Origin of the sequence: Janthinobacterium sp. PLB04, from assembly GCF_021165895.1 — a bacterium.
In the GTDB taxonomy this organism is placed as follows: Bacteria; Pseudomonadota; Gammaproteobacteria; order Burkholderiales; family Burkholderiaceae_D; genus Janthinobacterium; species Janthinobacterium lividum.
On record NZ_CP088968.1, the window covers coordinates 4,621,411 to 4,679,081 of the forward strand.

Here is a 57,671-nt window from a genome sequence, read left to right on the forward strand (position 1 = left end):
CGCATCGATGCGGTACCAGCCGAACTCCTGCAGATACACGGCGTTCAAGCCATGCAGGCAGAACGGCGGCCCCACCTCGCCCACGGCCAGGCGTTGATAGCACAGGCCGGCAGGAATGCCGTTGGCGCGCAGCAGCGCCGCCAGCAGATGGCTCTTCGCATAGCAGTAGCCCGTGCCATGCTGCAAGACATCGGAAGCGCGGCAGGTGACGGGATTGCGCTGGTAGTCCCAGCTATGGGCGATCTCGTCGCGCACGAAGGCAAAGCAGCGGGCCGCGATGGCGGCGTCGCCCACCGCGCCTGCCGCCAGTGCAGCCGCCTTGGCGCGCACGGCAGGATGGTCGCTGTCGATGTAAGTGCTGCTGGCTAGATACGGGGAAAAGTCGGTAGACATGGCGTCAAGGTCATGCAAAAAGATAATGCGCGATTCTAGTCGAAACGGCACGAAATCGAGCGTTTCCTTGCGCAGGAACAAAGAAAAACCACGCCTCAGCCTTACTGCGCGGGGGGCGGCGACTTTGGCGGTGGCCCGGTAGCTGGTATCATGCGGGCAAACGCAGCCGGCCATATTGGCGCGGCACATGCACTACCCTGCGAAGCGGACCTGCCCTCCGGCGCGCCGCCGACGCCTCCCTACAGATCAGAGAAACGAGTTCCCTATGAGCACATCATCGTCGCACCCATCGTTCTGGCGCCGTGTCCCGCTGGCTTTCGGCGCCTTCTTCAGCACCCTGTCGGACGCCGCCTATGCGGCCCGCGTGGAAAAGCTGGCCTTGCCCGAGGCGGTGCCCGCCGCTCCCGTCGCGCCAGTGGCCCCTGCCCCGGCGCCAGCCGCCGCGCCCGTCATTTTGAAGGAAGCGACGCCGGACGCGGCCCTGCAATTGCTGGCCCTGCTGCAACGCGAAGCGCGATTGATCGATTTCACCCAGGAAAACCTGGGCAGCCATGCCGATGCCGATATCGGCGCGGCCGCCCGCGTGGTGCATGAAGGCTGCGCCAAGGTCATGCGCGAGTATTTCACCATCGAGGCCGTGCGCCAGGAAGCCGAAGGCAGCCGCATCGTCCTGCAGGAAGGTTTTGACTCCGCCCAGGTACGCCTGACGGGCAACGTGGTCGGCTCCGCGCCGTTCACGGGTACCCTCAGCCACCGCGGCTGGCGCGCCTCCAGCGTGCGCCTGCCGAAACTGAGCGAGCAGCACGACGCCGCCATCCTGGCACCGGCCGAGGTGGAACTGTGAGCGACACGATCAACCCTACCCCGCGCTACGCCATCGGCATCGATCTGGGCACCACCCACAGCGCCCTGTCATATGTCAACCTGGTCGAGAGCGACGGCGAAAAGTCCAGCCATGGCGTGCTGAAAGTGCCGCAACTGTCGGCGCCGGGCACCGTCGAAGAGCTGTCGCTGCTGCCATCGTTCGTCTACCTGCCGCACGCCGATGAAGTGGCGGCGGGCGACCTGGCCCTGCCCTGGGTCACCGAGGAAGCCGAAGCGCCGTTCGTCGTTGGCGAAATGGCCCGCAGCCGCGGCGCCACCACGCCGATCCGTTTGGTGTCGAGCGCGAAAAGCTGGCTGTGCCACCCGGGCGTGGACCGCCGCGCGGCGATCTTGCCGAACGACGCGCCAGCCGAAGTCGCGCGCATTTCGCCCATCACGGCCGCCACGCGCTACCTGACGCACTTGCGCCAGGCCTGGGACAACGCCCACCCGCAAGCACCGTTCGCCGAGCAGGAAATCACCGTCACCATTCCCGCCTCGTTCGACCCGGCAGCGCGCGAGCTGACGATGGAAGCGGCGCAGGCGGCCGGCTACACCTCGCTGACCCTGCTGGAAGAGCCGCAAGCGGCCCTGTACAGCTGGATCCAGACCAGCGAAGGCCGCTGGCGCAAGGAAGTCAAGCCGGGCGACATCATCCTGGTGGTCGACGTGGGCGGCGGCACCAGCGACTTTTCGCTGATCGCCGTGCTCGAGCGCGACGGCGTGCTGGAACCGCACCGCGTGGCCGTCGGCGAACACATCCTGCTGGGTGGCGACAATATGGACCTGGCGCTGGCCCACCTGGTGGCCCGCAAGCTGGCCGCCAACGGCACCCAGCTGGACGCCTGGCAGATGCGCGCGCTGACCTATGGCTGCCGCAGCGCCAAGGAAAGCCTGCTGGCCGACAGCGGCCTCGATGTGGCGCCCATCGTCGTGCCGAGCCGCGGTTCGAAACTGATCGGCGGCTCCATCCGCACGGAACTGACGCGCGCGGAAGTGTCCACCTTCATCCTCGACGGCTTCTTCCCGCAAGTGGAAGCATCGAGCCGTCCTGCCGTGCGCACGCGCGCCGGCCTGACGCAACTGGGCTTGCCGTATGCGCAGGATGCGGCCATCACGCGCCACCTGGCCGCGTTCCTGGGCCGCCAGGTGGCGGCCACCAGCGAGCTGGAAGGCTTTGCCGGCCGCCAGGTGGACGGCGCCAGCTTCCTGCACCCGACGGCCGTGCTGTTCAACGGCGGCGTCTTCAAGTCGGACCTGCTGGTGCAGCGCATCATGGCCACCGTCAACGACTGGCTGTACATGGAAGGCGCGGAACCGGCGCGCATGCTGGCCGGGGCCGACCTGGACCTGGCCGTGGCGCGCGGCGCGGCCTACTACAGCTACGTGCGGCGCGGCCATGGCGTGCGCATCCGCGGCGGCACGGCCAGCGCCTTTTATGTCGCCATCGAATCGGCCATGCCGGCCATCCCCGGCATGGAACCGCCTATCCAGGCCCTGTGCGTGGCGCCGTTCGGCATGGAAGAAGGCAGCGAACTGGAACTGCCAGGCCAGCAATTCGGCCTGGTGGTGGGCGAACCCGTGCACTTCCGCTTCTTCGCCTCGTCCACGCGGCGCAACGACCAGATCGGCGACTTGCTCGATTTCTGGGGCCCCGATGAATTACAGGAGCTGAGCGAAATCCAGGCGACCTTGTCCGCCGAAGGCCGTCAGGCCGGCGACGTGGTGCAAGTCAAACTGCACGCGCGCGTGACGGAAGCGGGCACGCTGGAGCTGCTGGCCGTCTCCCCTGATGGCGCCGAGCGCTGGAAAGTGGAATTCGACGTGCGCGGCACGCCGCAGCAATAGGCATGCGCAGCGCTGTGGGCAAGCCGGCCTTCCTGGTCGGCATCGACCTGGGCACCACCAACACGGTGGTCGCCTATGCCAATGCCGCCAATGCAGCCGATATGCAGGCGGGCATCCAGCTGTTCGCCATCGAGCAGCTGGTCGCTCCCGGCGAAGTGGGCGCACGCCCCCTGCTGCCGTCCTTGCGCTACCACCCTGCCGCCGGCGAACTGGCGGCGGGCGACTTGCAGCTGCCCTGGCCGCAGCAGGACCTGGAGCATGCCGTGCTGGGCGCTCTGGCGCGCCAGCTCGGCGCTCAGGTGCCGGGCCGCCTCGTTTCCAGCGCGAAGAGCTGGCTGTCGCACGCGAACGTGGACCGCCAGGCGCCCATCCTGCCGTGGGGCGCCGAGGCCGACGTGGCTAAGGTGTCGCCTGTCGCGGCCAGCGCCAGCTATCTCGCGTATGTACGCGCCGCGTGGAATCACCGCTTCCCGGATTCTCCGCTGGAAGAACAGGAACTGGTGCTGACCATCCCCGCCTCGTTCGACGAGGGTGCGCGCGCACTCACCCTGGAAGCGGCCCGCATGGCGGGCTTGCCTACGCTACGATTGGTAGAAGAACCGCAGGCGGCCTTTTATGACTTCCTGCAGCGCCAGCACGCCACCCTGCGGGAGGACCTGGCCGATACGCGTCGCATTTTAGTCTGCGACGTGGGCGGCGGCACCACGGATTTCAGCCTGATCGACGTGGCCTTCGATGACGACGGCGAACCGCAGCTCACGCGCAGCAGCGTGGGCAATCATTTGATCCTCGGCGGCGACAATATGGACCTGGCGCTGGCCCACCTGGTGGAAACGCGCATGTCGGCAGGCAGCGAAGGCGGCATGAAGCTATCGGCCGCGCGCTTGTCGCAGCTGATGGAACGCTGCCGCGCCGCCAAGGAATTGCTGCTGTCGAACGATGCGCCGGAAAGCGCCACCGTCACCCTGCTGGGCGCAGGATCTCGTCTGATCGGCGGCAGCCGTTCCGCCGACGTCACGCGCGAGGAAGTGGCGGCCATGGTGGTCGATGGCTTCTTCCCGAAGGTGGAACTGAGCGAGGTGGCGAGAAAGGGCCGCGCCGGCATCGTGGAATTCGGCCTGCCGTATGCGCAGGACGCGGCCATCACGCGTCACCTGGCCGGCTTTTTACAACAACATCAGGGCGCACTGCCCGATACCCTGCTGCTCAATGGCGGGGTGTTCCGCGCCGACGCGCTGGCGCGCCGCCTGGCCGAGACCCTGGCGCACTGGCGTGGTCAGCCCTTGACCATCCTGCACAATGACAATCCAGACGTGGCCGTGGCCCGTGGCGCCGTCGCCTACGCGCTGGCCCGGCGCGGCCAGGCGCCGCGCATCGGCGGCGGCTCGCCACGCAGCTATTTCCTCGTGCTGGGCGAAGCGGGCAAGGACAAGCGCGCCGTCTGCATCCTGCCCCGTGGCAGCGCCAGCGGCGAGGAAATCCGCCTGACCGAACGGCTGTTCGCGCTGCGCCTGGGCAGGCCCGTGCGCTTCCACCTGGCCACGTCCCTCTTTGAGGCGGGCACGCCGCCGCAACTGGGCGAAATCGTCGACCTGGACGCCGGAGAATACTTGCGCCTGCCGCCGCTGGCCAGCGTGCTGCACGACAAACAGGATGCCAGTGACAAGCGCGAAATCACCGTGCAGCTGGCGACAGTCATGACCGAGGTAGGGACTTTGGAAGTGCATTGCGTGGCCGCAGCGGATGCCGGCCAGCGCTGGCTGCTGGAATTCCAGTTGCGCGCTGATAAGGAAGAGCAAGGAGATGGCGAGGCTCAAGCCGTTTCGCCGCGCGTGAAAGAAGCGGTCGAGAAGATCGAGCGCATCTTTGGCGGCAAGGCGCAAAAGGTCGAAGCCAAGGAAGTGCGGCAGCTGCGCCAGCACCTGGAACGGGGGCTGGGCGGACGCGAAAGCTGGGAGACTCCCCTGCTGCGCCAGCTGTTCGACGCCCTGCTGCTGCGCGCCCGTGGCCGGCGCCGCTCCGCCGAGCATGAACGTGTCTGGCTGAACCTGGCCGGCTACTGTTTGCGGCCCGGCTATGGCGACGCGCTGGACACATGGCGCATCGAGCAGCTGTGGGCCCTGTTCGACGTGGGCGCACAGCACCACAAGGACAACCAGGTGTGCGCCGAATGGTGGACCCTGTGGCGCCGGGTGGCTGGCGGCTTGAACCCCGAGCAGCAACTGCGCCTGCTCGACGACTTCGCCTTCAACCTGCAAGCCGATGCGGCCCAGCGCGGCAGCCGCCCCGTCACCCTGGTCAACGGCAGCGACGACGACATGCTGCGCCTGGGCGCCTCGCTCGAGCGCATCCCCGGCGCCTACAAGGCCGAAGTGGGCGTCTGGCTGATCAAGCGGCTGGAGAAAGCCAGCAAGAAGGGTGAAGCGGCCGATACGAATACCCTGTGGGCGCTGGCCAGGGTCGGCGCGCGCCAGCCCTTCCACGGCAGCGCGCACGAAGTGGTCGACAGCGCCAGCGTGGCCGACTGGCTGCACGTGCTGCTGGCGCTGGACTGGAAAAAAGTGGAACCGGCCGCCTTCGCCGCCACCCACCTGGCACGCATGACGGGCGACCGCTCGCGCGACATCGGCGACGAGCTGCGGACCACCATCCTGGCCCGCCTGAAAGCCGTGGGCGCCCCACCCCTGTGGCAGGCCATGGTCAGCGAAGTGACGCAGCTGGACGAAGCGAACACGAAACGCATGCTGGGCGAGGCGCTGCCGCCGGGGTTGAAGCTGATCAATTAATCAACTGCCATCTCGCTACACCAGCGCCACCACCAGCAACAGCACCGCCAGCGGCGCCTGCACCAGCACGATACCCGGATGCGTGCGGCGCAGCTGGGCCCACACGGACAGGCCCGGCACTTCCTCGTGCGGATGGTGGGCTTCGTCGCGCAGCGACATCGCGTGCAGGAACATGCCGGCGATCAGGGGGCCGGGGTTGACCCACCAGCCCTGTTCGAGCAAGCCGCGCGACAGGTAGATGGCCAGTGCGCCGATGGCAAACGGCGAGGCCCACACCAGCACCAGCATCAGGCGGATGCCATAGAATTCCGCCAGCGTGCCCATGCGGTGCAGGCGGCTGAAATCGTGGTCTTCCATGCGCCGGTCGATGGCCAGCTCGGCGCGGCCATACAAGGTCCACAGGCCGCCGAACAGGCAGCCCAGCAGCACGCCGATGACGATGTCGGCCACGAACACCGCATATTTATTGACGTCGGCCGTGCCAATGCCCAGCGACGTGTGGGCGGCCGCATGCAGGTGCAGGCTGGCCTGCTCGCCTTCGGCCGTCGTGTAACGGTCGCGCACGTCATACGTGCTGCCGATATACACGACGTTCTTGCGCAATGCCACGGCCTCCACGCCGGCCTGGCCATCGATCAGTTTGACGCGCGTGCGCGTGGGATTCAGGAATGCCGGCGCCACGGCGGCCGGGTGAAACGGTGCGGTGACGGCGTTCTGTTCGGCCGCCGCCTTGGCGTCGCCGTGGATGACGGGCTCGAACGCCCAGCGCGCCAACTCCTTTTCGCTGCCCGTACGCCGCGCCAGTTGGCACACGCGGCCAGCCAGCGCCACCACTTCCTTTTGCTCGGACAGGGCGGCCGGCATGGGTTGCTTCTGCTCCTGCTCGTCGGCGCCATGCGCCAGCTCGAAGGCCACGGCCGCCAGCACGGGGCTTTTCAGCTCGATGCGCGTGACGGCGCCCATGCGTTCGCGGATCCGCGGGCTGGCAAAGTGGATGCCGGCGGCGCAGCGCGCGCGTATCCACGGCAGGTTCGCATTGCGGTCCGATTGCTCGGGCAGGATCAGCACCAGTTGCCGGCCATCGGCGGCCAGCCGGTCGAGCAGGCGGTCCAGCGGCCGCTCGCCCGCCTTGTGCTGCTCGTACACGGCTGGCGCCAGGTCCAGGTCGATGGCCAGTACCTTGCTGCCGCGCGCTGCGGCGCTGGCGATCAATTGTTCCAGGCGCGAGCGTTCCAGTGGTTCGCGCTCGTCGAAGACCTGCTCGAACGCGGGCTGGTCGATTTCGATGATGCCGGGCCGGTAGGCGGCGCCCGGGTCCTTGCCCCGGTTTAGCAGTTGCCCCTGTTCCGCGCTGGCGCGCAGCATGGCCGCATCGAGCCATTCGAGCACGTGAAAACCTTCCAGCGCCAGCATCAGCGCGGCGATCAGGCTGGCGCCGATCACGTGGTGCAGCAGGTGCGTGCCCGTCAGCTTGAAGGCCGAGCCCAGCTGGGCGACCGGCCACAGCAGGCGCCGCCAGAGCGGCGGGCGCGGTTGATCCTGCTGGCTGGTTTCCACGGTGCTTCCCCTTGCGTGCGCTGCATGAATACCATTCAAGCAACAAATAATGACGAAAGGATAGTGTATTGCAGTTGCGCCCGTTCCGCCGCACGGCTGGCACGGGCCCGTCCGCAGATTACTTCGGCTTGGCCAGCAGCAGCTTGCCCAGCGCCTCGAAGGCCGGCGTGGTGGTCGGGTCGTTGGCCGCATTGGCCGCCGTCGGCGTGGAGGCGAAACGCACGATCACCATTTCCGCCTTCGGGTCAATGTAGATGCGCTGGCCGTACACGCCGCGCGCCATGTAGGCGCCATGGTCGTTATGCGTGACCCACCACATGTCGCGGTAGCTCCAGCCCTTGAGCAAGTCATAGCCGCCCTTGGCGAACAGCTGTTTGTCGCCGCCGCGGCGGATATCCTCGACGGCCGCCTTGGGCAAAATCTGCTGGCCGTTGTAGCGGCCATCGTTGCGCAGCATCTCGCCGAAGCGGGCCAGGTCGCGCAAGCCCGCATTCAAGCCGCCGCCGGCAAACGGCGTGCCGGTCGAATCGACCGTCATGTAGGCATCCTGCTCGGCCCCCAGCTTTTGCCAGATATGCTCGGACAGGTATTCGTTGACGTTCTGCCCCGTGACGCGGGCGATGATCCAGCCCAGCACGTCGGAGTTGACCGTACGGTAGCCGAAGCCCTCGCCATGCCTGCCCTCGTGCCGCACCGTCTGCAGGTACTCGAAATAACTGCGCGGCCCCGTGTAATCCTTCGGCTTGGGCAGCGGGCTGCCGGCCGCCGCGTGCTGCCATACTTCCGCTTTCGGGTCCGCATAATCTTCGCTGAATTTCAGGCCCGTGGTCATGTCGAGCACCTGGCGCACGGTGGCGTCGCCAAACGCGGACTTCGCCAGTTCCGGCACATACTCGGCCACTTTCTTGCCTGGATCGAGCTTGCCTTCGGCTACCAGGGCCGCGCCGATGGTGCCCATGACGGACTTCGTCACGGACATGGCGCCGTGCTGGCCGCTCTCCTTCAATACGCCGAAATAGCGTTCATACACGATGCGGCCCCGGTGCAGCACGACGATGCCATCCGTGTAGTTGGCGCCCAGCGACTGCTCCCAGGTCATCGCGTCCTTCGCGCCCAGGGGCGTGAAGCGCAGGCTGTCGATATCGCTGCGCAGCGCGCGCGGCAAAGGCACGGGCGCTTTCAGGCCGCGCGCCACTCCCACCGTCGGCATCAGCTGGCGGAAGTGCGACACGCTCCAGCGCAGCTGGGGGAAATTGAAATAGCTGCCATCGTCGAAGCGGATGATCTTATCGGCCGGCGGCGGCGCGCCCACCATCCATTGCAGTGTAGCCGGGTCGCTGGCGGCGGCCGACAGCGGCGCTGCCGCCGTCTCTGCCGCGTGGGCGCCGGCGGCCAGCGCAAGGCAAGCGGCGGCAAGAGCCAGGCGGCGGGTTAGTGGCAGTGTCTTCATGCATATTCTCCTGTCATGGCTGGCGCCGGCAACGGCGCTCGCTTCATGCGATACATGCTAACAGAGAAACTTTTTATCTTGTCCTGCGGCATCCTATTGTACGGACCACGCGCTGAGACAAACGTCTCACGCGCACCCCATGCTGCAGCGCAGGATGCGCGGCCCGGCGCTTCGTGCTAAAAACGGAGACAACAAGCAAAACACCATAAAAACCAGACACGAGACACTGGAGAGCGCCATGCCCTACGTCCGCCAGACCAGCCATATCGACCGCGTGCGCGACCTGATCGCCGGCCGTATCGTCAATCCGGGAGCCGATACGGCCAGGCTGGCCTCGTCGTACCGGCGCTCGCTGGACGACTACCGGCTCGACCCCGCCTCGACGACAGGGCCGCGCATCCTGACAAGCGCCGAACTGCGCGCCATCCAGCAGTCCGAGGAAAATTTTCTGCGCTCCACGGGCCAGTGCCTGCCGCGCCTGCACGCCATGGTGCGCGAAGCGGGCTACTGCGTCATCCTCGCCAATGCGCGCGGCGTGACCATCGACTACGTGGTCGACACGGACCAGCGCAAGGATTTCAAGAAGGCGGGCCTGTATCCCGGTTCGTGCTGGTCGGAAGAAGAGGAAGGCACGTGCGGCATCGCCTCCGTGCTGCTCGACCACGAAGCCATCACCGTGCACAAGACCGACCATTTCCGCGCCGCGTTCACGGGCCTGACCTGCAGCGCCGCGCCGATTTTTTCGCCGCACGGCGACTTGATCGGCGTGCTCGATGCGTCGGCCCTGAGTTCGCCCGACGCGCGCGACAGCCAGCGCCTGGTGAAACAACTGGTGCGGCAAGGCGCGACGCTGATCGAGGACGGATTTTTTCTCAAGTCCTACGGCCATTGCTGCATCCTGCTGGCGCACCGCAACCGCCACTTCGTGGAAGTGCAGCCGGAGATGCTGCTCGCCATCGACGAGCATGGCGACATCGTCGCCGCCAACCGCTGCGCGCGCGATGTCATCGGGGGCCTGGACGTCCTGCCGCGTCCCGTCAACGAGGTGCTCGAAGTGCGCGCCGAGCGGCTGGTCGATGCGCGCGCGGGACACAATCTGCTGTCCCTGCGCCTGGCCGGCGGCAGCACCTGGCTGCACGCCCGCGTGCGCGCGCCGCTGCGCCAGGCCAGCGCGCGAACACGCGACAAAAACACGGCCCCTGTGACGGAGGGCGTGCTGGCCTACACGCCGCCGGAGCTGGCCGAGCGCACGCGCATCGCCCACGCCATGAACGCCGCCAAATGGCGTCCGCTGCAGGCGGCCGCCATGCTGGGCATCTCGCGCGCCACCCTGTACCGGCGCCTCAAGCAGCTGCACATCGTGCCGCCGCACCGCCAGTAACCGATCGAAAAGCTGAGATTTCCGTCTCAATCGCCGCCATGCTGCGCTGCGGGATGCGGCGCCAGAACGCCAGTGTTACAACATCGTCAGCGGCAAGACAGCCGCATCCCATCATAAAGTCAGCAGACTTGGAGGAGACACGATGCAAACCGAAATCAACCCGCACGACCTGGCCGTGGCCGGCATCCTGGAGCAGCTCGAAGGCTTTCTTCGCGCCAGCGACAGCACGGGCGCCGCGCAACTGTTCGAACAGGACGGCTACTGGCGCGACCTGGTGCTGTTTACCTGGAACCTGAAAACCCTGGAGGGCCGCGAGCAGATCGCCGCCATGCTGGCCACCCAGCTGGGCGCCGTGCAGCCCGTTTCCATCCGCATCGCCGATGGCGAACATGCGGTGGAAGCCGGTGGCGTGCTGCAAAGCTGGATCACGGTGGAAACGAACGTGGCGCGCGGCGTAGGCTTCATCCGCATCCGCGACGGCAAGATCTGGACCCTGCTTACCACCATGAGCGAATTGAAGGGTTTTGAGGAAGCCAAGGGCGGCCGGCGGCCCATGGGCGCGGAACACGGCGCACGCACGAACCGCAGCAGCTGGCTGGAGCACCGCGAGCAGGAAGCGGCGGAACTGGGCTACGCGCGCCAGCCCTACTGCGTCATCATCGGCGGCGGCCAGGGGGGCATCGCGCTCGGCGCGCGGCTGCGCCAGCTGAACGCCCCCACCATCATCATCGAGAAAAATGCGCGCCCCGGCGACAGCTGGCGCAAGCGCTACAAATCGCTGTGCCTGCACGACCCCGTCTGGTACGACCACATGCCGTACATCCCCTTCCCCGACAACTGGCCCGTCTTCACGCCCAAGGACAAGGTCGGCGACTGGCTGGAGATGTACACCAAGGTAATGGAGCTCAATTACTGGGGTTCGACTTCATGCGAATCGGCCAGCTTCGACGAAGCCGCCGGCGAGTGGACGGTGCAGGTGCTGCGCGACGGCCAGCCCGTCACCCTCAAGCCAAAACAGCTGGTGCTGGCCACGGGCATGTCGGGCAAGGCGAACATGCCGAAGTTCAAGGGCATGGACATATTCCAGGGCGAGCAGCAGCACTCGTCGCAGCATCCGGGGCCGGATGCGTATGCCGGCAAGAAAGTGGTGGTCATCGGCGCGAACAATTCCGCGCACGATATCTGCGCCGCCCTGTGGGAGGCGGGCGTGGACGTGACCATGGTGCAGCGCTCGTCGACGCACATCGTCAAGTCGGACTCGCTGATGGACCTGGCGCTGGGCGACCTGTACTCGGAACGGGCGCTGGCCGCCGGCATGACGACGGCCAAGGCCGACCTGACGTTCGCCTCGATCCCGTACAAGATACTGGCCGACTTCCAGAAGCCCGTCTTCAAGGCCATCCGCGAGCGCGACGCGGACTTTTATGCGCGCCTGGAAGAACGGGGCTTCATGCTCGATTTCGGCGACGACGATTCCGGCCTGTTCATGAAATACCTGCGCCGCGGCTCCGGCTACTACATCGACGTGGGCGCTTCCGAGCTGGTCGCCGAGGGCAAGATCAAGCTGAAAAGCGGCGTCGGCGTGCAGGAATTGAAAGCCCGTTCCATCGTGCTGTCCGACGGCACGGAACTGCCGGCCGACCTGGTGGTGTACGCCACCGGCTACGGTTCCATGAATGGCTGGGCGGCCGACCTGATCTCGCCCGAGGTGGCGAATAAAGTGGGCAAGGTGTGGGGCCTCGGTTCCGCCACGACGAAGGACCCGGGGCCGTGGGAGGGCGAACAGCGCAATATGTGGAAACCCACGCAACAACAGGCGCTGTGGTTCCACGGCGGTAACCTGCACCAGTCGCGCCACTATTCGCAATACCTGTCGCTGCAGCTGAAGGCGCGCATGGAAGGCTTGACCACCCCCGTGTATGGGCAGCAGGAGGTGCATCACCTGGCGTGATCGTAACCAGCAACCCGACCTACAATGAAAAAAAAATGGCGACGGACCGAAGTCCGCCGCCATTTTGCATCATGCAGCCAACAATTACTGCTTGATGGCTTCGATGGCAAACGTCAGGGTCACGTCATCGCTGACGGCTGGCGCATATTTGCCGGCGTTGAATTCCGAGCGCTTGATCTTGGCCGTGGCGTTGGCGCCGCAAGCGTCTTTTTTCAGCATCGGGTGCGGTGCGCAGGTGAACGAGGTGACGGTCAGGGTAACTGGCTTGGTCACGCCTTTCAGGGTCAGGTTGCCGTCGACGGACGCCAGCTTGTCGCCGTCAAAATTGAACTTGGTCGATTTGTAGGTGGCGACCGGGAACTTGGCCGTGTCGAGGAAATCTTCGCCCTGGATGTGCGAGTTGAACAGGGTCGAACCCGTATCGACGGACTTGGTGTCGATCAGCACTTCGACGGCGCCCGTCTTGGCGGCGCGGTCCAGGGTGACCTTGCCGGTGGTGTTATTGAAACGGCTTTGCTGCGTCGAGAAGCCCATGTGGGTGTACTCGAAACGAGGGAAGGTGTGGCTGCCATCGATGACATAGACTTCAGGTGCGGCAAACGCGGACAGCGAGAAGCCGGCGGCGGCGATAAAAGCGAGCAGTTTTTTCATTGTAGGTTCCTGATAGAAAGTGGAGGATGTCAAAACCGCAAGCAGCTGCAGGCGAATGGCGCATGCCGCTGATTGTCTGGCTTCAGTTGCAACAGATTATGCATGGCATGAAGATCGATGTAAAACGGAAAATATACCTAGTTAGCATCGATAAAATCGATAATACCCGCCAATAAGGTCCGCCACAGCGCCTTCTGTTGCCGATTATTGTCTGCATTGCCAAAAATATCCAGCGTTATCCAGCAATACAGATGAGAATGATTCTTGTTATTATTTGATGGGCTTGCTATCATTGCCGGCTTTGATAACGAGGAAACGCGCGGTGCTTGAACGCTATTACCAGGAATTGCTGCGCTTGATTTTGCGCTCCACCGGCTGCCGCGACAAAGCGCAGGACGTGGTGCAGGAAGCCTACGCCCGCATCCTGGCGCGCAAGCCGCTCGGCGGCGCAGCTCCCCTGCAAGGGAGCATGGCGCCCGATAGCGGCCAGCGCGCACTGCTGTACGTGACGGCAAAGAACATCGCCATCGACGAACAGCGCTTGCGCCAGCGCCGCCCCCACGACGACATCGACACACCGCATTTCCAGCTGCGCGCGCCACGCGCCGACGAACCCGAGCAACGGCTGCACGACCGGCAAACCATGGAGCGCCTGCTGGCCATCATCGAAGCCTTGCCGCCGCGCTGCCGACAGGCTTTCGCGCTGTACAAATTCGAAGGTATGAGCCAGATCGAGATCGCCGCCCAGATGGACATCTCCGTCAACATGGTGGAAAAACATATCATCAATGGCATGCTCGCCTGTAAAAAAGGCATGCCCGAACGCGATACTGGAAAAGACCGCGCATGACACCCAACCCGACTCCGGCAGACGACATCGATTTCCAGGCCGCACAGTGGCTGCTGCGCCACGACGCCGGCCTGGCCGCGCCTGAACTGGCGGCGCTGCGGCAATGGCTGGAAGCGGACGCGCGCCACCAGCATGCCTGGGATGCGCTGGCGCGCACCGACGCGCTGCTGGCCAGCCTGCCCGCCCAGCGCGTGGCCGCCTTCAGCCAGCCCGCCCTGCCCTCATCCGCCGCAGCACCTGTTTCGCTGCTACGGCGATTGGCGCATTTACCGCTGGCGGCAAGCCGGTTGCCGCGCGGCGCGCTGGCCGGCGGCTGCCTGCTGCTGTGCGGCCTGCTGGCCTGGCCGCTGGCCAGCCATCTGCAGCAGCCCGGCTTCCAGCACGATTACAGCACGCTGCGCGGCCAGTTTGCCACGCAAGTCCTGCCCGATGGCAGCCGCATCGAACTCGATAGCGGCAGCGCCGTCGACGTGGCCCTGCACCGCGACAGGCGCACCGTGCGCCTGCTGCGCGGCCAGGCCATGTTCCATGTGCAGGCGGACCCGGAGCGTCCATTCCAGGTGCTGGCGGGGCCGGCCACGGCCACGGTGCTGGGCACGCATTTTTCCGTGCGCCATGTAGGGGCCGCCACGCAAATCAGCGTGGCGCAAGGCACGGTGCGCGTGGAAGGGGAAGGCGACGCGCGCGCTGAAGTGCTGCAGGCGGGCGACGCTGTCACCGTCACGCCGCAGGGCGTGAAAACGCTGGCCAGGGTCAGCGCGCAAGCGGTGGGCAACTGGCGTGCCGGGCGCCTCGATTTCGAGGACGCCACCCTGGCCGAAGCGCTGGCCGAATTCGAGCGCTATGGCGACACAAACCTCGTGCTCGGCGATCCGGCCCTGGCCGGCCTGCGCCTGAACGGCAGCTTCGACGCGAAGCTGCCGGCGCAATTTGCCGCCGCCCTGCCGCTGGCCTTGCCCGTGCGCCTGCTGCGCCAAGACGGCAAGCTGCATATCGTCGCCCGCTGATTGCCGGAACATGCAGCGAAATAAAATCAATCCGCACGTCAGGGTAAATGATACTCATTCGTTTTAACTATGAATGATCACCACATCACCATAGGAAAAACATGCACATGACTCCACCGCGCCATCCCTTGCACGCCCGCCTGTCTCCCCTGTTCCTGGCCATCGGCCTGGCCTTCGCCACACCCGCCACGCATGCCGCCACCGCGCCGGTGGCGCAGGTGGAATGGCAGATCCCCGCGCAACCGTTGAACCGCGCGCTGAACGAACTGGCGCGCCAGGCAGGCATGGTGCTGCTGGCCGATGCGCGCCTGACCGAAGGCCGGCACAGCGCCCCACTGCAAGGCCGGCATTCGCTGCCCGAGGCGCTGCGCCAGTTGCTGGCCGGCAGCGGCCTGCAAGCACAGCTGCAGGGCGGCACGACCATCATCATCAGCGCACCCGCGCCTGTCGCCGCCGGCGCGGTGCAGATCGGCACCCTGCGCGTGAATGGCCAGGGCGGCAGCGGCACGTTCGAGGCGGACGACACGGATCCGGCCGACCTGCCCTACCTGACGCCGGCCGCCTCCGTGTACATCGGGCGCGAACAGATCGAGCGCTTCCGCGGCACCTCGCCGGCCGATATATTCAAGGGCGTGGCCGGCGTGCAGGTGGGCGACAGCCGCAACAGCGGGGCCGTCGACGTCAACGTGCGCGGCATGCAGGGCCAGGGCCGCGTGCCCGTGCTGATCGACGGCAGCCTGCAATCGTCGACCGTCTACCGCGGCTACGCGGGCATCGCCGACCGCAGCTACATCGACCCGGACCTGATCAGCGCCATCCGCATCGACAAGGGCCCGAACCTGTCGGCGCAGGGCGCGGGCGCCATCGGCGGCATGGTCAGCATGCAGACCCTGCGCCCGGAAGACATTCTGCTGCCAGGCCAGCGCACGGGCGTACGCCTGCGCGGCGGCATCCAGGACAACAGCGTCACGGCACCCGGCGATTTCGGCAGCGCGCCGCGCACGCACCGCAACAAGCTGGGCGACCCGCGCAGCGGCTTTGGCAGCATCGCCGTGGCGACGCGCCAGGACGACTACGACCTGGTGGCGGCCATCAGCCACCGCAGCATCGGCAATTATTTTTCCGGCACGCGCGGTTTCGAACGCTATCAGCTGCTCAACGAATGGGGCGACGACAATGGCGTGACGCAGTTCTTCAAGCGCGGCGATGAGGTGCTGAACACGGCCAACCGCACCACCTCGGCCCTGCTGAAGGCCAACCTGCGCCTGCCGCACGAACAGAAGCTGGAGCTGGGCTACCGCTATTTCGACAGTAGCTATGGCGAAATCATGCCCTCGCAAATCTACCGCAACAGCACCGGCAGCATCCCCCAGTGGGACCCCAGCCAGGTGCGCACCAACGCGCTGACGGCGCGCTACGAGTGGAAGCCGGAAGGCCAGAACTTCATCGACCTGAAGGCCAACCTGTGGCTGACGGACATGCAGAGCAAGTCGCGCAACGGCGACATCTTCAGCAATCCGCTGGAAGGCAAGGCCAATCCGGGCGACCATGAATGCAAGGAGTGCGTGGAAGTGCTGTACCTGGCGAAGAACCAGGCGCGCCGCGTTGGCGCCGACCTGACGAACACCTCGCGCTTCGCCACCGACATGGGCGCGCTCAAGCTCGATTACGGCTTGTCCCTGCAGAACGAGGATATCGGTCCGGCCGACAGCGTGCGCATCCTCGATGAAGACTTGAACGCCAATCACACCCTGCGCAACGGCAAGCGCCACGAGCAAAGCGTATTCGCCTCGCTGCAGTGGCAGGCGCGCGACTGGCTGACCGTTGACGCGGGCGGACGCTTCCAGCGCTTCGATTCCCGCGACCGCAACCGCCGCGCGGAACAGCAGTACCAGCCGCAGGGCTGGCAATGGGTCACCATGTGGGACAAGGACGGCGATCAGCTCGGCGCCGCGAAATGGTACCAGGATGCGCAGGGCCAGTTCACGGCGGCCACCAATCCCGCGCTGGTGGGCGGCATGGTGGAACGCTATGGCGAGGAACCGGCGCCGCTGGACATCTCGCAGGTGGACCAGTGGAGCGGCAACGATTATGTCTTCCGCGACGCCATCCCCGGCCTGTTCAAGTACAGCACGCCGATCCGCCGCAAGGACCACGGTTTCTCGCCCACCTTCGCCCTGACGGCGCGCCTGTCCGACAGCGTCAGCCTGTTCCTGCGCGACGCGCGCGGCTTGCGCATGCCCAGCCTGTACGAATCGACGATGGGCTTTTCCGCCACATATTCGTCGCCGCTCAAGCCGGAGCGCAGCCATAACCGCGAAGTTGGCGTCAGCCTGGTCAAGGACGGCGTATGGAGCGCCGCCGACAAGCTGCGCCTGCGCGTCGCGTATTTCGACAACGTCACGCATGGCTACATCACGCGCCGCCCGATACCCGACCTGCCGGCCTACGCGCAGAATTTCTCGATGGCGAACACGGACAAATACAGCGTCTCGGGGATCGAACTGCAATCGTCATATGACCGGGGTAGCGTGTTTGCCGATTTTTCCGGCACCTGGAACCGCAAGACCCTGATCTGCGACGCGGCCACGGCAGCGTATTTGCGCAAGGCCAGCAAGTGGCAATCGGATATCTGGAACACGCCAGACTGCTCGCCCATCGGTTTTTCCAGCTCATATGTCAGCAACCATATCCAGCCCAAGCTGAGCGCCAACCTGACCCTGGGCACGCGCTGGCTGCAGGAAAAGCTCACCGTGGGTACGCGCCTGACCCATGTCGGCCATCCGCTCGCGCGCCAGGACGACAAGGCCGTCTGGCAGTCGTGGACAGGCACCTCGCCGCAAGTGCTGACGCAGGCCTACACCCTGGCTGACCTGTTTGCCAGCTACAAGATCACGCCCAACGCCACCCTGGACGTGGCGGTGGACAACCTGACGGACCGCTACTACCTCGATCCGCTGACCCTGAGCCTGATGCCGGGACCGGGCCGCACGGCGCGCGTCACGCTTGGCCTTCGTTTCTGATTTGATTCATCCTTATAATAGAGAGCAGATATTCCATGCATGCAGCAAGCGACACCAGCAGCACCTTGAACGCCGTTCCGATTAACGCGGCCCCAACCCGCAGCCAGCGCCTGAAAGCCGACACCATGGCCACCCACGAATTGCTGGACCAGCGCATCATGGCCAGCGCACCGTTTTCCAGCCGCGAGAACTATGCGCGCTTTTTGCAGGCGCAGTACGCGTTCCTGCGCGACGTCGACGCGCTGTACGACAACACGCAACTGGCGGCCCTGCTGCCGGACCTGGAACAGCGCCGCCGCTACGCCAGCATCGCCGCCGACCTGCGCGACCTGGACACCGCGCTGCCGTCCGATGCGGCCACGCCGCCGTTCGACGCGCAGCTGGACCTGGCCACGGCGCTGGGCTGGCTGTATGTGAGCGAAGGCTCGAAGCTGGGCGCGGCCATCCTGTATAAACTGGCCGGCAAGATCGGCCTTGACGAGCATCACGGCGCGCGTCACCTGGCCGGCCATCCTGACGGACGCGCGCGGCACTGGCGCGAATTTACCTCCGTGCTCGATACGGCCATCCTCGATGAGGCGGGTGAAGCGCGCATGATCGACGGCGCGCGCGCCGCTTTCCTGCGCATGCACGGCCACGTGGAGGCCTGCGCCTGATGGAAGAGCCAGTCATCCAGGCCGGCGCGGAAGCGCACACGGCACGCCTGCGCCGCTGGGCGTGGACGGCCGCCGGCATGCTGATGGTGGCGCTGGGCGTGATCGGCGCCATGCTGCCCGTCATGCCGACGACGATCTTCCTGATCCTGGCGCTGGCCTGCTTCAGCCGCGCCTCGCCGCGCCTGGAGCACTGGCTGCTGCATCACCCCCGCTTTGGCGCGCCCTTGCGGCAGTGGCGCGAACACCGCGCCGTGTCGCGGCGCGGCAAGGCCATGGCCTGCCTGGGCATGGCCATCGGCTTTGTCGCCATGTGCCTCGGCCATCCGCCCTGGTGGGTGATCGCCATGGTGGGCGCGATGGAAATCGCCGTTCTTATCTATCTGCTGCGCCGCCCGGAAGGGCCGGCGCCGACGGTGGCCGCCGACAAGACGCTGCCGACCGACTGGCGCCGTCCGCTGACGATAGCCGCCGTCTTCGCCATGCATGGCGCCCTGCTGGGATGGGCGCTGTACCACCGCGCGCCGGCAGCGCCCGTGCTGGCCATCGTGCCCGACGCCGCGCAGCCGGCCATGCTGCTGTTCCTGCCGGCCGCCGCCCCGCCCCGCCCTTTGGAGCAGAATCTTGCTGAACGGGTCAGCGCCGCCGCCGCGCCATCCGCCGCCATTGCCAAAAAGGCAGTGCCGGCAATCCAACAATTGGTACTGCCGCAGCCGGATGCCGCACCCATGCCGCCGCAAGCCGAGAGCATCGCGGCCGTTGCCGAGGTGCGGCATACGCCCGTGACACCGGCACCGGCGGCGGCGCCGTCCCTCGCGGCGGCGCCGCCCTCGCCCGCCCTGCCGCCCGCGCCGCAGGAGCTGCGCAGCGGCGTATCGAGCTGGGAAGGCAAGGTTTTGGCGCGCATGGAGCGCTTCCGCCGCTACCCGACGGCGTCGCGCGCCAAGCAGGAACAGGGCGTGGTGTATCTGCGCTGCCGCATCGACCGCGACGGCCAGGTGCTGGCCGCCGCCATCGAGCGCAGCTCCGGTTCCGCAGCGCTGGATCAGGCCGCGCTCGATACTTTGCAACGGGCCGCGCCACTGCCGCGCATCCCCAAGGAACGGCCGGACCCGCTGGAATTATCGATTCCCGTCGAATTTTCCATTGGCTGATCGCACAAAAACCGCTTTTACTCTCGCCAAACACCCATATAGACATTATTTGCATATTCAAAGCAAGATTCTGTCGTAGGAGTAATAACACGATCGGAGGTATACTACGCAACCGACGTGGCAGGCTGGGCGATTTGGCCCCTGCAAGCAAGCCTGTCACGGTCCAATAAAAAAGGAAACACTGCATGACCACACCACACCGTACGCCGGTGATTCGCATCGATGGCGCAAACAAGACCTTCGCGCTACCCAAAGGCGAACAATTCCACGCGGTCAAATCGGTCACGCTGGAAGTCTATCCCGGTGATATTTTCGGCCTGATCGGCAAGAGCGGCGCCGGCAAATCGACCTTGCTGCGCCTGATTAACCTGCTCGAACGCCCCGACAGCGGCACCATTACCGTGGCCGGGCGCGAATTGACACGCCTGGGCAAGAGCGAATTGCGCGACGCGCGCCAGAACATCGGCATGATTTTCCAGCAATTCAACCTGCTGCAAAACGCCAGCGTCTTCGACAACGTCGCCTTCCCGCTGAAAATCCATGGCACGACCAAGGGCGAGCAGATCGCCGCCCGCGTCGAGGAATGTCTGGCGCTGGTGGGCCTGTCCGACAAGCTGCACAGCTATCCGGCGCAATTGTCCGGCGGGCAGAAGCAGCGCGTGGCCATTGCCCGCGCCCTGGCCAGCCACCCGGACGTGCTGCTGTGCGACGAGCCGACATCCGCGCTGGATGCGGAAACCACGCGCGCCCTGCTCGACACCCTGCGCGACATCAATGCACGCCTGGGGGTGACCATCGTCATCGTCAGCCATGAGCTGTCGGTGCTGGGCGCCATCTGCAACCGCGTGGCTGTCGTGGAAAACGGCGCCATCGCCGAACAATTCGATTTGAGCGACACGGCCACCCCGCGCAAGACGGCGCTGGGACGCGAGCTGGCTTATTACGGCACCGAGGCGTTTGAAGCCACCGCATGGAAGGATGCAACACATGTTTGAAGAATCGATCAATAACGTCATCAACCTGCTGCCGGAAATCTGGGTGGCGCTGGGCCAGACCATGACGATGCTGGGCATCGGCCTGACCGCCGCCATCCTGATCGGCGGCCCGCTGGGCATCCTGCTGTTCCTCGTCTCGGAAGGCCAGTCGCTGGAAAACCGTCCGCTGTCGACGATCCTCGGCTGGCTGGTGAATACCGTGCGCAGCTTCCCGTTCATCATCCTGCTGGTCGCCCTGACGCCGTTTACGCGCGTCATCGCCGGCACCTCGATCGGTCCGCTGGCAGCCAGCGTGCCGCTGTCCTTCGCCGCCATTCCCTACCTGGCGCGCCTGGTGGAACAAAACCTGCGCGAAGTGCCGCGCGGCGTGATCGAGGCGGCGCATGCCATGGGCGCGTCGGAAATGCAGATCATCTTCCGCGTGCTGCTGGTGGAAGCGCGCTCCGGCCTCGTGCTGGCCCTGACCGTGCTGTCGATCAGCTTCCTGTCGTATTCGGCCGTGGCCGGCGTGGTGGGCGGCGGCGGTATCGGCGACCTGGCCATCCGCTACGGCTACTACCGCTTTGAGACGGACATCATGGTCGCCACCGTGGCCATCCTGATCGTGCTGGTGCAAACCATCCAGTTCGCCGGCACGCGCATCGCCAAGCGCCTCGACAAACGTTAATTCATATTCAGTATTTCAGTACAAGGAAAAGCATGAACCACATTCGCCGCAACCTGCTCCTGGCCGCCGCCAGCCTGGCCTTCGCCAGCGCCGCCCACGCCAAGGACCCGAAAGAACTCGTCATCGGCACCAGCTCCGGCCCGTATTCGGACCAGCTGAAGCTGGGCATCAAGCCTATCCTGGAAAAACAGGGCTACAAGGTCAAGATCGTGGAATTCAACGACTACGTGCAGCCGAACTACGCGCTGGCCGAAGGTTCGCTGGACGCCAACGTATTCCAGCACATCGTGTATCTGACCAAGTTCGCCACCGATAACAAGCTGCCACTGAGCTCATTGATCACCGTGCCGACCATGCCGATCGGCCTGTACGGCGGCAAGCAAAAGTCCTTGGCCGACGTGAAGAACGGCGCCACCATCACCATGCCGAACGATCCGACCAACCAGGCGCGCGCGCTGGTGATGCTGGCCAAGATGGGCTGGATCAAGCTCAAACCGAACGTCGATCCGCTGCGCGCTTCCGAGCGCGACGTGCTGGAAAATCCGAAGAAGCTGAAACTGGTGCCGCTGGAAGCGGCGCAGCTGCCACGTTCGCTGGCCGACGCCGACTACGCTTTTGTCAACGGTAACTTCGCCCTGGCCGCCGGCATGAAGCTGACGTCGGCCCTCGCCGTGGAAAAGATCTCGGACAGCTACATCAACCTGGTCGCCATCCGCACGGCCGACAAGGCCAAGCCATGGGTCAAGGACCTGGAAGCGGCCTACCGCTCGCGCGCCTTCCTCGACGCGACCAACAAATACCTGGCCGGCTACGAAAAGACGGACTACCAGCTGGCGCTGGAAAAGACGCTGAAAAAATAAAGCAAAGCGCTGCACGCAAAAAAAACGGCCAGGTTCACACCTGGCCGTTTTTTTATTGCCCGCGCCGCGTGGACGCCGTCATGCCATGCTTAGAAACGGTAACCCACACCGACGCCGATCAGGAGTGGATCCACCTTGACTTCGCTGATCTTGGCGCCACCGGCCAATACGTCGCTGCGGATCTGCACTTTCTTGATGTCGAAGTTCAAGGACCAGTTTTTGTCCAGTTTGTAATCGACACCGGCTTGCAGCGAGAAGCCCCAGCTGTCATGTTCCAGGCGGCCGGCGCCGTTCAGCAATTTCACGTCCGAGATATTCGTGTAGTTCACGCCCGCACCCACGTATGGGCTGAACTGTTTTTCAGGCATGAAGTGGTATTGCAGCGACAGGGTCGGCGGCAAATGCTTGAAGCTGCCGATCTTCGTGCCGGACAAGGTGACGTCATGCTTTTGCGGATAAGTCAGGATCAGCTCGGCAGCGATATTTGGCGTGAAGAAGTAGGAAATATCGATTTCAGGAATCGTCTTGCTGCTGACGTGAATCAGGTCGGATGCGCCGACGCCACCAACAGGAGCAGATTTGTTGGCCGGATCGATATGCACGGCGCGCGCACGGACCAGCCATGGGCTTTCCTGTGCCATTGCGTTGCCGGCGAATGCGCCGATGGCGGCCAGGACGATTGCTGCTGCAGTTGCGGACTTTTTCATTTTATTTCCCTCTGTCGTTAATGTCGTTAAGTAACGCTGCGAAGTCTAAGAGTGCAGTGCAACAAAAACTTTGATCCACATCAAATAGTGCTAGATGGCATCATCAGAGGGATTTTTTCCTTTGCCCAGGTCAAGAAAATGCGGCAGCGCAGCGCACGCATACGTATCAATGTACGCCGTCAAACAGGCTGGCGACCCAGTCGGCAAACACGCGCACACGGGGCGACAATTGCCGGTGGTGGGGATACAGCACGGACACGGGCAACGGGTCGGGCCGCAAGTCCCGCAGCACTTCCACCAGGTCGCCGGCCGCCAGCGCCCGCTGCAGATGGTAGCGGGGCGCCTGGATCAAGCCCATGCCGGCGCGGCAACAGGCGTGGTATGCGTCCGCACTGTTGACGGACACGGTGCCCGGCAAGGCCACGCTGTGCCGCTGGCCGTCCGCCTTGAAATCGAAGGGCCAGACCTTGCCCGTCTGGGTGGAAAAGAAATTGACGGCGCGGTGGCCATCCAGTTGCGCCAGAGTCTCCGGCGTGCCGTGCGCGGCCAGGTAGGCGGGGCTGGCGCACGTCACCTGCTCCAGCAACGCCACACGGCGCGCCACCATGGACGAATCGCCCAGCTCGCCCACACGCAGCACACAATCGACGCCTTCGCGCACCAGGTCGACGAGGCGGTCGCCCATGCCGATTTCCAGTTCGATCAGCGGATAGCGGGCGCAGAACTGGTCCAGCACGGGCATGACGAAATGCATGGCCAGGGTCGCGTGCAGGTCGATGCGCAGCTTGCCGGCCGGCTGCTGGGCCGCCGAACTGAACACGGCTTCCGTTTCTTCCAGGTCCGCCAGCAGGCGCGCGCAGCGCTGGTAATATGCCTCGCCATCGGGCGTGGGCGTCACTTGCCGCGTGGTCCGCTGCAGCAGGCGCACGCGCAGCCGCGCTTCAAGCTGCTTGATCGCATGCGTGACGGTCGCCTTCGGGTAGCCGAGGTCATGCGCCGCCTGGGTGAAACTGCGCAGTTCGACGATGCGGGTAAAAATGCGCATCGCATCAAATCGGTCCATCTTCCTGCCCCATTGTTATTCCTTGCTGCACAGTGTAGCGATATCACCGTTGGTTTTGCAATTGCAACGCAAGATGCGTGCAACGCAATCGACGCTTGCGCCGATGTCACTGGTCTGCCGGTCGGCTAGCCAGCATAATATTTCCACTCCGCACAATACAAATGAGAATAGTAATGATTATCATTTGCGATATAATGCACTACCTCGCTCAAGCGACTACAAAAAGGAATGGGAGACATGGATATATTGAGGGAACTGCGTGAATCGGGCTTGAAAGTAACCATCCCCCGCTTGCGGATTCTGCAGCTGTTTCAAGAAGGCACGATCAAGCACCTGAGTGCGGACGATGTCTACAAACTCTTGCTGGCCGAAAAAATCGACGTGGGCCTGGCCACCATCTACCGCGTGCTGATGCAGTTTGCCGAAGCGGGCATTTTGTTTCGCCGGCACTTCGAATCCGGCCACGCCGTGTTCGAACTGAACGAAGGCCAGCACCACGACCACCTGGTCTGCACAGGCTGCGGCAAGGTCGATGAATTCGTCGACGAAGGCATTGAACTGCGCCAGAACGAGATCGCCGCCGAGCGGGGCTTCGTGCTGCACGAGCACGCGCTGTCGCTGTACGGCACCTGCGCCGAGTGCACGGCGAAGAAAGTCCCGCCGCGCAAAGCGTCCTGAGGCAGCGCGCAGCGCAGCGCCTGGCAAGCCACCTGCGCTACACTGCGTGCGCCGCAGCTCAGCTCAACAAAGGACCAGCATGTACATCGGAGAAATCGCCCGCCTGGCGGGCACCTCGCCCAAGGCCTTGCGCCACTATGAAGCGCTGGGCTTGCTGGGCGACGTGCGCCGCTCGGGCGCCTACCGCGTCTACACGCAGCAAGACCTGGCGCAAGTGAGGCTGATACGCCAGGCGCAGGCCCTGGGCTTCCGCCTGGCCGAACTACTGCCCATCCTGGCCGGCGACGATACCGACTGGGCCGCCCTGTCGCAGCACATCGCCGCCAAGCGCGCACAGGTGCGGCAGGATATCGCCCGCCTGCGCCAGCTCGATGCGCAACTGGCCGACATCGACACGGAAATCCGCGACTGCCTGGCGCAGCAGCGTCTGCAAGAGGCCGCTTGACTCTGCCCTCAGGGGTAGGCTTTAGCATGCAAGCTCTTCTTTAACGGACAGCCTGCATCATGACCAAGACGACACCCAAGCGCATTTTGATACTCCTAGGCCATCCGTCGGGCGACAGCTTTTGCGCCGCCCTGGCCGATGCCTATGCCGCCACGGCCCGCAGCGCAGGCCACTGCGTGCGCGAACTGCGCCTAGGCCAGCTGGACTTCGACCCCATCCTGCACGAAGGCTACCGCCAGGTGCAGCCGCTGGAAGCGGACTTGCTGGCGGCGCAGGAAGCCATCAGCTGGGCCGAGCACCTGGTGTTCGCCTACCCGATCTGGTGGGGCGGCGCGCCGGCCCTGCTGAAAGGCTTTGTCGACCGCGTCTTCCTGCCCGGCTACGCTTTCAAGTACCGGCCCGGCAAGGCTTTCCCGGCGCAACTGCTGAAAGGCCGCACGGCCCAGCTGCTGGTGACGATGGATACGCCGCCCTGGTATTTCCGCTGGGTCTACCGCATGCCCGGCATCCACCAGCTGCGCAAGACGACGCTGGAATTTTGCGGCATCAAACCCGTCAGGGTGGCCAGCTTCGGCCCCATCCTGCACTCCACCGAGCCGCAGCGTGCGCGCTGGCTGGCGCAGGCACAGGTGCTGGCCCGGCGCCTGTAAGTTGCTTGCCATGCAGCCATCTTGCATACGGTTTTGACAAGCTGGTAATCAAGCCGTCATATTCCAAGGCTACCATGATGATATTGCCTGTTTGTCAGTCGCCTTGCCGTCGCGACAACAAGGGTCCGATCGTCATGTAAAGGTAGCCGCTGTGGAGTTCAACGCTTCTCGATTGCATCTTCCCCGTTATCGCACGTCCGTGGCGTCCGACCTGTGCATCCCCACGGAATCCGTGCAGGCCGACGCCAGCAACTTCGCCGTGCTGGAATTGTTCACGGAACGGCGCGACATGATGAGCCTGCCCGTCACCGAGCAGCAGAAGCCCATCGGCCTGATCAGCCGCAACATCTTCATGTCGCAGATGTCCAAGCCTTTCTATCACGAGGTGTACGGCAAGAAGAGCTGCATCGCCTTCATGGACAAGGAACCGCTGATCGTCGATGGCGCCATGAGCATCGAAGACCTCACCTTCCGCGCCGTGGAAGCGGGCGAAAAGGCGCTGGCCGACGGCTTCATCATCACTGCCGATGGCGCACTGGCCGGCGTGGGCTTCGGCTTGCAGCTGATGAACGTGGTGGCCACCATGCAGGCGGAAAAGAACCGGCAAATCATGCACAGCATCGATTACGCCAGCGTGATCCAGCGCGCCCTGCTGCGCACCTCCGATGCGGAATTACGCGCCACCCTGCCCGACGCCCACCTGGAATGGCAGCCGCGCGACGTCGTCGGCGGCGATTTCTACTTCTTCGAGCGCCACGCGGGCGGCTGGTTCGCCGCCATCGCCGACTGCACCGGCCACGGCGTGCCGGGCGCCTTCATGACCCTGATCGCCTCGTCGGCCCTGAGCCAGGCCTTGCGCGAGCTGGGGCCGCACGATCCGGCCGCCCTGATCGGCGCCGTCAGCCGCGCCATCAAGACCTTGCTGGGCCAGGACGGCGCCGGCAGCGGTGAAGCCACCGGCCACGCCGGCTCGAACGACGGCATGGATTGCGCCTTCCTGTGCTACGACACGGCCAGCGCCAGCCTGCGTTTCGCGGGCGCGAAACTGGCGCTGCATGTGGTCGCGCCGGGCGAGGAGAGCGTGCGCGCCATCGACGGCGCGCGCATGGGCGTGGGCTATGTCGACACGCCAGCCGGCTACTGCTGGCACAACGAGACGCTGGCCATTCCCGCCGGCAGCCTGCTGTTCCTCACCACCGACGGCTTGCTCGACCAGATCGGCGGCGCGCGCGACATCGCCTACGGCAAGCGGCGCATGCGCGAGCAATTGCTGGCGCGGCGCGACGCTTGCGCCGGCGACGTGGCGGCGGCGCTGCTGCAGGACAGCGCCGCATGGCAAGGCAAGCAGCCGCGCCGCGACGACCTGACCTTTTTCTGTTTCCGCCTGTAGTTTTGGCGCCATCGAGCCACCTTATCAACAAGAAACCGGGTCACCGGCTAGCCAGGAGCACGGACGTGCTGTACGAAGAATTCAACGAGTTTTGGGATGTGGCGCGCAAGCGCAACATCATCTTTTTTTACGTGGGCTATTTCTCGCAGCACGTGGTGAATGCCATTTCCGAAACCATCAAGGCGCGCCTCGATACGGCCGGCGCGGCCGGGCCCACGCGGCGGCGCATCTTTTCCTCGTTCATCGAGATGTCGCAAAACATCATGCATTATTCCGCCGACAGCCTGACGCCCGATGCGCAGCTGGACCAGCAGATGCGGCGCGGCTCGTTCTGCATCGGCACGCGCGGCGACAGCTTTTTCCTGCTGTGCGCCAACCCCGTCTCGACGGACAACGTGGCGCAGATCCGCGCCCGGCTGGAACCGCTGCATACGATGACGATGGAGGAAATCCGCCTGGCGTATAAAAAGGCCCTGCGCGAGGAAGCGCCCGCCGACAGCAAGGGCGCGGGCCTGGGTTTCCTCACCATGGCGCGCGACGCCAGCGAGCCGCTGGAATTCGAATTCGTCCAGGATCCCCAGGAACCGGGCCACACCATCTTCTGCATCAAAGCCATCATTTGAAAGAGCCGACTCAGGAAAGCATATGCAATTACCGTCACCACTGTTCATCGCCGCGACCCCGAGTTCGCCCGAAATCGACTTCCGTTTCGAGCAGCACACCCTGTCGATCAAGGGCGAGTCGTACCCGGAAAACGCGGCCGCCTTCTATGGCCCGCTGATCGCCGCCGTGCGCGCCTACCTGGAAGGCTGCCGCGAAGCAGCCATCACCGTCAACGTCTCGCTGGCCTACTTCAACAGCTCCAGCACGAAGATGCTGTTTACCCTGTTCGACACCCTGAACCAGGCGGCCGTGGACGGCAACCAGGTGCGCCTGAACTGGTATCACGACGAGGACGACGACACCATCCTGGAATTCGGCCAGGAGCTGCAGCAGGACTTCACTGCGCTGGACTTCCGCGACCATCCCGTGCAGGGCAGCTAGGACATGCACGCCGCCATCTCCGAGTCCGGACTGGAGCCCGACCTGTTCACCGTGGAAGCGGCGGCGCTGGCTGCCGCGCGCCGCATGCATGCCGACGCCAGCGCGTCGAGCGCGGAACAGCGGCGCGTGCTCGGTGAACTGATCAATCACTACGAGCGGCTGATGCGCGAGACGCGGCGCCTGATCGGCCGCAGCGACCGCGCCGAGCGCGACATGCATCTGCTGAACCGGCAATTGCAAACCCTGGCCGGCCAGCTCGAATACCGCGCCACGCACGACCCGCTGACGGGCGCCCTGAATCGCGGCGCCGTGATCGACCACGCCTCGCGCTGCCTGGCGCAGGGCGACATGGCGCTGATCGTGCTCGACATCGACCTGTTCAAGCAGGTCAACGACGATTTCGGCCACCCTGCCGGCGACGGCGTGATCCAGGCGGTGGTCGACTGCCTGAAAGGATTGCTGGGACAGGAGACGGCCATCGGCCGGGTCGGCGGCGAAGAGTTTTCCGTGGTCTGGCCCACCTCCTCGCGCGACGACGCGGCGCAAGTGGCGCAACGCATCTGCGAGACTGTCGGCCGCCAGCGCCATGCCGCGCCCATCACGCGTGCCATCACCGTCAGCGTGGGCCTGAGCTGGAACCGCGCCGGCACGGCATTTGAAACGGCCTACAGCCACGCGGACCAGGCCCTGTACCAGGCCAAGCGCGAAGGACGCAATTGCGTGCGCCAGTGGCTGGAAAGCTGAAGCGGCCCTTAGCGGATATGTTCGCGCGCCATGCTGCCGTCGCGGCGCATGGCCGCCGCCGCCCGCTGCATGGCCAAGGCCTGCGTCTCGGGCAATTGCTTGTTGCAGGCGAGGTAAGTCTGCACCCGGTTGAAGGTCAGCAGCGGCACCACCTTGCCCTCCCACTCCTTGCCGGCAAACGGCTTGCTGCCCACCGCCATGCCGACGGCCCACAAGTCGATGCGTCCGAGCAGCAGCTTTTGCGGATTGAGCCACTCCTGCGTCACGGGCGCCACGCTCAAGCCGCGCTGGCGCAGGTAATCGTCGCGCGCGTCGCCCAGCACCGTGCCGATTACCAGGCCGCGCGCATCGGCCAGCGTGCGCAACGCCAGGTGCCGTTCGGCCAGGCCGTAGAGTATCCATTCCGCTTCGTTGAGGGGACCGATCCAGCGAAATTGCGCTTCGCGCTCCTGCGTGCGGCTGGTGGAAAAAATGCAGGTATCACGCTCGCGCAGCGCCTGCGCATACGCGCGCTTCCACGGCAGCAGCTCGATGCTGTAGGAAAGGCCGGCGCGCGCCATAATGTCGCGCACCTTGAGCGTTTCACGTCCCACGACGACATTGCCTTCCATCATGCTCGACGGCGGCAAATGCTCGCCGACGATGCGCACGTCCGCCGCCGCGGCCAGCGCCGGCATCAGCAGCGCCACTGCCAGCAGCCGTGCCATGCTTGCTTGTTTCATGCTTGCTTTCATCTGCCACAGGGATACAAGCCGATGTTACCATCGGCTCACCCTGGCATTGCCGGATATTGTCAATTTCGGGACATACTTTCCACAACGTGGCAACAGGCCAACGCCAGCGGATGATGATGCAAGGGAGGAGGAGAGAGAAATGATTGGCGGAAAACAGTAGGAGTCGAACCTACGGGAGAACGTCTGACGCCCTCCACCGGGTTTGAAGCCCGGCCACATCACCGGATGAGTGTGCTTTCCGCGGTACCTGAGCTAGCTCTTGGGCAAGGCTGCGGTGTAGGACCACAACGCTTGCGGGCGTAATAGATGCCCATTGCCAACACGGCGAGTATAACCGACGCGGTCAAAAAATTCCAAAACCTGGATCGCCCGCTTGCGGCCCAGGCCGCTGGCGTCGCGGAAGGTGGCGGCGCCCACGGCGCCATTACCGGCCGGCAAGCCTGCATCCCCTTCCGCCTTGTGCGCCAGTTCCCGCACCAGCTGCGCCAGCTCGGCCAGCGCCGCCTGGTGATAAAACAGGTCGTGCACGACCTGGCTGATCTGCCCTGCCTTGGCAAGTTTGCGCAACAGCCGGCGCGTTTCATCCTCGGCCAGGCTGAAGCCGCGCGCCAGGTCGCGCGTCCATGGAGGATCGGATCGTCCCTGCTCCAGGGCGGCCAGCAAGGGCTCGGCCACCGCCTGCTCCTGCGGCGTCAGTTCCACGCTGTGCGCCGGCAAGTGCAGGCTGGCGCCGCGCGCCAGCACCTCGCCGCGCGCCAGCAAGGCTTCGACCAGGTGGCTCCACAAGGCGTCTTCCATCTCCGCGTCGACGATGCGTTTCAAACGCCACAGTTCCGGCCCCGCCTCGTCGGGGGCGCGTGCGTGGAAGGTTTCCAATGCTGCCAGCACCCGCCCTTCCAGCGCCAGCAACGCCGGCGGCGCCACCAGCAGGGCGTCGCCACCGCGCAGGGCGATACGCCGCGTGTCGGGCGGCAGCGCCAGGGCGTCCGCCGGCAACAAGGACAGGCGCACCAGCAAGGACTCGCGCAAGCCCAGCGGGCCTTGCGCCAGCAGGGCCGCATAGTCGCCGTGCGCGACAAACGCGGCCAGCGCATCGAGCCAAGCCAGCCTGGCCGGGCTGCGCCGCTTGCGCGCGGGCCCGAACGGATCGAGCACCATGCCACCGCCCACCGTTTGCGTCGCCTGCGCGTTGCGCACGACGAAACGGTCGCCCGGCACGCCGTGCATGGGAGACTCGAATACCAGTTGTACCCTGCCCGTCTGTCCCGGCGACAGGGTTTCGCCATCGAGCATGACGGCGCGCGCCAGCTGGTGCGCCGCGCCCAGGTGCACGTGCAGCGGCGACCAGGCTTTCAGGTGCACTCCGGCGTCGGGCAGCAGGGTCAGTTCCACGTCGAGGCGCTCGGCACACTGCGCCAGCTCGGGCGCGGCGATCCAGTTGCCCCGCTCGATGCGCTCGCGGTCGATGCCTGCCAGGTTCAGCGCCAATCTCTGGCCCGCCATGCCCGTCCCGGCTGCGCGGTTCTGCGCATGGATGCTGCGCACCCGCGCTTGCGCGCCACCGGGCGCCAGTTGCAGCATGTCGCCCACTTGCACCCGTCCCGCCAGCGCCGTGCCGGTGACGATGGTGCCCTGCCCCGACAAGGTGAACACCCGGTCCACGCCGAGGCGGAACAAGCGCCGCTCGTCACGCTGCGGCAGGCTGCGCGCCGCTTGCGTCAGGTGCGCCAGCAAAGCGGCCACGCCGGCATCGTTGTCGCGATTGGCGGCCGTGGGGAAAATCGGGCTGCCGGCCAGCGGCGTGCCGGCCAGCAACACTTCGATATCCGCTTCCACCTGCGCCACGCGGGCGCCATCGGCGCGGTCGATCTTCGTCAGCGCCACGGCGCCCTGCGTCACGCCCAGCAGCTGCAAGATGGCCAGGTGCTCGTGCGTCTGCGGCATGATGCCGTCGTCGGCCGCCACCACCAGCAGGGCGAAGTCGATGCCCGTCACGCCGGAGGCCATGGTGCGGATGAATTTTTCGTGGCCGGGCACGTCGATCACGCCCAGCACCGTGCCGTCCGCCAGCGGCAGATAGGCATAACCGAGTTCTATCGAAATGCCGCGCGCCTGCTCTTCCTTCAGGCGGTCCGTATGCACGCCCGTCAGCGCGCGCGTCAGCGTCGTCTTGCCATGGTCGATATGGCCTGCAGTGCCGACGATCATGCGGACAACCCGGCAAGCTGCGCGATGAAGGTCGTCTCGTGCGCCGCTTCCAGGCAGCGCAAGTCGAGCCATAGCGTATCTTGCCCGATGCGCCCGATCACGGGGCACGGCAAGGCGCGCAAACGCTGCTCCAGCACGCCCAATGGATTGCTCAGGCGCGAACCGGGCGCGCTGCGGATGGCCAGGCCAAAGCTGGGCAGCTGGTCGACGGGCAAGGCGCCGCTGCCGATCTGGCTTTTCATGGCTTCGGCGGTAATCATATAGGTGGCGCCGAGCACGCTTTGCAACAGCGGCAGCAGGGTTTGCGCCTGCGCGCGCATGGCGGCGGCGGGACGCGTCAAGAGGCGCAAGGTGGTCAGGCGTTCGGCCAGCAAGTCCGGCGCGCGGTACAGCTGCAATACGGGTTCCAAGGCGGCCAGCGTCAGCTTGCCGACCCGCAGCGCGCGTTTCAAGGGGTTGCGCTTGATCTTTGCGATCAGGTCGGCGCGACCGACGATCACACCGCATTGCGGGCCACCGAGCAGCTTGTCGCCGCTGAAGGTGACCAGATCGGCCCCCGCTGCTATGGTTTCGCGCACCGTCGTTTCATGCGGCAGGCCGTATTGCGCCAGGTCGACCAGGCTCCCGCTGCCCAGGTCCACGGCGGTCGGCACATGGTGTTTTGCCGCCAGCGGCACCAGTTCGTCGAGCTCCACGCTCTTGGTAAAGCCGGTGATCGCGTAATTGCTGCAATGGACCTTCATCAATAGGGCCGTGTCTTCACTCACGCCATTTGCATAGTCGGCCAGGTGCGTGCGGTTGGTGCTGCCCACTTCGCGCAGCACGGCGCCGGCGCGCGTCATGACGTCGGGGATGCGGAAGGCGCCGCCGATTTCCACGAGTTCGCCGCGCGAGACGATGACTTCCCTGTTCTGCGCCAGGGTGTTCAGCATCAGCAGCACGGCGGCCGCATTGTTGTTGACGACGGTGGCCGCTTCGGCCCCCGTCAGTTCGCGCAACAGTTCCTCGACGAGGTCGTCGCGGTCGCCGCGCTTGCCCGTTTCCAGGTCGAATTCCAGGTTCATCGGCCACTGCAGCGCTTCCACCACGGCTTGCACGGCGGCGTCGGGCAGCAGCGCGCGGCCCAGGTTCGTGTGCAGCACGGTGCCCGTCAGGTTGAAGACGGCGCGCAGTTGCGAACGCGATTGCGATTGCAGCCGTTCGCCGATTTGCGCGGCGATGGCGGCAATCGACGCGCCCTCTTCGCACACGGCACCCGCCAGCATGGCCGTACGCAATTCGGCCAGCACGGCGCGCGCACAGGCCAGCGTTTGCACGCGGCCATGGTGCGCAATCAGGGCCAGGCAAGCCGTGTCGCCCAGGATACGGTCTACCGATGGCAGGCGCACGGTTTGCCCCGTCGTCATGACTGCTGGCCCTCGCTGCTGTCGCTCTTCCCCAGCCACAGCAGCGGATTGCCGCTGGCGCGCTGGTAGCCCGCTTCGCCCACCAGCAGGTCGAGCATCAGGCTGGCCAGGTCGTCGGCCAGCGGTTCGACGTTGTAATCGTGTTCCTGGTTGAAGACCTTGCGGTAGGTGTGGCAGTCGTCGCAGGTTTCCGCGCGCGCCACCTTCTTCGGATCGTTCGCCTTGTTGGGCAATTTGTCGTCCTTCGCCGCCACGGGGTCGAACGGCGCGGCGTCGGCCGCGTCCAGGCCCTGGTAGGCGATCTTGCCATTCTGTTCGCAGGTCGAGCACTTCACGCGCACCATATGCCATTCGCTTTCGCAAATGCCGCAGTGCAGGTAGCGGTAGCCCTGCGACCCGCCGCCGATGCGGATCACGCTGGCGACGGGGTGCGAACCGCAGACGGGGCACAGTGTGCCCGTTTCCAGGTCCGGCACGCGCGCGGCGCGCAATTCGCTGGCCGACACCGACCATAAAATTTGCAGGGCGGCCGCGACGAACGGCGCATGCATGGGATTGAGGTTGTCGCCGTTTTCATCGAGCACGGCATCGGCGCAGGCGTCCAGCGCTGGCGCATCGAGCGCGCGCAGCTGGGCCAGCACTTGCGTCAGGCCGCCGGACAATGCCGGCTGGCTTCTCGCCGTGGCGGCCAGTTCATCGAGCAGGCTGGCAAAGATGTCGCGCCAGACGGGCGGACGGGCGCCGCTGACGGGCAGCACGGGCATGCGGTGCTGGATGGCGCGGCGCAGCGCGTCCGGGTCGGCGGCAGGCACGGCGCCGGGCGCCAGTTTTCCCACCACGGCGGCCTGCGCATCGGCCAGCGCGGCCATCAGCACCAGGTAGCCCTGCATGCCCGCATCGACGGGAATGCCCTTGATGTTTCCTTGCGCCAGTTCGCGCAAGCGCAAGGCGCGCGCCTTGAACAGGCTGTCAGGCTGCGGCAGCAGCAGGCGCGGAATCGCGTTGTGGTCCAGGCCTTCGATTTCGCCTGGCTGAAGAATGCGTTGTACCAATGGAGTTTCCCATCAAAAAAGGGGCTGTAAAGTATTCTAATCGATAAAAAGAAAGGGGTCAGTCCTGGGACTGACCCCGGGTAATGCCGGTGTCATCAATATCAAGAACTTAGTCTTTTGTATTGCGAATGACAGCCTCAAACCACTTCGGATGGTGCTTGCGTGCCCAGCCGTAGGTGACGGTGCCGCGCACCATGGCACCGATCGAACCCTTGACCCACAGGGCCGCATAGATGTGCACGATGATGGAGCAGATGATGCCGAACGCGCACACGGCATGCAGCAAGGCGGCCGCGCGGATGACGGGAATCGGGAAATAGAACGCAAAGTACGCGCGCCAGATCACGATGCCCGACAGCAGCAAGCCCACCATGCAAGCGAGCAGCACGAAGAACAGGATCTTCTGGCCGGCATTGTATTTGCCGATCTTCGGAAGCTTTTCTTCGCGGTTGTTGAGCACGTCGTCCATCTGTTTCAGCCACTGCTTGTCGCCGTCCTCGAACTTGTTGTGGTGCCAGAAGCGCACCACGAGGATCGCGAACGAGACGAACATCACCAGGCCGGCAAACGGATGCAGGATGCGCGTCCATTGCCCGCCGCCGAACAGGTTCGCCAGCCACGCCATCGAGGGATGGAACATGGCCAGGCCGGACAGCGCCAGCATGACGAAGGTGATGGCGGTCACCCAGTGATTCGTGCGCTCGTTCGGGTCGTAGCGCTGGATCAGCGGGTTGCCATCCTTGTCACGCAGCTTTCCATCATGCAGATCACTGTGGCTCATGGTCTTCCTCCCGGATGCGTTTGGCCTCTTCCAGCGCCTCGTGCTCTTCGTCCTTGCTCACTTCGTTCGGACCGACACGCGTGTAATGGAAGAAGCCTGCCAGGGCCGTGGCGGCCATGCCGGCCACCGCCAGCGGCTTGGACCAGCCCTTCCAGAAGCCCACCATCGGGCTGATGCGTGGACGTTCCGGCAAGTTCGAATACAGCTTCGGCTTGTCGGCATGGTGCAGCACGTACATCACGTGCGTGCCGCCCACGCCCAGCGGGTCGTACAGGCCCGCGTTCTCGAAACCGCGCGACTTCAGATCGACGATGCGCGCTTCCGCATGCACCTTCATGTCTTCCTTGGTGCCGAAAACGATGGCGCCCGTCGGGCAGGTTTTCACGCAAGCCGGTTCCTGGCCCACGGCCACCCGGTCCGAGCAGAGCGTGCACTTGTAGGCGCGGTCGTCCTTCTTCGAAATGCGGGGCACGTCGAAAGGACAGCCGGCCACGCAGTAGCCGCAGCCGATGCAGTTTTCCTGGTGGAAATCGACGATGCCGTTCGTGTACTGCACGATGGCGCCCGGCGCCGGACAGGCTTTCAGACAGCCCGGGTCCTCGCAGTGCATGCAGCCATCCTTGCGGATCAGCCACTCGAGGTTGCCGTCATTGTTTTCGTGTTCGGCAAAGCGCATCACCGTCCACGATTGCGGCGTCAGGTCGGTCGGATTGTCATAGGTGCCATGGTTTTCGCCGACTTCATCACGCAAGTCGTTCCATTCCATGCACGCCGTCTGGCAAGCCTTGCAGCCGATGCATTTCGACACATCGATCAGCTTGGCCACGGTGCCCGTCACCGGGCTGCGCGCTTGCGGCGGGGTCACCGTGGTAGCCGACAGGCGCCGGATATCTAAGGATTGCAGTGCCATTATTGAGCTCCCATCATGCTTTTTCCACCTTCACGAGGAAGGACTTGAATTCCGGCGTTTGTGAATTCGCATCCCCCACGCCCGGTGTCAGGGTATTGATCAGATACCCCGGCTTGGCCACGCCCGTGAAGCCCCAGTGCAGCGGCAGGCCCACGGTATGCACCGGCTTGCCCTCGATCATCAACGCCTTGATGCGCTTGGTGACGACGGCCTTGGCGATGATGTGTCCCCGCTTGGAACTGACACGCACTTCACCGCCGGCAACGACGCCGATGCTCTTGGCCAGCTCTTCGCCGATTTCAACGAATTGCTGCGGCTGGATGATGGCATTCAGGCGTGCATGCTTGGTCCAGTAATGGAAATGCTCGGTCAGGCGGTAGCTGGTGGCCACATGCGGATATTCCTCGTGCGTGCCGAACATTTTCCGGTCATCGGCGAACACGCGCGCGGCCGGATTGCTGGTCGCCTGCGGGTTTTTCGGATGCATGGGGTTGTAGCCCAGCGGATTTTCAAACGGCTCGTAATGCTCGGGGAACGGCCCTTCGGCCATGGCGCCACGCGCAAAGAAGCGCGCCACGCCCTCGCCCAGCATGATGAACGGACCCATGCCGTTTTCCGGCGGTTCGTCGACCTTGAAGTCGGGAATGTCGGCCCCGCTCCAGTTCGTGCCATTCCACTCGATGAGCTTGCGGGTCGGATCGAAAGGCTTGCCCTTCAAGTCGCACGAGGCGCGGTTGTACAGCACGCGGCGGTTCGCCGGCCAGGCCCAGGCCCAGCCCAACGTCTGGCCGATACCGGTCGGGTCGCTATTGTCGCGCCGTCCCATCTGGTTGCCCGCCTGCGTCCAGCTGCCGGCGAAGATCCAGCAACCGCTGGTGGTCGTGCCGTCGTCGCGCAATTGCGCGAACGAGGCCAGCTGCTCGCCCTTTTTCACCAGCAGCTTGGTCGCGTCCTTCGGATCGTACAGGTCGGCCAGCGCCTTGCCGTTGAATTCGCGGGCGATTTCTTCCGGCTGCGGGTTATGCGGCTGCGCATAATTCCACGTCAGGTTGACGATAGGATCAGGGAACTTGCCGCCCTCTTTCTTGTACATGTTGCGCATGCGCAGGAACAGGCCCGACATGATCTCCAGGTCGCTGCGCGCCTGGCCCGGCGGTTCGGCCGCCTGCCAGTGCCACTGCAGCACGCGCGAGGAGCTCACCAGCGAACCGCGCTCTTCGGCGAAGCAGCTGGTCGGCAGGCGGAACACTTCCGTCATGATCTTGGTGGGATCGACTTCGTGATACTGCCCGTGCGCCTTCCAGAATTCGCCCGTTTCCACGGCCAGCGGATCCATGATGACGAGGAACTTCAGCTTCGACAGCGCTTCCGTGACCTTCTGCTTGTTCGGCGCGGACGCCAGCACATTGAAGCCCTGGCAGATATAGCCCGTCATCTTGCCTTGGTGCATGTTCTCGATGGCTTGCATCAAGTCATACGGCTTGTCGAGTTTCGGCAGGTAGTCGAAGGCGTAGTTATTTTCCGCCGTGGCGAAATCACCCCACCACGTCTTCATGAAACTGACGTGGAATTTGCGGTAATTACTCCAGTAGCTGAGCTGGTTCGGCCGCAGCGGCTTGGTGGCGCGCGCGGCGATGTAGGCGTCGAAATCCTGCTCGCCCTCGTTGGGCAGGGTCATGTAACCTGGCAACAGGTTCGACATCAGGCCCAGATCGGTCAAGCCCTGGATGTTCGAGTGGCCGCGCAAGGCGTTCATGCCGCCGCCGGCGATGCCCATATTGCCCAGCAACAGCTGCACCATGGCGCCCGTGCGAATGGTTTGCGCGCCCGTCGAGTGGTGCGTCCAGCCCAGCGCGTACAGGATGGTACCGGCGCGTCCCGGCACGGCGGTCGAAGCCAATGCCTCCGCCACCTTGTGGAACTTGTCGGCCGACACGCCGCACGTGCGTTCGACCATCTCGGTCGTGTAGCGCGCGTAGTGCTTCTTCATCATCTGGTAGACGCAGCGCGGGTGTTCCAGGGTCGGGTCGACCTTGGCATAGCCGTCGTCGCCGATCTCGTAATCCCAGGTGGCCTTGTCCGTGTACTTGCCTTTTTCCTTGTCGAAACCAGAGAACAGGCCATCCTCGAACGCATAGTCTTCGCGCACGATGAAGGGCATGTCCGTGTAGTTGCGCACGTACTCATGCTGGATCTTGTCGTTCGTCAGCAGATAATTGATGATCGCGCCGAGGAAGACGATGTCCGTGCCGGTACGCGTGGCGCAGTAGTAATCTGCCACGGATGCGGTACGGGTAAAGCGCGGATCGACAACGATCAGCTTGGCCTTGTTATGCGCCTTCGCTTCCGTGACCCATTTGAATCCGCAAGGATGTGCTTCTGCTGCATTGCCGCCCATGACCAGGATCACATCGGCATTCTTGATATCGACCCAATGATTCGTCATCGCGCCACGGCCAAACGTCGGGGCAAGACCTGCCACCGTCGGTCCGTGTCATACACGCGCCTGATTATCAAAGGTCAGCATCCCCATGCTGCGCACTGTCTTGTGGGTCAGATACCCCACCTCGTTGCTGCCGGCGGACGCGGCAAGCATGCCGGTGGAGAGCCAGCGGTTGACGGTCTTGCCGTCGGCATTCTTTTCGATCAGGTTGGCGTCGCGGTCATCCTTCATCAGGCGCGCGATCTTGTCGAGCGCCACATCCCAGGAGATCGGTTGCCATTCCGTGCCGCCCGGTGCGCGGTATTCGGGCACTTTCAGGCGGTTCGGACTGTGGATGAAGTCGACCAGGCTGGCGCCTTTCGGGCACAGCGTGCCGCGGTTCACCGGGTGATCGGCATCGCCTTCCACGTGGATGATGCTGGAAACGGCATTTTTCGCGCCGTCGCCCAGCCCATACAGCAGGACGCCGCATCCTACCGAACAGTAGGGACAGGTATTGCGTGTCTCGGTCGTGCGAGACAGCTTGTATTGCCGCACTTCCGCCATCGCCTGGCCCGGTGCGAAACCGAGCAGGGCGAGGCTGGAACCAGCAATGGTCGCGCCAGTTACCCGAAGGAACTGGCGCCTGGACATCTGAACCATATTCAGGCCTCTATGATGTGAGTAAATAAAAAGTCATACGGCGTCGTGGTCGTGTCATATCACCAAGATATAAGCACCATGCCTGTGCCGTATGACAGTATTTTACCCCTCAAACTCCGACAAGGCTTAGTCCGCTGGAAAAAATTTCCTTTAGTCAACATTAATTTGACGATACCGAATATTCCCTCTAAACAATGCCAGCCTGCCTGGCACGCTTGCACATCGCTACCCACCATGAAAAAACCCGCTCGCGAGCGGGTTTGGGATGCGTCAGAAAAATGACAAATTACAAGCTGTAGCGCAAGGTCAGCGCCACGTTGCGCGGCGCGCCCGGCAAGCTCAGGTTCGGGCTGGAACCGTGGCCCGAGACGATGTAGCGCGTGTCGCCGATATTGTTGACGTTCAGCTGCACTTCATAGCGGCCCGTGCGGTAAGCGGCCATGGCGTCGGCCGTCACGTAGCCTGGCAGCACGACGGTGTTGCCAGGGTTGGCGAAGCGGCTGCCGACGGCATTCGCGCCGCCGCCCACGGTGAAGCCGTGGCCAAGGTCTTTCGTCAGCCACAGATTGGCCGTGTTGCGCGCCGTCAAAGTGGCGCGCTTGCCCTTGATGGCGACGGAACTGGCCGTCGTCGTGCCCGGCGCATTCACGCTGCGGTCGACGGCGATGGAATCGGTGATGGTGGCGTCCAGGTAAGCGTAGCCGGCCATCATCTTCCAGCCATCGTGCAAGTCCGCGTTGAAGGTCAGCTCCAGGCCATCCGTGCGCTGCGTGCCGACGGGCACGATGCGGTTCGTGATCGGGTCGCTGGTCTTGATATTGTCGCGCTCCAGGCGGAACAGCGACACGGTGGCGTTGGCGCGGCCACCCCACAGGTCGTACTTGGCGCCCACTTCCGTGTTGCGCGTGGTTTCCGGCGCCAGGTCGGCATTGTTGGCGGCCAGGGCGAAGTTCTCGCCGCTCGGCTGGAACGAACGGCTCCACGACGCGTAATACGATTGCACGGCGCTCGGTTGCCAGACGAGGCCGGCGCGGGGGCTGTAGGCCGAATCCGTGCGCGACAGATCCGCCGTCGTCACGCCAAGCGCATTGGCCAGGCGCGACTGCTGCTTGTAGCGGTCGTAGCGCAAGCCGGCCAGCGCCTTCCACTCGTCGCTGAAACTGATGGCGTCCTGCACGTAGGCGGCGGCCGTGTCATAGGTGCCGAAAGTATCGCTGCGCACGCCCAGCTTGCTGCGATCGACGACGGGCAGAACAGGATTGAAAATCGACACGGGCTTCGCAGGTGTCGTTACAGCGATGGCGGCCCAACTGTTGGCATCCTTGTTTTGCTTGCCGAACTCGGCGCCGTACAGCACTTCATGGCGCAAGGTGCCCGTGACCAGCTTTTGCATCAGTTCCGTCTGGTTAAACCAGCCGCTCTCGTCGCGGTTGAGCTTGGCGTGACCCAGGCTCATCGTGCCCTTGACTTCGTTGACGTTGCCGGAAATATTCGTGTTGTTGCGGTCCAGGTGGTAATCGTAGTAACGGAAGGCATTGCGCAGCGATAGCGTATCGCTGAACTTGTGCGTCAGTGTCGCGGCCGTGGACACCACGCGCGACTGGCTGAAGTCCGCGTCGCGGGCGTTGGCGGCGCCATAATAGGTGCCCGCATCGACGGCGACGGGACGGCCCTGGTTGGATGGAATGCCGAAGTCCGTCAGGCGGCGGTCTTCCAGGTAATCGCCCTGCAGCAGCAGTTTCGTCGCGCTCGACAAGCGAATGGCCACGGACGGCGCCAGCGCCGTGCGGTTGATGAATTGCTGGTCACGGTAGCTGTCCGACAATTCGCGCCCACCCGTGACACGCCAGTCCACCGTCTCGCCGACACGGCCCACGTCGACTTCGCCGCGGCGCCCTTTTGTGTTCGTCAGGCTCAGAGCCACGTCCGTGATATCCACGCCCGGTTTTTTGGTGATGCGATTGACCAGGCCACCCGAGGAGCCGCGGCCGTACAGCACGGCAGCCGGCCCCTTGATCACTTCCAGGCGCTCCACATTCGACAGGTCGCGGAAATACAGCGCGTCATCGCGGAAGCCGTCGACGAACTGGTCGCCGATGGCCGTGAAGCCGCGGATGAACACCTGGTCGCGCTGGCCGTCGCCCGTGGACAAGCCCACGCCGGGGATGTTCTTCATGATGTCCTGGATCGACATGGCGTTCTGGTCGCGGATGACGGCGGCCGGCACCACGTTGATCGTCTGCGGCACGTCGCGCAAAGCCATTTCCGTCTTGGTGCCGCTGGCGGAGGTGGCGGCAACATAGCCATCCTTGTCCTTAGCCGCCGTCACGGTGACGGCGGGCAAGCTTTCCTGTGCCCAAGTAGCCAATGGCGTGGCGCCAAAGGTCAAGGCGCCCAGTACGGCGATGGTGATCGGTTTGAATCCTGGCTTGCGCTGCATACAATTCCCTGGTCAATGTTTTAATACGAATGATTATCATTAGTATTTTATCAGGCGGCCATGCGATTAGTCAGCACTTATGTAAGTGATAGTACTTATAGCGCAGGTACTTGATGTAAAAACACAACAGGAAATCAATATCAAAAAACAATTAAAATTGCTTTGAAAAACTATTTCTCTGCGTCAATGCTATACTTGCGGCTTGCTGGGCAGCGGTCAGCCTGACCGACATGCCCCTTGCTTCACCTCCATCGCCACGCTCAGCGTGGCGCGCCGCACAGCCATCACGCGGCACCCGAAGACCCCGATCCCCTGCGCCTTGCGGCGCCTGTCCGCCCCTGCTGGCGGCGGCGATCATGACTATTAAACTGTTAGGAATTACATGAAAAACCTGAACATCGGCAGCCGCCTTGGCGTCGGCTTTGCTGTCGTATTGCTGTTGCTTGCCGCCTTGACCATCACCGCCCTCGTGCGCATGCAGACGGCCAGCGACCTGACTTACCGTCTCATCAATACCAGCATCAAGAACCAGCGCATGGTGGCCGAATGGTCGAAGATCATTGAACTCAACAGCGTGCGCGGCGTCGCCTCGTTCGAGATCACCGATCCTGTCGTGCGCGCCAAGATCGAGGAAGACTTGAAAGTCGATGCGGAGCGTTCCAGCAAGCTGCAGGATGACATCATCGCGTCCTTGCTCAATCCTGCCGTGATCGAGCAATTCAAGGTCGTGCGCAAGGTCCGCACCGACTACGTGACGACGCGCGCGCGCGCCTTCAAGATGAAGGCCGACGGCGACGTGGCAGGCGCCAAGGTCGTGTTCGACAAGGAAGTGGCGCCGATCACCGTGGCCTACCTGGCCGAAGTCAAACGCTTTGCCAACATGCAGATCAAGGCCGCCGACGGCGTCGGCGCCAGCATCATCGAAGCCTACAGCGGCACCCGCATCTTCCTGATCACCATGGGCGTGCTGGCGGTGCTGATGGGCATCGGTTTCGCGTGGTGGATCACGCGCTCGATCACCGGCCCCATCCGCGCCGCCGTGAAAGTGGCGGAAACCGTGGCAGCTGGCGACCTCACCAGCACCATCACGGCCCAGGGCCGCGATGAAACGGGCCAGCTGATGCATGCCCTGAAAACCATGAACGACAGCCTGGTGGGCATCGTGGGCCAGGTGCGCAGCGGCACCGACACCATCGCCACGGCCTCCGCGGAAATCGCCGCCGGCAACCAGGACCTGTCGTCGCGCACGGAACAGCAAGCCAGTTCGCTGGAAGAAACGGCCTCGTCGATGGAAGAACTGACCTCGACCGTCAAACAGAACGCCGACAACGCGCGCCAGGCGAATAAACTGGCCGGCGACGCGGCCGGCATCGCCAGCCGCGGCGGCGCCGTGGTGGCCGAAGTGGTCGCCACCATGGGCGAAATCAATACCTCGTCGAAGAAAATCGTCGACATCATTTCCGTCATCGACGGCATCGCCTTCCAGACCAATATCCTGGCATTGAACGCGGCAGTGGAAGCGGCGCGCGCTGGCGAACAGGGCCGCGGCTTTGCCGTGGTGGCCACGGAAGTGCGCAACCTGGCGCAGCGCTCCGCAGCGGCGGCAAAAGAGATCAAGGGCTTGATCGACGACTCCGTGCAAAAGGTCGATGTGGGCACGGACCTGGTCGACAAGGCCGGCAAGACGATGGAAGAAATCGTGCAAAGCATCGGCTTTGTCACGTCCATCATGAGCGAGATCAGCAACGCCAGCGAAGAGCAGAGCGCGGGCATCGAGCAAGTCAACCAGGCCATTTCCGAAATGGACCAGGTGACCCAGCAAAATGCGGCCCTGGTGGAAGAAGCCTCGGCAGCGGCCGAAGCGATGCAGGAACAGGCGAGCGAACTGGCGCAGGTGGTCAGCGTCTTCCGCCTCGATGCCAATGCAGTAGCGACCGACCGTTTCAGCGTAAAAGCGGCACAGCGCAGCGCAACGCCAACTGCTGCCGCACCAGCCCGCAAGGCTTCGGCCCCTGCCCTGCGCCTGCCCGCGACGCGCGCCGGCAGCAAGGCAACTGCGCCGGCCGAAGGCGAGTGGGAAGAGTTTTAAATCTGCTTAAGCAAGCCGTGCGGCATCAAGCCGCACGGGCTTGCGCTTTGGCGATCAGTACCGCCAGCTCGCGCGGCACGGATTGCCCCAGAAATTCCAGCGCGAGCGCCTCCGGATCGATGGCGGCGTCCGCTGGCAAGCCATGCTCGAAGCCGCCCACCATGGTGCGGCAAAAATGCGGCGATTCCGCCCGCGTTTCCACATACCAGCAGCCCGCATGGCCTTGCACGAAGTATTCGCCGATAAAATAGCCGAGCATGGTTTTTACCCACTGCCAGCTCTCGTCGCGGATGACGATGGTGCGCATAGCCGCGTCGATATACGGCAAGTATTCGGCCGCGTTGGTCAGCACTTCGTGCGCCGGCTGGATACCCAGGCGCTCGACGAAATTCACCAGCGAGGCGCCCAGCGCGTCATAGTAGGCGTCAAAGCCCGCCTGGCTTTGTTGCAACAATTGTTCTTGTTCGTTCGACAGCATTCACACTCCACAGACATTCAACAATCCCCTATTTTACGCCACGCCGACATCCACCCCGGCCCGCTGCAGCAAGGCCTGGTTGCGGGTGGACAGATGCGTCACCTGCAGATGCTTGCCCGCCTTGTCATAGCGTTCATACAAGGATTCGATGGCGGCAATGGCCGAGTGATCGGCCATGTGCAGGTGCCGGCAGTCGAGGATGACGCGGGCCGGGTCCGACGCTGGCTGGAACAGTTCCTGGAAATGCGTGGTGGAAGCAAAAAACAGCGTGCCATGCGGCAGGTACACGCGCACTCCGGCGCTGCTGTCATCGATATCGGCACGCATTTCACGCGCATGCTGCCAGGCAAAATTCAAGGCGGCGATGACGATGCCGCACAGCACGGCCATCGCCAGGTCCGTGAATACGGTAATGACCGTCACGGCAACGATCACCAGCGCATCCTGCAACGGCACCTTGCCCAGTACGCGCAAGGAACCCCAGGCAAACGTCTGCTGCGCCACGACGAACATCACGCCCACCAGGGCGGCCAGCGGGATGCGCTCAATCAGCGGCGACAGGACCAGGATGAACAGCAAAATCATCACGCCGGCCGTCACGCCCGACAGGCGCGAACGGCCGCCCGAGCTCAGGTTGATCATGGTCTGCCCGATCATGGCGCAACCGCCCATGCCGCCAAACAGGCCGGAAACGACATTCGATGCGCCGAGGGCGATGCATTCGCGGTTCGGATGGCCCCGCGTTTCAGTCATCTCATCGGTGAGATTAAAAGTGAGCAAAGTTTCCAGCAAGCCCACCATGGCCATCAGGGCTGCATATGGGAAAATGATATGCAAGGTCGCCATGTCCAGCGGCACGGTGGGCCAATGCAGGGCCGGCAGGCCGCCGGCGATATGCGCGAGGTCGCCCAGGGTGCGCGTGGGCAGGTGCAAGAAATGGCTGAGCACGCCCACGCCGAGGATGGCCACCAGCGCCGGAGGCACGGCCTTCGTGAAGCGCGGCAGCACGTAGACGATGGCCATGGTCAGCGCCACCAGCGCGCCCATCACATACAAGGGCATGCCTTGCAGCCAGGTTTCGCCCTGCGGCGTGGCTTGGCGAAAGTGTTCCAGCTGGGCCATGGCGATGACGATGGCCAGGCCATTCACAAAGCCCAGCATCACCGGATAGGGCACCATGCGGATCAACTTACCTAGGCGCAAGATGCCGAACAAGGCCATCAGGATGCCGCTCAGCACCACGGTGGCCAGCAGGTACTGCACGCCATGCTGAGCCACCAGTGCCACGATGACGACGGCCATGGAGCCGGCGGCGCCGGAAATCATGCCGGGGCGTCCGCCAAAGATGGCCGTGAATGCGCAAATGATGAAGGCGCCATACAGGCCCATCAGGGGGTTCAGTTGCGCCACCAGGGCAAAGGCGATGCATTCAGGCACCAGGGCAAATGAGGTGGTCAGGCCCGCCAGGACGTTTTTTTGTATGTTCGAGAACCACTCATCCCGAAAAGTTGCGTTGATCATTGAGTCGTATCCAAAGTCGGAACAGGAAAATGCCGGCCTGATGGACAATCATCAGGCGCAGCCATGCCAGCGGGCGTCACAAAAAAGCTGCGCTGAGGTCGAACGGAGCAGGAAAGTCGTCAGTGACTACATCGGTATGGCGGAAAGGGGAAGTTTCATCAAGGCGCCAGGCGGCGCGGCTGAGCTTGCCGGCATTATACAAGATGCGCAGCCGGCAAAAGTCAGGCAAATGCGCGGACAAAAAAATAGCCCACTCGAAAGTGGGCTATTTTTTTCATCTGGAGGCGAGGACGGGAATCGAACCCGTCTAAACGGCTTTGCAGGCCGCTGCATAACCTCTTTGCTACCTCGCCAGAGGAACTGCTTGGATGGGCCTTGCGGCACACCTTGAAAACTGGAGCGGGAGAAGAGTCTCGAACTCTCGACCTCAACCTTGGCAAGGTTGCGCTCTACCAACTGAGCTACTCCCGCATTGGAGCTTGGTTACTGCTTAATCTCGCCGCGTACCGCGGTGGATAAAAAAAGGAAGCCAGCTTAGCTTCCCTTTAGAATTCTGGAGCGGGAGAAGAGTCTCGAACTCTCGACCTCAACCTTGGCAAGGTTGCGCTCTACCAACTGAGCTACTCCCGCATTGGAGCTTCTATTTTCTGCTACTGCCATTCTTGCTGTACTGCTTCAGCTTTCGCTGGAGCGGGAGAAGAGTCTCGAACTCTCGACCTCAACCTTGGCAAGGTTGCGCTCTACCAACTGAGCTACTCCCGCATACGAACCGCTATTTTACTGCTTTTTGCTACCGTTTACCAGTGCTGCTTTACTGCTGATCCAGCATTCACTGGAGCGGGAGAAGAGTCTCGAACTCTCGACCTCAACCTTGGCAAGGTTGCGCTCTACCAACTGAGCTACTCCCGCAGTGGACAACATTGTATCAGAAGCTCTACTACATCGCCAGTACTACTTTTTACTGCATTCGCTGTTTTTACCTATGACACGATCCAGAAAACTGGAGCGGGAGAAGAGTCTCGAACTCTCGACCTCAACCTTGGCAAGGTTGCGCTCTACCAACTGAGCTACTCCCGCGTCATCAACAACAGGCCAGCATTATAGAGGGATTACAGGGGCTGTCAACGGGCAATATCTGGTCTTTTGCAAAATATTCCGCACAAAGCAGCCGCCTGCCTATTCTTAGTGCAAATTTCCCGCTTTTTCTTTAATCAGCGGCCATGCCAGGCGCAAATAGTAAAACATCGACCACACCGTCAGCACGCAGGCGATCCACAGCAGCTTCTCGCCCCACACGTGGGTATCGATCGCGCCAAAGATCACTTCGTGGTACAGCAGCAGGGGAATGGCCGTCATTTGCGCGGCCGTCTTGATCTTGCCGATCGAGCTGACGGCCACCGATTTCGATGCACCGATCTGCGCCATCCATTCGCGCAACGCGGAAATCGTGATTTCGCGGCCGATGATGATGAAGGCCAGCACGGCATTCACACGGTCCAGCTGCACCAGCACCAGCAAGGCGCCCGCCACCATCAGCTTGTCGGCGACCGGGTCGAGGAAGGCGCCAAAGGCCGAGGTCTGGTTCCAGCGCCGCGCGAGGAAACCGTCGAACCAGTCGGTGACGGCCGCAACAATGAAGACCAGGGTGGCAACCAGGTTCTGGTCGCCATGCAGCAGCATCGACGGCGGCAGATAAAACACGCCGACGACGAGTGGTATCAGGGCCACGCGCAGCCACGTCAAAAGGATGGGGATATTAAAAGGCATAAGGAAGCAATCGGCCGACAGGTAAATTGAATATGAAGAAAGTATGAAGAAAGCGCCACTAGTCTACATGGCCCAGGGGTATTAGCCTAGTCCGGTTGCCGCAGCACCGGACCAGGCCATCTATCCATCAATGCAGCTGCTTGTATATTTCTTCTGCCAGCTGCGTGGAAATCCCCTCCACCGACATCAGATCCTCGATGCTGGCGTCGACCACGCCGCGCAAGCCGCCAAAGCGCGACAGCAATTTCTGGCGGCGCTTGGCGCCGATACCCTCGATCTCTTCAAGGCGGGACGTCTGGCGCGTCTTGGCCCGCTTGGCGCGCATGCCGGTGATGGCGAAGCGGTGCGCCTCGTCGCGGATCTGCGCGATCAGCATCAGGGCCGCCGATTCCTTGCCCAGTTCCTGCGCCGCGCGGCCATCGACGAACAGCAGGGTTTCCAGGCCAACCTTGCGCCCCTCCCCCTTGGCTACGCCGACAATCAAGCTGATATCGAGTCCCAGCTCGGCGAACACCTGGCGCGCCATTTCGATCTGTCCCTTGCCGCCGTCGATCAAGACCACGTCGGGCATCACGCCATCGCCATTCGCGACTTTCTCGTAACGGCGCATGAGGACCTGGCGCATGGCCGCGTAATCGTCGCCGGGCGTGATGTCATTGATGTTGTAGCGCCGGTATTCGCCATTCTGCATGGCGTGATGGTGGAACACGACGCACGACGCCTGCGTCGCCTCGCCCTGCGTGTGGCTGATGTCGAAACACTCCACGCGCAGGCTGTCGAGGTCTTCCGTTTCCAGGCGCAGCGCCTCGGCCAGCGCGCGCGTGCGCGACTGCTGCGACCCCTGTTCGGACAACAAGCGCGCCAGCGAAATCTCGGCGCCCTTCTGCGCCATTTCCAGCCACTGGCGGCGCTGCCCCTGCGGCTGGAAGATCAGGTTGATGCGGTGGCCACACTGCTCCATCAGCGCCACCATCAGGGCTGGCTGGTCGAATTCGATATTCAGGATCAGGGTGCCGGGAATGAATTTTTCCGTGTAGTGCTGGGCCAGGAAGGCGGCCAGCACTTCCACCTCGATCGGCTCCTCGGCAATCGCCGCCGCATCGCTGAGCTGGCTGGGGAAATAAGCGCGGTCGCCCAGATGGCGTCCGCCGCGTACCATGGCCAGGTTGACGCAGGCGCGCCCGCCCTGCACCAGCACGGCGAGGATGTCCACATCGGCGTCACCCGTCGTCTCCATGCTTTGCTGGTGCAGCACGCGCGACAGCGAGGCGATCTGGTTGCGCACCACCACGGCCTGCTCGAATTTTAATTCAGCGGCAAACGCGTGCATCTTCTTTTCCAGGTCGGCCAGCACTTCGCTCTGGCGCCCGCGCAGGAAGCGCGCCGCGTTTTCCACGTCGTTCTTGTAGTCTTCCTTGCTGATCAGGTCCACGCAGGGCGCACTGCAGCGGCCGATCTGGTGCAGCAGGCAGGGACGCGTGCGGTTCGCATACACGCTGTCCTCGCAGGTACGGATCAGGAACACCTTTTGCAGGATCTGCATCGATTCCTTGACGGCCCAAGAGCTGGGGAACGGCCCGAAATACTGGTTTTTCTTGTCCACCGCGCCCCGGTAATACACCATGCGCGGCGCATCGCCATTCGTGATCTTCAGATACGGATACGACTTGTCGTCGCGGAACAGGATGTTGTAGCGCGGCTGCAGCGCCTTGATCAGGTTGTTTTCCAGGATCAATGCTTCCGCTTCGCTGTGCGTGACCGTCGTTTCCAGGCGCGCGATGCGCTCGACCATCATGGCGATGCGGGGACTGGCCAGGTTCTTCTGGAAGTAGCTGGAGACGCGTTTTTTCAGGTCGCGCGCCTTGCCGACATACAGCACCTTGTCGGCGGCGTCGAAATAGCGGTACACGCCGGGCAAATTCGGCAGCTTGGCGACGGTCGCCAGCACTTGCGCGCGGGGATCGGGTGGCGTTTCCACCAAGGAAGGTTCTGGGCTTGCTTCGGTCATTGCTGGCTCATTGCGCACTTATAGTTACACTGCCTGTTCCACGATCACGAACGCGACCGCATATTCTTCTTCATCGCTGATGGTCACTTGCGCGCTCAGGCGATTTTTCTCCATGAACTGCGCCAGCACGCCACTGCAGACGATCATCGGCTTGCCGCTGGGGTGGTTCAGCATCTGCGCGGCGGGCCAGGTCATCGGCATGCGCAAGCCCAGGCCGATGGCCTTGGAAAACGCTTCCTTTGCCGCGAAGCGCGTGGCAAGGAAGCGCACGCCGCGCGCGGCATTCTTGGCGCTGCGGGCGCGGAATTTTTCCAGCTCCTGCGGCCCCAATATCTTTTTCGCGAAACGCTCGCCGTGCCGCGCCAGGGCCGCCTCGATGCGGGGTATCTTGCAGATATCGGTACCGATGCCGTAGATCATGCCCTACTCCCCTGTCAGGCCCTGTGACCGAGGCGCGTGGCCACCATGATGGCCTTCATTTCGCGCACGGCATTTTCCCAGCCGACAAACACGGCGTGCGCGACGATGGCATGACCGATGTTCAGCTCAGCAATATCGGGAATGGCGGCGATGGCCTGCACATTGGTGTAATGCAAGCCGTGACCCGCGTTGACTTTCAAGCCACGGCCCACGCCAAACAGCACGCCCGCCTTGATGCGCTCCAGTTCCGCCAGCTGCTCGGCGCCTTGCGTATCGGCATAGCGCCCCGTGTGCAGCTCGATCACGGGCGCGCCGAGCTCGGCGGCGGCAGCGATCTGCTGCTCGTCCGCATCGATGAACAGGCTCACGCGGATGCCCTCGCCTTGCAATTGTTGCACCGCCGCCTGCACTTCCTTGAAGTAGCGCACCACGTCCAGGCCCCCTTCGGTCGTCACTTCCGTGCGCTTTTCCGGCACCAGGCAGACGTCCGCCGGCTTGATGCGGCAGGCGAAATCGATCATCTCGGCCGTGACGGCCGCTTCCAGGTTCATGCGCGTCAGTAATTGCGGCGCGATGGCGATCACGTCCGCATCCTTGATGTGGCGGCGGTCTTCGCGCAAATGCAGGGTGATGGCGTCGGCGCCGGCCTGTTCGGCCAGCAGGGCCGCGCGGATAGGGTCCGGATACGCGGTGCCGCGCGCATTGCGCAAGGTGGCCACGTGGTCGATGTTGACGCCCAGGTCGATGACGGGGCCGGAAGGCTGCAAAAAGCTCATATAAATGGTATCCGTAAAGTGCTGTCCTGCTGCAAACCTCAGCTACAGCTGCATTAAATCAATCAGTATCTGGCGCGTATTCAAGGTGGCGCCGCCCAGTTGATGGGCCAGCAAAAAGCGCATCAGCAGCTTGCTTTGCGCCTGCGTGGCCACGTCAAGATAATCTTCGCGCTCCATGTCGAGCAGGGTCTTGCCCGTGATCCTGGGCCAGGCGTCGGCGGCGCGCGCCGGGCGCGGCCCCCGCTCCGGGTCGACCACGTACACCTGCCCCGCCTCGACGGCCTGGCGCGTGCCCGTGCAGCGCGTCAGGTCGGCCGCCACGCCCGTTTCCTTGAGCAGGGCGCGCTCGAACTTGCGCAGCACGATGGGCGGGGGCTCATTGTGCGCCAGTTGATTCAAGGTAGCAACGTAGTGGTCGAACAGGACGGGATGCGGGTCGTCGCGCGCGAGCAATTTGACCAGCAATTCGTTCAAATAAAAGCCGCACAGCAAGGCAGTCTTTTCCAGCGGCAACATGCCACCCACCCATTCCGCACCGGTGAGGATGCGCAGCTCGGACTTGCCCGTCCAGCCCGCTTGCAGCGGCTGGAAGGTCTGCAGCACGCCGCGCAACTGCGAATGGGGCCGCTTGGCGCCCTTGGCAACGAGCGCGATGCGGCCGTACTCGCGCGTAAACACGTCGACGATGAGGCTGGTTTCTTTATGCGGGTAGCTGTGCAGCACGAAGGCTGGCTGGCCCGTGATGCGGCCGTCGCGCGTGGGCGGACGGCTGCGCCGGGGTGCTGTGGGAGGTACGGCCGGCGGCGCGATGGCCACCGGTGCGGGGACAGGTGCGGAAACAGCAGGTGAAGCTGGCGCAGGATGCTGCAGCGCTGGCGTGGTGGTGCTCATGCGTGTGGCGTCGCCCCCGGGTTGCGGATTACTCGTAGCCGTAGGCGCGCAAGCCCGCCTCGTTGTCGGCCCAGCCCGACTTGACCTTGACCCAGATTTCCAGGTACACGGGGCCGCCGAACAGCTTTTCCATGTCCAGGCGGGCCTGGGTGGAAACTTCCTTCAGGCGCGCGCCCTTGTTGCCGATAATCATGGACTTGTGCGTATCGCGCTCGACCAGGATGGCGGCAAACACGCGGCGCAGATCGCCTTCCTGCTCGAATTTCTCGATCAGCACGGTGCTCGTGTACGGCAGTTCGTCGCCGACAAAGCGGAAGAGTTTTTCACGCACGATTTCCGAGGCGAGGAATTTCTCGCTGCGGTCCGTGATGTCGTCCGGTCCAAAGATCGGCTGGTTTTCCGGCAAGAAGCGCTTGATTTCATTCTGCAAGCCTTCCAGCTGGAAGTGCAGCTTGGCGGAAACAGGCACGATGGCGGCGAAGTCGCGCATGGCGGCGATCTTTTGCGCGAACGGCAGCAGTACGGCCTTGTCCTTCACGCGGTCGGATTTATTGATGACGAGGATGCATGGCACTTCCTTCGGCAACAGGTCCATCACTTGCTGGTCGGCCGGGCCGAACGTGCCCGCCTCGATCACGTACAGGATGACGTCCGAGGAAATCAGGGTGTTCGTGACGGTCTTGTTCAGCGTCTTGTTCAGCGCGTTCGAGTGGCGCGTCTGGAAGCCTGGCGTGTCGACGTAGATGAACTGCGCATCCGGCACCGTCTGGATGCCCGTGATGCGGTGGCGCGTCGTTTGCGCCTTGCGCGAAGTGATGCTGACCTTCGCGCCGATCAGCACGTTCATCAGGGTCGATTTGCCCACGTTGGGGCGGCCCACGATGGCGATATAGCCACAGCGGAAGTTGTCGGGCATTTTGGTGGCTGTCATGCTAGTGTCGATTCTGTTTAGTGTGAGCGGCGATCGCCGGGGCAGCTGGGGCTGCCGCGTCGTCGCTCTGGATGGTGGCAATGCCGGCCAGCTTGAGCTGGGCGGCGCGCGGTTTGGGCTTGCGGCTGGCGGCTGGCGACTTCAACAGTGCCTGCTCGGCCACGTCCAGCGCCAGTTTGGCGGCGGCTTGCTCACCGGCGCGGCGGCTTCCGCCACGGCCGTAGACCTGGATGTTCAATTTCGGCACCAGGCATTCGATCTCGAATTCCTGGCTGTGGGCGGCGCCGTGGGTGGCCACCACGTTGTACTGTGGCAGCGAAATTTTCTTGCTTTGCAAAAACTCCTGCAGCAGGGTCTTGGCATCCTTGCCCAGGGTTTGCGGATCGACCGAATCGAGGATGGGGATGTAGAAGGCGCGGATCACCGTGCTGGCGGCATCGAAGCCCGTGTCGAGGAAAATCGCGCCCAGCAAGGCTTCCAGGGTGTCGGCGAGGATGGATGGACGGCGGAAGCCGCCCGATTTGAGTTCGCCTTCGCCCAGGCGCAGGAATTGCGACAGTTCCAGCTTTTGCGCGATTTCATACAGCGACTGCTGCTTCACCAGATTGGCGCGCAGGCGCGACAGGTCGCCCTCGTCGATGGACTTGAAGCGCTCGTACAAGATGGAAGCGACCACGCAGTTGAGGATGGAGTCGCCGAGGAATTCCAGCCGCTCGTTATGCAAACTGCTGTGGCTACGATGCGTCAAGGCTTGCTGCAACAGGCCAGCATCCTGGAACGTATAGCCTAAACGGGTTTGCAATAGCTGAAGATTCATTGTTGTTTCTGTGTCATCTGAGTAATTCGGCTGGCCGCCACGCGGGGAATCGGCGCGGCAGCCATGGCTGGTCCTTTACAGACCAGACCGGCTTAGTGTATGCCGCCCACGCGTTTCGGATTGCTGAAGTTCATCCACACCAGGAAAGCCTTGCCGACGATGTTCTCGTTCGGCACGAAGCCCCAGTAGCGGCTGTCCGCACTATTGTCGCGGTTGTCGCCCATCATGAAGTAATTGCCTTGTGGCACTACACACGTAAAACCGTCTTCGTTGTAGTTGCACGCATCCTTGTGCGGGAAATCCTTCACTTCGCGCAAGTTCAACGTTGGAGCAGGCTCGTCGTTGAGGATGCGGTGGCTCACGCCCGTCAGGTTTTCTTCCAGCTGCTTGTGGTAAACCGTGCTTTCGTCATCGAGGTAGTCGTCCAGCGGCGTGTAAGCCACTTCCTTGCCGTTGACCGTCAAGCGCTTGTTTTCATAGGTGATTTTATCACCGGGCACACCGATCACGCGCTTGATATAGTCTTGCGACATATCTTTCGGATACTTGAACACCATCACATCGCCGCGCTGCGGATCGTTGACTTCAATGATGCGCTTGTTGACGATCGGCAAACGGATACCATAAGTGAACTTGTTCACCAGGATCAGGTCGCCCACCAGCAAGGTCGGCACCATCGAGCTCGACGGGATCTTGAATGGTTCGTACAGGAACGAGCGCAGGCAGAACACGAGCGCGATGACGGGGAAAAAGCTGCCCGAATACTCGACCCAGGTCGGCTGGCGCAACAGGGCCGCCTCGATGCTGGCGCGGCTGCCGCCCGCATCGGACTTGATGCCCTCGGCGGCCAGCTTGGACTGGCGTGCGTCGAATTCAGCCAGGGCGCGGTCGGCCGCCTTGCGGCGCTGCTTGGACAGATAAAACACATCCAGGCACCAGACCAGGCCCGTCAACACCATCAGCACGAACAGGATTAAAGCGAAATTTCCTAAAATCACTTGCAGGTTCATTGATTAACCATCCACTTGTAAAATTGCCAGGAATGCCTCTTGCGGGATCTCCACGGAACCCACTTGCTTCATGCGTTTCTTACCCGCCTTTTGTTTTTCCAGCAATTTTTTCTTGCGGCTGATATCGCCGCCATAGCACTTGGCCAGCACGTTCTTGCGCAAGGCTTTCACGTTCTCGCGCGAAATGATGTTGGCGCCGATGGTGGCTTGAATGGCCACGTCAAACATCTGGCGCGGAATCAGTTCACGCATCTTGGCAGCCACCTGGCGGCCACGGTACTGGCTGTTCGAACGGTGGACGATAATCGCCAGCGCATCGACTTTTTCGCTGTTGATCAGCATGTCGACCTTGACCACGTCGGCCGCGCGGTATTCCTTGAACTCGTAATCCATCGAGGCATAGCCGCGCGACGTCGATTTCAGGCGGTCGAAGAAGTCCAGCACGATTTCGGCCATCGGCATTTCATACACGAGCTTGACCTGGCGGCCGTGATAGCTCATGTCCATCTGGATGCCGCGCTTGCCGATACACAGGGTGATCACGGAGCCCACGTATTCCTGCGGCATGTACAGATTGACCGTGACGATAGGCTCGCGCACTTCCTCGATGCGCGACGGATCGGGCATCTTCGACGGATTGTCGACGTTGATCATGGTGCCGTCGCGCTGGATCACTTCGTACACCACGGTTGGCGCCGTCGTGATCAGATCCATGTCGAATTCGCGCTCGAGGCGTTCCTGCACGATTTCCATGTGCAGCAAACCCAGGAAACCGCAGCGGAAGCCGAAGCCCAGCGCCTGCGACACTTCCGGCTCGTACATCAGGGCCGCGTCATTCAGTTTCAGCTTTTCCAGCGAGTCGCGCAGCGCGTCATACTGGTTCGCTTCCACAGGGAACAGGCCGGCGAACACTTGCGGCTGTACTTCCTTGAAGCCGGGCAATGGCGCGGCGGCAGGACGGTTGGCCAGGGTGACGGTATCGCCCACTTTCGCCGCCTTCAATTCCTTGATGCCGGCGATGATGAAGCCCACCTGGCCTGCCGACAATTGCGGCAAGGATTGCGAACGGGGCGAGAACACGCCGATGTCTTCCACCAGCTGCACCGAATCGGTGGCCATCAGGCGGATCTTGTCTTTTGGTTTCAGGGTGCCGTTGATGACGCGCACCAGCATGACCACGCCCACATAGGCGTCATACCAGGAGTCGACGATCAGCGCCTGCAGCGGCGCATCGGGGTCACCCTTCGGTGGCGGCACCTTGACGATCAATTGTTCAAGCACGTCCAGCACGCCGAAGCCCGTCTTGGCCGAACAATGCACGGCGTCGCCCGCGTCGATGCCGATCACGTCTTCGATCTCGGCAATGGCGCTCGGAGGATCCGCGTTCGGCAAGTCGATCTTGTTCAGGACGGGCACCACTTCCACGCCCAGGTCCAGCGCCGTGTAGCAGTTGGCGACCGTTTGCGCTTCCACGCCTTGCGACGCGTCAACAACCAGCAGCGCGCCTTCGCACGCCGACAGCGAGCGCGACACTTCATAGCTGAAGTCGACGTGGCCTGGCGTATCGATCAGGTTCAGATTGTAGATCTGGCCATCGCGCGCCTTGTAGTGCAAGGCCGCCGTTTGCGCCTTGATGGTAATGCCGCGCTCGCGCTCCAGATCCATCGAATCGAGCACCTGCGCCTCCATCTCGCGGTCGGACAAGCCGCCGCACAATTGAATGATGCGGTCAGCCAGGGTCGATTTACCGTGGTCAATATGGGCGATGATGGAGAAATTGCGTATGTTGTTCATTAACTAATATAAGTGCGAAGTTGACGACACTGCTTTAACAGGAATCATGGGGATCATGCTCGGGCCAAACAGGGCCAAAACCGGGCGCCCCACTCATGATGAAAAAAAGCGCTCCGAGCAGGACATCTGCATGCCCAGGCGAGCGCTTTTGAAGCGACAGAAGCTGCTGCCTCGGACAGTAGCTTTTTCGACCTCCCCATTTTACCGGATTTCAGAGTAGAAAGCCCGTCTTATGAGGCCGGCACCGGGGCAAGCCGACATTTTCGGCTGTTTTCGGCACCAGAATGGTGCATTGCAGTGTCAATATTGACAGTTAAGCTACACCAGGCAGCGCCGCACAGCCTCTTCGTCGAGGAAATAGTGACATAGCTCCGGCTGCGCCAGGTCGCCAAACAGCACCGGCACCAGTTCATCGAAACGGGCCAGCAGCGAGGCATCGGGCGAGGCATCGATATCGATCACGTCCACGGTAAACGGTGTTTCAGGCGGCTGCAGCAGGAGCAAGGCATCGAGCATATCCTGGCATAAATGGCAATAACTGCGGGAATAGAGGGTGAAGTGCATAGCGGGAAGAATACCGCATCCCGGCTGCGGCCGGAATGCGGGATGATCACATAGTTACTTCGCCGATGGACGCAGCGAAACGAATTGCGCCACGTCGCCACGGCGCACCAGCACGGCCGATGTCTTTTTCGGATCGAGCTTGGCGACCAGGGCGTTGAATTGCTTGGCATCTTTCACGGCAACGTTATTCAATTGCAAAATCACGTCGCCAGGCTGCAGGCCAGCCAAGGCCGCCACGCCATCCGCCTCGTCGACCAGCACGCCCGCATCGATCTTCAATTCCAGCTTCTTCGCGGCCGGCACGTCGCTGACCTTCAGTCCCAGTGCGTTGACGGCTTGCGCTTCCGGCTCCTTGGCGCCCTTCTTCGCCGTCTTCTCGCTTTCCAGCTCGACGACGGTGACGGGAATATCCTGCTGCGCGCCCTTGCGCCAGACCGTTATCGTGGATTTGCCGTTGACGGCGGCACCGCCTACCAGGCGCGGCAGATCGGACGAACGCTCGATCTGAGCACCGTTGAATTTCAGGATGATGTCGCCCGGCTTGATGCCCGCCTTGTCGGCCGGACCGCCCGGCTCCACCATCGATACTTGCGCGCCCTTGGCATTCGGCAAGCCCAGCGATTCCGCCACGTCCTTGCTCACTTCGCCGATCTGCACGCCGATGCGCCCGCGCACAACCTTACCCGTCTTTTTCAGCTGCTCGCCCACGCGCATGGCTTCATCGATGGGCACGGCAAACGAAATGCCATTGTAGGCGCCGGACAAGGTGGCGATCTGCGAATTGATGCCGATCACTTCGCCGCGCATATTGATCAGCGGACCGCCCGAGTTGCCAGGGTTGACGGCCACGTCGCTCTGGATCAGCGGCAAGTAGTCGCCCGTGTCGCGCGACTTGGCGGAAATGATGCCGGCCGTCACCGTATTTTCCAGGTTGAACGGCGAGCCGATGGCGATGACCCACTCGCCCACGCGGATCTTGTCCGAGTCGCCGATGGTCAGGCGCGGCAGGTTGCCGCCCTCGATTTTCAGCAGAGCAACGTCGGTACGCGCATCGGCGCCAATCACCTTGGCCTTGAATTCGCGCTTGTCCGTCAAGGTCACGTACACCTCGTCGGCGCCATCGACCACGTGGGCATTGCTCAGCACATAGCCATCGGCCGAGATGATGAAGCCGGAAC

At 63.4% G+C, this 57,671-nt stretch carries 48 protein-coding genes and 7 tRNA genes (2 of these 55 only partly in view); 21 read left to right on the forward strand and 34 right to left on the reverse strand.

Features of this window, described 5'->3' with window-relative positions:
* Window positions 1–393 carry the 5' portion of a transglutaminase-like domain-containing protein gene (locus LSO07_RS20290; RefSeq protein ID WP_151096419.1) on the reverse strand. 207 nt of this gene lie to the left of the window's left edge, so only the first 393 of its 600 coding nucleotides appear in the window; its start codon is at window positions 391–393; its stop codon lies beyond the left edge, outside the window.
* Between the two features lie 265 nt (window positions 394–658).
* On the opposite strand from LSO07_RS20290, the gene LSO07_RS20295 reads away from it, so the two are divergent.
* Genes LSO07_RS20295 through LSO07_RS20305 form a run of 3 tightly spaced genes read left to right on the forward strand, consistent with a single transcriptional unit; the run spans window position 659 to window position 5,891 of the window.
* Window positions 659–1,237 carry a DUF2760 domain-containing protein gene (locus LSO07_RS20295; protein ID WP_151096420.1) on the forward strand — a complete coding sequence of 193 codons (579 nt, stop codon included), beginning with the start codon at window positions 659–661 and terminating at the stop codon, window positions 1,235–1,237.
* Complete coding sequence (locus tag LSO07_RS20300) at window positions 1,234–3,105, forward strand: Hsp70 family protein (protein WP_225317369.1); 1,872 nt, start codon at window positions 1,234–1,236, stop codon at window positions 3,103–3,105. Before LSO07_RS20295 ends, LSO07_RS20300 begins: the two co-directional genes overlap by 4 nt.
* 2 nt (window positions 3,106–3,107) lie before the next feature.
* Window positions 3,108–5,891 carry an Hsp70 family protein gene (locus LSO07_RS20305; RefSeq protein WP_151096421.1) on the forward strand — a complete coding sequence of 928 codons (2,784 nt, stop codon included), beginning with the start codon at window positions 3,108–3,110 and terminating at the stop codon, window positions 5,889–5,891.
* Between the two features lie 15 nt (window positions 5,892–5,906).
* Here LSO07_RS20305 and LSO07_RS20310 read toward each other — a convergent pair whose 3' ends face one another.
* Window positions 5,907–7,448 (reverse strand): CHASE2 domain-containing protein, encoded by a 1,542-nt coding sequence (locus tag LSO07_RS20310; RefSeq protein WP_191909739.1) that lies wholly within the window; start codon window positions 7,446–7,448, stop codon window positions 5,907–5,909.
* A gap of 118 nt (window positions 7,449–7,566) precedes the next feature.
* Window positions 7,567–8,898 (reverse strand): serine hydrolase domain-containing protein, encoded by a 1,332-nt coding sequence (locus tag LSO07_RS20315; RefSeq protein WP_151096423.1) that lies wholly within the window; start codon window positions 8,896–8,898, stop codon window positions 7,567–7,569.
* A gap of 238 nt (window positions 8,899–9,136) precedes the next feature.
* Here LSO07_RS20315 and LSO07_RS20320 point away from each other — a divergent pair, with 238 nt between their 5' ends.
* Both LSO07_RS20320 and LSO07_RS20325 read left to right on the forward strand, forming a co-directional pair.
* Window positions 9,137–10,279, forward strand: a complete 1,143-nt coding sequence (locus tag LSO07_RS20320; protein ID WP_151096424.1) for a helix-turn-helix domain-containing protein — start codon at window positions 9,137–9,139, stop codon at window positions 10,277–10,279.
* 142 nt (window positions 10,280–10,421) lie between these two features.
* The gene (locus LSO07_RS20325) at window positions 10,422–12,230 is read left to right on the forward strand and encodes an NAD(P)/FAD-dependent oxidoreductase (protein ID WP_151096425.1); all 1,809 of its coding nucleotides are present in this window, start codon (window positions 10,422–10,424) and stop codon (window positions 12,228–12,230) included.
* 84 nt (window positions 12,231–12,314) lie between these two features.
* Here LSO07_RS20325 and LSO07_RS20330 read toward each other — a convergent pair whose 3' ends face one another.
* The gene (locus tag LSO07_RS20330) at window positions 12,315–12,881 is read right to left on the reverse strand and encodes a YceI family protein (protein ID WP_034779171.1); all 567 of its coding nucleotides are present in this window, start codon (window positions 12,879–12,881) and stop codon (window positions 12,315–12,317) included.
* 322 nt (window positions 12,882–13,203) lie between these two features.
* On the opposite strand from LSO07_RS20330, the gene LSO07_RS20335 reads away from it, so the two are divergent.
* The 8 genes from LSO07_RS20335 to LSO07_RS20375 all read left to right on the forward strand — a co-directional run bounded on the left by LSO07_RS20335 (window position 13,204) and on the right by LSO07_RS20375 (window position 22,090).
* Entirely contained in the window at window positions 13,204–13,731 is a 528-nt protein-coding gene (locus LSO07_RS20335; protein WP_151096426.1) for an RNA polymerase sigma factor, read from the forward strand.
* Window positions 13,728–14,738 carry a FecR family protein gene (locus tag LSO07_RS20340; RefSeq protein ID WP_151096427.1) on the forward strand — a complete coding sequence of 337 codons (1,011 nt, stop codon included), beginning with the start codon at window positions 13,728–13,730 and terminating at the stop codon, window positions 14,736–14,738. Before LSO07_RS20335 ends, LSO07_RS20340 begins: the two co-directional genes overlap by 4 nt.
* Window positions 14,739–14,839: 101 nt before the next feature.
* Complete coding sequence (locus LSO07_RS20345; protein ID WP_151096428.1) at window positions 14,840–17,761, forward strand: TonB-dependent receptor; 2,922 nt, start codon at window positions 14,840–14,842, stop codon at window positions 17,759–17,761.
* Between the two features lie 35 nt (window positions 17,762–17,796).
* The gene (locus tag LSO07_RS20350) at window positions 17,797–18,417 is read left to right on the forward strand and encodes a biliverdin-producing heme oxygenase (protein ID WP_151096429.1); all 621 of its coding nucleotides are present in this window, start codon (window positions 17,797–17,799) and stop codon (window positions 18,415–18,417) included.
* Entirely contained in the window at window positions 18,417–19,568 is a 1,152-nt protein-coding gene (locus LSO07_RS28475; RefSeq protein ID WP_191909740.1) for a TonB family protein, read from the forward strand. The genes LSO07_RS20350 and LSO07_RS28475 overlap by 1 nt, the downstream gene beginning before the upstream one ends.
* 185 nt (window positions 19,569–19,753) lie before the next feature.
* Window positions 19,754–20,563, forward strand: coding sequence for a methionine ABC transporter ATP-binding protein (locus tag LSO07_RS20365; RefSeq protein ID WP_070222288.1), 810 nt, complete (start codon window positions 19,754–19,756; stop codon window positions 20,561–20,563).
* Entirely contained in the window at window positions 20,556–21,230 is a 675-nt protein-coding gene (locus LSO07_RS20370) for a methionine ABC transporter permease (RefSeq protein ID WP_151096430.1), read from the forward strand. The genes LSO07_RS20365 and LSO07_RS20370 overlap by 8 nt, the downstream gene beginning before the upstream one ends.
* A gap of 32 nt (window positions 21,231–21,262) precedes the next feature.
* The gene (locus LSO07_RS20375) at window positions 21,263–22,090 is read left to right on the forward strand and encodes a MetQ/NlpA family ABC transporter substrate-binding protein (protein ID WP_151096431.1); all 828 of its coding nucleotides are present in this window, start codon (window positions 21,263–21,265) and stop codon (window positions 22,088–22,090) included.
* Window positions 22,091–22,179: 89 nt separating this feature from the next.
* Here the strand turns inward: LSO07_RS20375 and LSO07_RS20380 are convergent, their stop codons facing one another.
* Window positions 22,180–22,797: an OmpW/AlkL family protein gene (locus LSO07_RS20380; protein WP_034779183.1), complete on the reverse strand. Its 618-nt coding sequence runs from the start codon at window positions 22,795–22,797 to the stop codon at window positions 22,180–22,182.
* A 166-nt stretch (window positions 22,798–22,963) separates the two neighbouring features.
* A complete protein-coding gene (locus tag LSO07_RS20385) occupies window positions 22,964–23,860 on the reverse strand; it encodes a LysR family transcriptional regulator (RefSeq protein WP_151096432.1) in 897 nt (298 codons plus the stop codon).
* 237 nt (window positions 23,861–24,097) lie between these two features.
* On the opposite strand from LSO07_RS20385, the gene fur reads away from it, so the two are divergent.
* From fur to LSO07_RS20420, 7 genes are all read left to right on the forward strand, one after another.
* Complete coding sequence (gene fur / locus LSO07_RS20390) at window positions 24,098–24,538, forward strand: ferric iron uptake transcriptional regulator (RefSeq protein WP_034756687.1); 441 nt, start codon at window positions 24,098–24,100, stop codon at window positions 24,536–24,538.
* Window positions 24,539–24,617: 79 nt separating this feature from the next.
* Complete coding sequence (locus tag LSO07_RS20395; protein WP_034779188.1) at window positions 24,618–24,983, forward strand: MerR family transcriptional regulator; 366 nt, start codon at window positions 24,618–24,620, stop codon at window positions 24,981–24,983.
* Window positions 24,984–25,042: 59 nt separating this feature from the next.
* Entirely contained in the window at window positions 25,043–25,633 is a 591-nt protein-coding gene (locus LSO07_RS20400) for an NAD(P)H-dependent oxidoreductase (RefSeq protein ID WP_151096433.1), read from the forward strand.
* Window positions 25,634–25,805: 172 nt separating this feature from the next.
* Window positions 25,806–27,023, forward strand: coding sequence for a SpoIIE family protein phosphatase (locus tag LSO07_RS20405; RefSeq protein WP_170846305.1), 1,218 nt, complete (start codon window positions 25,806–25,808; stop codon window positions 27,021–27,023).
* A 65-nt stretch (window positions 27,024–27,088) separates the two neighbouring features.
* Window positions 27,089–27,646 (forward strand): SiaB family protein kinase, encoded by a 558-nt coding sequence (locus LSO07_RS20410; RefSeq protein ID WP_034756676.1) that lies wholly within the window; start codon window positions 27,089–27,091, stop codon window positions 27,644–27,646.
* A gap of 22 nt (window positions 27,647–27,668) precedes the next feature.
* Entirely contained in the window at window positions 27,669–28,067 is a 399-nt protein-coding gene (locus LSO07_RS20415) for a DUF1987 domain-containing protein (RefSeq protein WP_034779193.1), read from the forward strand.
* A gap of 3 nt (window positions 28,068–28,070) precedes the next feature.
* Window positions 28,071–28,811 carry a GGDEF domain-containing protein gene (locus LSO07_RS20420; RefSeq protein WP_151096434.1) on the forward strand — a complete coding sequence of 247 codons (741 nt, stop codon included), beginning with the start codon at window positions 28,071–28,073 and terminating at the stop codon, window positions 28,809–28,811.
* 8 nt (window positions 28,812–28,819) lie between these two features.
* Here LSO07_RS20420 and LSO07_RS20425 read toward each other — a convergent pair whose 3' ends face one another.
* The 9 genes from LSO07_RS20425 to LSO07_RS20465 all read right to left on the reverse strand — a co-directional run bounded on the left by LSO07_RS20425 (window position 28,820) and on the right by LSO07_RS20465 (window position 41,427).
* Entirely contained in the window at window positions 28,820–29,533 is a 714-nt protein-coding gene (locus tag LSO07_RS20425; protein ID WP_225317371.1) for a substrate-binding periplasmic protein, read from the reverse strand.
* Window positions 29,534–29,689: 156 nt separating this feature from the next.
* A tRNA-Sec gene (locus tag LSO07_RS20430) sits at window positions 29,690–29,785 on the reverse strand.
* 12 nt (window positions 29,786–29,797) lie between these two features.
* Window positions 29,798–31,753, reverse strand: a complete 1,956-nt coding sequence (gene selB / locus LSO07_RS20435; RefSeq protein ID WP_151096435.1) for a selenocysteine-specific translation elongation factor — start codon at window positions 31,751–31,753, stop codon at window positions 29,798–29,800.
* On the reverse strand, window positions 31,750–33,159 hold the full coding sequence (gene selA / locus LSO07_RS20440) for an L-seryl-tRNA(Sec) selenium transferase (RefSeq protein ID WP_151096436.1): 1,410 nt from the start codon (window positions 33,157–33,159) through the stop codon (window positions 31,750–31,752). The genes selB and selA overlap by 4 nt, the downstream gene beginning before the upstream one ends.
* Entirely contained in the window at window positions 33,156–34,211 is a 1,056-nt protein-coding gene (gene fdhE, locus LSO07_RS20445; protein ID WP_151096437.1) for a formate dehydrogenase accessory protein FdhE, read from the reverse strand. Before fdhE ends, selA begins: the two co-directional genes overlap by 4 nt.
* A gap of 109 nt (window positions 34,212–34,320) precedes the next feature.
* Window positions 34,321–34,992, reverse strand: a complete 672-nt coding sequence (locus LSO07_RS20450; protein WP_034779204.1) for a formate dehydrogenase subunit gamma — start codon at window positions 34,990–34,992, stop codon at window positions 34,321–34,323.
* Window positions 34,979–35,902, reverse strand: coding sequence for a formate dehydrogenase subunit beta (gene fdxH / locus LSO07_RS20455; protein WP_151096438.1), 924 nt, complete (start codon window positions 35,900–35,902; stop codon window positions 34,979–34,981). Before fdxH ends, LSO07_RS20450 begins: the two co-directional genes overlap by 14 nt.
* 13 nt (window positions 35,903–35,915) lie before the next feature.
* Window positions 35,916–38,987 (reverse strand): formate dehydrogenase-N subunit alpha, encoded by a 3,072-nt coding sequence (gene fdnG / locus LSO07_RS20460; protein ID WP_151096439.1) that lies wholly within the window; start codon window positions 38,985–38,987, stop codon window positions 35,916–35,918.
* Window positions 38,988–39,273: 286 nt separating this feature from the next.
* On the reverse strand, window positions 39,274–41,427 hold the full coding sequence (locus LSO07_RS20465; protein ID WP_151096440.1) for a TonB-dependent receptor: 2,154 nt from the start codon (window positions 41,425–41,427) through the stop codon (window positions 39,274–39,276).
* 382 nt (window positions 41,428–41,809) lie between these two features.
* On the opposite strand from LSO07_RS20465, the gene LSO07_RS20470 reads away from it, so the two are divergent.
* Window positions 41,810–43,516 carry a methyl-accepting chemotaxis protein gene (locus LSO07_RS20470; RefSeq protein WP_151096441.1) on the forward strand — a complete coding sequence of 569 codons (1,707 nt, stop codon included), beginning with the start codon at window positions 41,810–41,812 and terminating at the stop codon, window positions 43,514–43,516.
* Window positions 43,517–43,541: 25 nt separating this feature from the next.
* Here LSO07_RS20470 and LSO07_RS20475 read toward each other — a convergent pair whose 3' ends face one another.
* From LSO07_RS20475 to LSO07_RS20565, 19 genes are all read right to left on the reverse strand, one after another.
* A complete protein-coding gene (locus LSO07_RS20475) occupies window positions 43,542–43,994 on the reverse strand; it encodes a hypothetical protein (RefSeq protein WP_070254520.1) in 453 nt (150 codons plus the stop codon).
* 33 nt (window positions 43,995–44,027) lie between these two features.
* Window positions 44,028–45,515, reverse strand: a complete 1,488-nt coding sequence (locus tag LSO07_RS20480; protein WP_151096442.1) for a SulP family inorganic anion transporter — start codon at window positions 45,513–45,515, stop codon at window positions 44,028–44,030.
* Between the two features lie 279 nt (window positions 45,516–45,794).
* Window positions 45,795–45,868: transfer RNA gene (locus LSO07_RS20485), tRNA-Cys, on the reverse strand.
* A 42-nt stretch (window positions 45,869–45,910) separates the two neighbouring features.
* Window positions 45,911–45,986, reverse strand: a tRNA-Gly gene (locus LSO07_RS20490).
* Window positions 45,987–46,069: 83 nt separating this feature from the next.
* Window positions 46,070–46,145, reverse strand: a tRNA-Gly gene (locus LSO07_RS20495).
* A gap of 56 nt (window positions 46,146–46,201) precedes the next feature.
* Window positions 46,202–46,277, reverse strand: a tRNA-Gly gene (locus tag LSO07_RS20500).
* 71 nt (window positions 46,278–46,348) lie between these two features.
* Window positions 46,349–46,424, reverse strand: a tRNA-Gly gene (locus tag LSO07_RS20505).
* A gap of 92 nt (window positions 46,425–46,516) precedes the next feature.
* Window positions 46,517–46,592, reverse strand: a tRNA-Gly gene (locus LSO07_RS20510).
* Between the two features lie 105 nt (window positions 46,593–46,697).
* Window positions 46,698–47,282, reverse strand: a complete 585-nt coding sequence (gene pgsA / locus LSO07_RS20515; protein ID WP_034749601.1) for a CDP-diacylglycerol--glycerol-3-phosphate 3-phosphatidyltransferase — start codon at window positions 47,280–47,282, stop codon at window positions 46,698–46,700.
* 127 nt (window positions 47,283–47,409) lie between these two features.
* Window positions 47,410–49,290: an excinuclease ABC subunit UvrC gene (gene uvrC / locus LSO07_RS20520; protein WP_151096443.1), complete on the reverse strand. Its 1,881-nt coding sequence runs from the start codon at window positions 49,288–49,290 to the stop codon at window positions 47,410–47,412.
* A gap of 24 nt (window positions 49,291–49,314) precedes the next feature.
* The gene (gene acpS / locus LSO07_RS20525; RefSeq protein WP_070280220.1) at window positions 49,315–49,710 is read right to left on the reverse strand and encodes a holo-ACP synthase; all 396 of its coding nucleotides are present in this window, start codon (window positions 49,708–49,710) and stop codon (window positions 49,315–49,317) included.
* 14 nt (window positions 49,711–49,724) lie between these two features.
* Entirely contained in the window at window positions 49,725–50,486 is a 762-nt protein-coding gene (pdxJ, locus tag LSO07_RS20530; RefSeq protein WP_034779221.1) for a pyridoxine 5'-phosphate synthase, read from the reverse strand.
* A 42-nt stretch (window positions 50,487–50,528) separates the two neighbouring features.
* A complete protein-coding gene (gene recO, locus LSO07_RS20535; protein ID WP_151096444.1) occupies window positions 50,529–51,377 on the reverse strand; it encodes a DNA repair protein RecO in 849 nt (282 codons plus the stop codon).
* A 28-nt stretch (window positions 51,378–51,405) separates the two neighbouring features.
* Complete coding sequence (gene era, locus LSO07_RS20540; RefSeq protein ID WP_034749612.1) at window positions 51,406–52,308, reverse strand: GTPase Era; 903 nt, start codon at window positions 52,306–52,308, stop codon at window positions 51,406–51,408.
* A gap of 1 nt (window position 52,309) precedes the next feature.
* Window positions 52,310–53,125: a ribonuclease III gene (gene rnc, locus LSO07_RS20545; RefSeq protein WP_077406693.1), complete on the reverse strand. Its 816-nt coding sequence runs from the start codon at window positions 53,123–53,125 to the stop codon at window positions 52,310–52,312.
* A gap of 92 nt (window positions 53,126–53,217) precedes the next feature.
* Window positions 53,218–54,135, reverse strand: coding sequence for a signal peptidase I (lepB, locus tag LSO07_RS20550; RefSeq protein WP_034749618.1), 918 nt, complete (start codon window positions 54,133–54,135; stop codon window positions 53,218–53,220).
* A gap of 3 nt (window positions 54,136–54,138) precedes the next feature.
* Entirely contained in the window at window positions 54,139–55,929 is a 1,791-nt protein-coding gene (lepA, locus tag LSO07_RS20555) for a translation elongation factor 4 (RefSeq protein WP_034749621.1), read from the reverse strand.
* A 318-nt stretch (window positions 55,930–56,247) separates the two neighbouring features.
* Window positions 56,248–56,493, reverse strand: coding sequence for a glutaredoxin family protein (locus LSO07_RS20560; protein WP_099394181.1), 246 nt, complete (start codon window positions 56,491–56,493; stop codon window positions 56,248–56,250).
* A gap of 54 nt (window positions 56,494–56,547) precedes the next feature.
* Window positions 56,548–57,671: the 3' portion of a DegQ family serine endoprotease gene (locus LSO07_RS20565; RefSeq protein WP_070255333.1), read on the reverse strand. 379 nt of this gene lie beyond the right edge of the window; 1,124 of the gene's 1,503 nt are visible here — the last part of the coding sequence; its start codon lies beyond the right edge, outside the window; it ends in the stop codon at window positions 56,548–56,550.

Bases quoted from the DNA above. Each gene is read 5' to 3' on its own strand.
- LSO07_RS20295 (WP_151096420.1), top strand. From the start codon at position 659: ATGAGCACATCATCGTCGCACCCATCGTTCTGGCGCCGTGTCCCGCTG.
- LSO07_RS20305 (WP_151096421.1), top strand. From the start codon at position 3,108: ATGCGCAGCGCTGTGGGCAAGCCGGCCTTCCTGGTCGGCATCGACCTG.
- LSO07_RS20315 (WP_151096423.1), bottom strand. From the start codon at position 8,898: ATGAAGACACTGCCACTAACCCGCCGCCTGGCTCTTGCCGCCGCTTGC.
- LSO07_RS20320 (WP_151096424.1), top strand. From the start codon at position 9,137: ATGCCCTACGTCCGCCAGACCAGCCATATCGACCGCGTGCGCGACCTG.
- LSO07_RS20325 (WP_151096425.1), top strand. From the start codon at position 10,422: ATGCAAACCGAAATCAACCCGCACGACCTGGCCGTGGCCGGCATCCTG.
- LSO07_RS20330 (WP_034779171.1), bottom strand. From the start codon at position 12,881: ATGAAAAAACTGCTCGCTTTTATCGCCGCCGCCGGCTTCTCGCTGTCC.
- LSO07_RS20340 (WP_151096427.1), top strand. From the start codon at position 13,728: ATGACACCCAACCCGACTCCGGCAGACGACATCGATTTCCAGGCCGCA.
- LSO07_RS20345 (WP_151096428.1), top strand. From the start codon at position 14,840: ATGCACATGACTCCACCGCGCCATCCCTTGCACGCCCGCCTGTCTCCC.
- LSO07_RS20350 (WP_151096429.1), top strand. From the start codon at position 17,797: ATGCATGCAGCAAGCGACACCAGCAGCACCTTGAACGCCGTTCCGATT.
- LSO07_RS28475 (WP_191909740.1), top strand. From the start codon at position 18,417: ATGGAAGAGCCAGTCATCCAGGCCGGCGCGGAAGCGCACACGGCACGC.
- LSO07_RS20365 (WP_070222288.1), top strand. From the start codon at position 19,754: ATGACCACACCACACCGTACGCCGGTGATTCGCATCGATGGCGCAAAC.
- LSO07_RS20370 (WP_151096430.1), top strand. From the start codon at position 20,556: ATGTTTGAAGAATCGATCAATAACGTCATCAACCTGCTGCCGGAAATC.
- LSO07_RS20375 (WP_151096431.1), top strand. From the start codon at position 21,263: ATGAACCACATTCGCCGCAACCTGCTCCTGGCCGCCGCCAGCCTGGCC.
- LSO07_RS20380 (WP_034779183.1), bottom strand. From the start codon at position 22,797: ATGAAAAAGTCCGCAACTGCAGCAGCAATCGTCCTGGCCGCCATCGGC.
- LSO07_RS20385 (WP_151096432.1), bottom strand. From the start codon at position 23,860: ATGGACCGATTTGATGCGATGCGCATTTTTACCCGCATCGTCGAACTG.
- fur (WP_034756687.1), top strand. From the start codon at position 24,098: ATGGATATATTGAGGGAACTGCGTGAATCGGGCTTGAAAGTAACCATC.
- LSO07_RS20395 (WP_034779188.1), top strand. From the start codon at position 24,618: ATGTACATCGGAGAAATCGCCCGCCTGGCGGGCACCTCGCCCAAGGCC.
- LSO07_RS20400 (WP_151096433.1), top strand. From the start codon at position 25,043: ATGACCAAGACGACACCCAAGCGCATTTTGATACTCCTAGGCCATCCG.
- LSO07_RS20415 (WP_034779193.1), top strand. From the start codon at position 27,669: ATGCAATTACCGTCACCACTGTTCATCGCCGCGACCCCGAGTTCGCCC.
- LSO07_RS20420 (WP_151096434.1), top strand. From the start codon at position 28,071: ATGCACGCCGCCATCTCCGAGTCCGGACTGGAGCCCGACCTGTTCACC.
- LSO07_RS20425 (WP_225317371.1), bottom strand. From the start codon at position 29,533: ATGAAACAAGCAAGCATGGCACGGCTGCTGGCAGTGGCGCTGCTGATG.
- selB (WP_151096435.1), bottom strand. From the start codon at position 31,753: ATGATCGTCGGCACTGCAGGCCATATCGACCATGGCAAGACGACGCTG.
- selA (WP_151096436.1), bottom strand. From the start codon at position 33,159: ATGACGACGGGGCAAACCGTGCGCCTGCCATCGGTAGACCGTATCCTG.
- LSO07_RS20450 (WP_034779204.1), bottom strand. From the start codon at position 34,992: ATGAGCCACAGTGATCTGCATGATGGAAAGCTGCGTGACAAGGATGGC.
- fdxH (WP_151096438.1), bottom strand. From the start codon at position 35,902: ATGGCACTGCAATCCTTAGATATCCGGCGCCTGTCGGCTACCACGGTG.
- LSO07_RS20465 (WP_151096440.1), bottom strand. From the start codon at position 41,427: ATGCAGCGCAAGCCAGGATTCAAACCGATCACCATCGCCGTACTGGGC.
- LSO07_RS20470 (WP_151096441.1), top strand. From the start codon at position 41,810: ATGAAAAACCTGAACATCGGCAGCCGCCTTGGCGTCGGCTTTGCTGTC.
- LSO07_RS20475 (WP_070254520.1), bottom strand. From the start codon at position 43,994: ATGCTGTCGAACGAACAAGAACAATTGTTGCAACAAAGCCAGGCGGGC.
- LSO07_RS20480 (WP_151096442.1), bottom strand. From the start codon at position 45,515: ATGATCAACGCAACTTTTCGGGATGAGTGGTTCTCGAACATACAAAAA.
- pgsA (WP_034749601.1), bottom strand. From the start codon at position 47,282: ATGCCTTTTAATATCCCCATCCTTTTGACGTGGCTGCGCGTGGCCCTG.
- uvrC (WP_151096443.1), bottom strand. From the start codon at position 49,290: ATGACCGAAGCAAGCCCAGAACCTTCCTTGGTGGAAACGCCACCCGAT.
- acpS (WP_070280220.1), bottom strand. From the start codon at position 49,710: ATGATCTACGGCATCGGTACCGATATCTGCAAGATACCCCGCATCGAG.
- pdxJ (WP_034779221.1), bottom strand. From the start codon at position 50,486: ATGAGCTTTTTGCAGCCTTCCGGCCCCGTCATCGACCTGGGCGTCAAC.
- recO (WP_151096444.1), bottom strand. From the start codon at position 51,377: ATGAGCACCACCACGCCAGCGCTGCAGCATCCTGCGCCAGCTTCACCT.
- era (WP_034749612.1), bottom strand. From the start codon at position 52,308: ATGACAGCCACCAAAATGCCCGACAACTTCCGCTGTGGCTATATCGCC.
- rnc (WP_077406693.1), bottom strand. From the start codon at position 53,125: ATGAATCTTCAGCTATTGCAAACCCGTTTAGGCTATACGTTCCAGGAT.
- lepB (WP_034749618.1), bottom strand. From the start codon at position 54,135: ATGAACCTGCAAGTGATTTTAGGAAATTTCGCTTTAATCCTGTTCGTG.
- lepA (WP_034749621.1), bottom strand. From the start codon at position 55,929: ATGAACAACATACGCAATTTCTCCATCATCGCCCATATTGACCACGGT.
- LSO07_RS20560 (WP_099394181.1), bottom strand. From the start codon at position 56,493: ATGCACTTCACCCTCTATTCCCGCAGTTATTGCCATTTATGCCAGGAT.